This is a genomic window from Streptomyces yerevanensis (assembly GCF_000716805.1).
GTDB classification, from domain to species: Bacteria; Actinomycetota; Actinomycetes; order Streptomycetales; family Streptomycetaceae; genus Streptomyces; species Streptomyces flaveus.
The window spans coordinates 1-57,671 of the sequence record NZ_JNWJ01000003.1 but is presented as its reverse complement, the minus strand read 5'-3'; the positions used below and the strand labels follow the sequence as shown (position 1 = coordinate 57,671).

Below are 57,671 nucleotides of genomic sequence, written 5' to 3'. Positions count from 1 at the left end.
ACGAGCGTCCGGGGCCAGAACGCGGTAGCGGCCGCCGAGCCGCTCCGCCAGCGGCTCGAACGTCCGGGCGTAGCTGCGCAGGCCGTGCAGCATGACGATCGCGGGCCGGTCCTCGTCACCCCACTCGACATAGTGCGTGCGCAGGCCGCCCAGCGTGATGAAGCGGTCCTGCCCCACTGCGGTGGTGTCGGCGGCCATCTCAGTGCAGCCCGTCCTGGCCCTGCACCTCGTCGGTGCTGATGCCGCCCAGCCGTGCGTGCAGCCGGCCACGCGTGGCGAACGCGAACACGACCACGACCTCGTCCGGGTTCGGGGTGTCGGAGAAGCTCACCGTGACGGTGTCGTAGTGCGAACGGACGTAGAGGGCGTCCTTGTGTGCCAGCGGAACGTCGAGGACGGTACCGGGCCCGCCCCGCTTTCCGGTCGAGGGCACCCACGCCTTCCCGCCGCCGACCGCCTCGCGCACCGGGTCCGCGAAGACCGCTGTGAGGAAGGCGTTGCCGTGTTCGTACTCGCCGGCCGTGCCGACCAGGCACGCCTTCCCGTAGCTCTGGACGGCACGGCCGCCGGCCGCCTCCTGGATCCGCCGGCCGAACTCCTCACCCAGCTTGGGCGAATCGGCGACGATGTCGCCGAGGTCCTGGCTGAACCGTCCGGCGTAGGGATTGTGGATCGCCGCCGCAATGACGATCTTGCTTACGGGCTCGCCGTCCGCTAGGACGCCTGTCTCGTTGGCGAGGGTGTCCTCGGTCTGGGTGAACCACTTACGGATGTGGTAACCGGCGAAGTTGGGCTGGGGCATGGGTGTTTCCTCGGGGTGCGGACGGAGGCGGGACGCGGGCATGGCGAGGCTCCATGAAGAGACGGGAGGGAAAGGGGGGAGCAGAGGCGGGGTGGGACCGGGACGGCAGGGGCTAGCCGTGGAGCGGTTCGATCTCCACCGGTTCGCTGGGGGCTCCGTACAGGCCGAGGATGCGTTTGCCCTCCTCGTCGTCGGTGACCGTCTCGTGGAAGAACTCGAAGCGGTTGCCGTCCGGATCGGTGAAATAGAGGCCGAAGCCGATCTTGTGATCCGTGGTCTTCACCACGGATACGCCCTTGGCCAGCAGCATCCCGTACAGCCGCCGCCACTCCTCCAGGTCGCCCTCCACCTCAAGCCCGTAGTGCTGCAGGCCGAGGCCTCCGGTGGCGGCTCCTTCCTCGGCGCGGATCAGGGCGATGTCGTGGTGCTTCTTTCCGAAGGACAGGAACACCCACTGCGGGCCGCGTGCGGTGACCTCCATGCCGAGGACGTCCTCGTACCACTTGGCCGAGGCCTCCAGGTCACGGACGAACAGCGACAGATGGGTGCGGCGTACCCGCGGCTTAGGAGCGTCCTGCGGGTCGGCGGGGATCGGCGTGGGCTCCTCGTGCCGGCCGAGTACGCGCTCGTCGGGGTCCAATGTCAGTGTCCTTCCGTGGTGGGTGCTACTGCCGGAGTCCAGGTCACGTCGGTGATCTCGCTGAACTCGCGCCACTCCTTGCGCCAGGTGCGGCCGGCGTCGGTGGAGCGCAGGAGATGGCCGTACTTCGTTCCCGCGAAGACCAGCTCCGGGTCGGCGGCGTGGGTGCCGAAGGCCCAGACGGTCGAGTTGGCGGGCGTGTCCAGGGCGGTGTCCTGCCAGGTGCGCCCCAGGTCTTCGGAGCGCAGGATCCTGGTGGTGGTGCCGGGGGTGCCGTCGCCGATGCCGAGCAGCAGGTCGTCGGTGCCGGGGAGTTGCTTGACCAGCCGGGTGTAGTAGATGCCGAACGTCTTGCGGGAGTCGGTACGGGTCCAGGTCGCACCGTCGTCCTGGCTGACGAAGAGCGCGTTGACGACGGCGACGACGATCGTCTTCGGCGGGCCCTCCAGGACGAGCACACAGTGGACGTCGGAGTTGGTGACGCCCTGCGGCAGGGTGGCGGGTGTGCCGTCGATCCGTTCCCAGGTGTCGCCCCGGTCGCCGCTGCGCCACAGACCGCCTTCCTCGATGCCGAACCACATGTTCTTGGGTTCGTAGCGGTCGACGACGCAGGTCAGGATCCTGGGGCGGTTGACGCCCGCGCAGAATTCCGGGATTTCAGGGGGGAGTTGTTCCCAGGTCGCCCCGCCGTCTGTGGTGCGGAACATGGCGGCCCGGGAGGGGGCGCCGGTTCCGACGAGCATCGTGTCCGGATGTGTGGGGTCGATCGCCAGCGACCAGATGGTCCGGTCGTTCATGGGCGAGTTGACGCGGCGCCAGGTGACGCCGGCGTCGGCGCTGCGGACGAGACCCGCGTCGGCGCCAGCGAAGACGACGTCGGGCTGTTCGGGGTGGACGGCCAGGCAGCGTATGACGGCGTCGAATTCCAGGTCCTGCCCGAGTCCCAGACGGGACCAGGTGGCGCCGTCGTCGGAGGAGCGCAGGACGCCCTGGCCCGCGGTGGCGACCAGGATGGTGCCTTCCATGTCGTGGGTTTCCCTTCGGAACTGCGGAACGAACGGGTGGGGTGAGGGGGTGGTGGCCGTGAGCTAGAGGAAGATGCCGCGCGTGAGACCGCCGTCGATGCCCAGTGACTCGCCGGTGATCGCGGCGGCCCTGGGGGAGGCGAGGAAGCACACGGCCTGGGCGATCTCGTCCGCCTTCAGAACCCGGCGGATCGGTGTACGGGCGACGAAGTCCGCCTCGACGTCGGCCGCGGTGATGCCGCGCTTGGCGGCCTCCTTCTCGTACAGCTCGTGGATGTGCTCGGTCTCCACCACGCCGGGATGCAGGGTGTTGACGGTGATGCCGGACGGGCCGAGCTGGTCGGAAAGGGCCTTCGTCAGGTGGACGATCGCGAGGTTGCGCATGCCGGAGAGCGCGTGGCTGGAACGGCCGGTCAGTCCGCCGATGTTGATGATCCGGCCGTAGCCACCCGCCTTCATGTGCGGGGTGACGGCCTGCGCGCAGCGGAAGTAGCCGACGACCTTGGTGTTGATGTCGGCCAGCAGCAGTTCGGGGTCGGCTTCCTCGACCGAGTTGCGCACCAGTCCGGAAGGGGCGGCCGCGCCGTTGACGAGGATGTCGATCCGCCCGAGGTCGTCGGCCGCGCGTCGCACCATGGCGCGCACGGACTCGGTGTCGTTGGTGTCCGAGGCATAAGGAACGACCCGGCCGCCGGTCTCGGCCTCGAGTTCCTTGGCGGTGCGTTCCAGCAGGGGCAGCCGACGGGCGGTGATGACAACCGTCGCACCCTCGGCGGCGAGTTCGCGGGCGGTGGCTTTGCCGATGCCCAGACTGCCGCCGGTGACGATGGCGGTCCTGCCGCCCAGTTCCAGGTCCATGCGTGTCTCCCACAGAGGCGATTGGCAATAAGGGGCTTCAGCGACAAGGTGTTTCGGCGACAAGAGCCTTCGGATGTCAGCTGAGGTTGACCCAGACGCTCTTGACCTCGGTGTAGAGGTCGAGCACGGTCCGCCCCATCTCCCGGCCCCAGCCGGACTGCTTGAACCCGCCGAAGGGCGACGCGGGATCCGTGAGGTTGTAGCAGTTGATCCACACCGTGCCCGCCTGTAGTTCGTCTGCGATGCGGTGGGCGTGGCCCAGGTCGGAGGTCCAGATGCCGGCCGAGAGTCCGAAGGGGGAGTCATTGGCCCGCTCGACCAGATCGTCCACGTCGTCCCAGCTCATCGCCGCCAGCACGGGACCGAAGATCTCTTCCTGGACGATGCGCAGGCCGTCGTCGGGCGCCACGAACACCGTCGGCTGGACGAAGTAGCCGCCGTCGTACGGCGCGCCGAGGTCGGGCCGCCCGCCGCCCGCGGCCAGCCGGGCACCCTGCTCCCGGCCGGCGGCGATGAACCCGGTGACCCTCTCGTGGTGTCTCGCGGAGACCAGCGGCCCCATCTCGGTGGCCGGGTCGCTGCCGGGCCCCACGACGATGCCGCGGGCGCGCTCCGCGACGGCGTCCAGCACCTCGTCGAAGATCTTGCGGTGCACGTACAGCCGGGAGCCGGCCGTGCAGACCTGGCCCTGGTTGAAGAAGACGGCCTGGGCGGCGGCCTCGGCGACGGCCTGCGGATCGGCGTCGGGAAGCACGATGTTCGGGGACTTGCCGCCGAGTTCGAGGGAGACCTTCTTCAGGTTCCCGGCGGCGGCACGGACGATGGCGCGGCCCGTCTCGGTGGACCCGGTGAAAGCGATCTTGTCGACTCCGTCGTGCGCGGCGAGAGCGGCGCCCGCCGTGGCACCGCGTCCGGTGACGACGTTGACGACACCGTCCGGCACCCCTGCCTCCTGGAGCAGCTCGGCGAGCCGCAGCGTGGACAGCGGGGTCTCCTCGGCCGGCTTGAGGACGACCGTGCAGCCGGTGGCCAGCGCGGGCGCGAGCTTCCAACACGCCATCGACACGGGGAAATTCCACGGCACGATCAGACCGGCCACGCCCACCGGTTGCCGCGTGGTGTAGTTCAGCACCCGCAGCCCGCCGCGCGGCGAGACGGGGATCGTGCTGCCTTCCAGCTTGCTCGGCCAGCCCGCGAAGTAGCGGAAGAGCTTCACACTGGTGCCCACGTCCACGGCCCGCGCCACCGAGACCGGCTTGCCGTTGTCGCGTGACTCCAGCAGGGCCAGTTCCTCGGCGTGCGCCTCGATGACGTCGGCGACACGGTTCAGCAGCGCGCCCCGCTCCATGGGGCTCATCCGACGCCAGCCGGGGTCGTCGAAGGCGCGGCGCGCCGCTTGGACGGCGCGGTCGATGTCGGCGGCGTCGCCGTCGGGAACGGTGGTGAGCACGGTACCGGTGGCGGGGTCGACGCTCGCGAACGATCGGCCGCTCAGGGCCCCGACCCAGTGGCCGCCGATGAACATGGTCCGCGGTTCGGCCAGGAAGCGAGTGACCGCTTCCGCCGCGCCGGTGACCGGGTCTGCTGCGCTGTGCATGGTGGCTCCTCTCACAGGGCCATCTCGATGAGCTGAGGACCGTCGGCGGCGAGCGCGCGGCCGAGTTCGCGCCGAAGCGCCTCGCCCGTCTCCACCCGTGTGCCGGGCACGCCGTAGCCGCGGGCCAGCGCGGGCCAGTCGAAGGCCGGTCCGTCCAGGCTGGTGAGCGCCGTCGCGCCCGGGCCCGGCCGGCTCTGTCCGTGCCGGCCGAGCTCGGTGCGCAGCACGTTGTAGGCGCGGTTGGAGGCGATGAGGGTGACGACGGGCAGCTGCTCGCGGGCCATCGTCCACAGCGACTGGATGGTGTACTGCGCGCTTCCGTCGGACTGCAGGGCGACGACCTTGCGGCCGGGTGCGGCGATCGCGGCGCCGACGGCGGCGGGCAGGCCCTGGCCGATGGCTCCGCCGGTGTTGGTCAGTGCGGTGTGGCGGGCGGCGCGCGACGACGCGGTGAAGAAGGGGTAGCCGCAGGTGCCGCCCTCGACCGAGACGATGGCGTGTTCGGGCAGCATCGCCGAGACGATCCGGCCGACCGACTGCGGCGTGAGCGCTCCGTCCGGGAGTCCTTCGTCGTCCGGCCGGAGCGGCTGTGGGGCCGGTTCGGGAGCACCGAGTGCGGCCGCGAGGAATTCGAGCGCGCGTGCGGCGTCCTCCTCCGGGGTGCTCAATACCTCCACGGTGCCGTAGGGAGCCAGCAGGCTGGGAACCCCTTCGTAGCCGAAGTACGACACCGGCTCCAACGCACCGGCCAGCACGACCAGTTGAGCTCCGGTGAGGGCCTCGATCGCCTTCTCCGGGAAATACGGGAGCCGGTCCAGGTCGGGAAGGCCGCCACCGCGCTCGGCGGCGGCCGGGAAGGTCTCGCTGTACAGCACCGCCCCGGTGGCGGCGGCGATCCGGGCAGCCGCCCGTTGACCGCGCTCGTCGAGTGCCGCACCGCCCAGCAAAAGGACAGCCCGCTCGCCGGCACGCAGCCGCTTGGCGATCGCGTCGATGACGTCCGCCGCCACTTCCGGCCTGCTCCGGGGGTGGGACAACTCGACGTCCACGGGGGTCCTGAGCACTTCCTGCTGGAAGTCGGCCGGGGCGATGAGCGTGGCCCCGCAGCCGGGTGCGGCTGTGGCGGCCGCGACGGCGCGGGCGGTGAGCTGGGCGAGGCCCGCGCCGGAGGCGGCGGTGCCGACCCAGCCGGAGACGGGGTTCGCGAGCGAGACGATGTCCGAGGTCAGGGGAGCGTCATGAACGAGATGCCAACTGGCGTGATCTCCGATGACGTTGAAGACCGGCGAGTGGGCCCGCCGCGCGTTGTGCAGGTTCGCGATGCCGTTGGCGAAACCGGGGCCCAGGTGCAGCAGTGTCATCGCCGGCCGGCCGGCGATCCGGGCGTAGCCATCGGCCGCTCCGGTGCAGACACCCTCGAAGAGCCCGAGCACCGCGCGGGTGCCGGGAACCGAGTCCAACGCGGCAACGAGGGGCATCTCCGTGGTCCCCGGATTGGCGAAGCAGACGTCCACTCCGGCGGCGAGCGAGGTCTCGATCAGGGCCTCGGCCCCGGTCAGGCCGCCGGATCGGTTCGCCTGCCAGACGGTGGTGGCGTGGGTCATGGAAATTCCTCCGTGCACTATGCGCACCGTCCGTGCGTATAGTGCACAGCATCGGCATGGGACGACTCCGGCGTCAACCCCCGGGGGCAACAGACCCGTGCCATACGCTGAACGCGTGAGCGGAACCGGGAAGGTGGTAGGCGGCGTGCGGGCAGAGGCCGCGAACGACGCGGAGAGCGGCGCGGGTGACGGACGCGAGGAGAAGGCGAAGCGCCCCAGTCAGCCACCTTCGCAGACGCTCGTCCGAGGCCTCGCCGTCCTGCGAGCCGTCGCTCACCAGCCCCGCGGCCTGACGGTCGCCGAGATCGCCGCCCGGACGGGGCTGCACCGGACCGTCGTGCACCGCCTCGCAGGCACGCTGGCCGCGGAGGGTTTCCTGGCGAAGAGCGCGGACGGCGCGTACGTACCCGGGGGAGAGCTGCATACGCTCGCGGGCACCTCGCGGCCCACCCTCGCCGAGTTCGTCCAGCCGCTGCTGCAACAGCTCGCGGACCGGTACGGCGGTACGGCGATCCTGTTCTTCCCGGAACCGGACTGTGTCGTCGCTGTGGCCACGGCGGTTCCTCAGGACGCCGACTATCACCTCGCCTACCGCAAGGGGTCTCGCCAGCCGTTGGACCGCGGGGCCGCCCCGTGCGCGATCCGGGCCGGGCGGGCGCCCGCCGACGACGACTCGGACGCCGTGCGTGAGGCGCGTCGCCGGGGTTGGGTCACCAGTCATGGCGCGGTGGAGCCCGGAGCCCACGCGGTCGCCGCTCCGCTGGCTCGCGACGGAGACGTACTGGACGCCTGCGTCATGTTCGTCTCGCACCGGCAGGACCGCGTCGACGAGGCGACACCGGAAGTGGTCTCTGCCGCGCGAGCGGCCCGAGCGTTCCTGCTGGGCCCGCGCTGAGCACTCCACTGATAGTGGCGCGCTGTGCCGTCTTTCGTCTGCGGCGCCGTCGTGGCTGGCCGCGCAGTTCCCCGCGCCCCTTAGGGGCGCTACCGAGTAGCCCATCCCGAATTTCTCCCCGGTCAACCGCCGCCCCCGCCGAAGCACTTCGGCGGGGGCGGCCGCATTTGTGTCCGCCGGGCCTTGACACCCGCCATGAGCCACAACACGATGTGCTTTCAACAAACGTACACCATGTACGAATATCGCACAGCGGTGAACTGGAGGCTGATCGGGATGACAAGCCCTGATCGCACCACCTTGGCCCAAGGCCGCCTGTCACTGATCGGCGTCCTCACTCAATCGCTCGGCTTCATGGGACCGGTCTTCTCTGTCGCGGCCCTCCTGCCCCTGGTCGTGGGCCTGTCGGCCACGGGACGCGGCGCCGGCGTCGCCACCCCGGTCGCGATCGTCATCGCCGGCATCGGCATGTGCGGTGTGGGATGGATCATCGCCCAGTACGCGAAGCGCATCCATCTGTGCGGCTCTCTCTACGAATACGTGAGTGACAGCGCCGGACCTCGCGTCGGCGTGATCGCCGGATGGCTCTACTACGGAGCCATGTTGGTTCTGGGAGCCTCGACGTACCTCATCCTCGGCGGACTCACGCAGACATGGCTCAAGAGCGCCATGTCCGTGGACGTGCCGTGGTGGCCGCTGTCCCTGATGTACGCCGCCGTGACCTCGACGATTCTCGTGGTCGGCGTTCACGTCTCGATCCGGGCGCAACTCATACTCGCCCTGGGCGCCATGGTCGTCGTCCTCGTTTTCTCGCTGGTCATCATCTTCCGCGGCGGCCAGAACGGCGAAAGCTGGTCCACCGAACCCTTCAATCCCTTCGCCGTGGGGAGCCTGAATCTTCTCTTCGGCGTTCTGTACGGCATCAACATGTTCATCGGGTTCGAGTCGGCGGCCAACCTCGCTGAGGAGACCTCGGATCCCAAGCGCCATGTGCCGCGGGCGGTCATGCTCTCGCTGGGCATCGTCGGGGTCTATTACGTGGTGGTGGCCTACGCGCAGGTCATGGGTTTCGGCCTCGACGCAGACGCGTGGAAGAACAGTGTCTTCCCGCTGGAGACGCTCTCGTACGGTGAGGAGTTCGGGTCTGCCGCGTTCGGAAACATCCTGGCGGTCCTGATCATTCTCGACATCCTCGCGGTGGCGATCGGAATCGGCGTCGCATCGACTCGGGGAATGCTCTCGATGGCCCGCAGCGGCCGACTGCCGTCGAAGCTGGCTGTTCTGCACCACCGGTTCCGTACCCCTGTGTGGGGCGCCGCGCTGCTGGGCGCCGTATCGTGCGTCGCCATCGTCGGTGTGCACGTGGGGGGCGACCGGATGTTCGGCCAGGAGGCCGGTCAGCCGCGATGGTCGTCGGCGTTCGGCTGGATGGCAGGCTTCGGCGGAACAGGCATGGCGATCATGTATCTCGTCGTCGGTGCCGCAGGTGTGAAGGGCCTCTGGAGCCATGTCAACCGCACCAAACTGCTCATCGCGGGAAGCACCGGTGTAACAGTGGCGGCCGGCGCGGTGTTCGGCGCGGTCTACCAGGCGGCCAGCCCTCTCGACACCGTTCCCTGGGCTCTGCTCGTGTGGGTGGCACTGGGCGCGGTCTGGTCCTTCTTCGCGCTCGGCCGGTCCTCCCGCCAGGGAGAACCCGTGACGGGCCAGGCGGTGGAAGGCACCAGTGAAGTGACCCCACTTTGACGACAACCCGGACCACCCCTCACCTCACCCTTCACCGCCCATGCCATCAGGAGGAAAGGCAGTGACCACCACCACGGCACACCCGTACGATCCGCTGACCGCCGAGGAAATAGAAAAGGCCGTCGGTGTGGTGCGTGCCAGTCACCCTCAGCGGGGGGCGATCAAATTCCCCCTGGTGCGGCTGGACCTCCCGGACAAGGAGCAGGTGCGGGCGTACGACCCCTCGCGCCCGAGCCCCCGCGTGGCCTTCCTCGTCGTCTACGACCCCGAGGCCAGTGCCATGTTCGAGGCCCGGGTCGATCTCACCGACGACAGCCTGGTCTCCTTCAAGCACCTCCCGGGCATGCAACCGCCGATCATGATCGACGAGTTGATGGCGCTCGACGAGATCGTCAAGAACGACCCGGCCGCGGTGGAGGCACTGGCACGGCACGGAGTCGACGATCTCTCGCAGGTGCAGTTCGACCCCTGGTCGACCGGCACTCTGCCGATCGAGGGTGTGGACGCGCGACGACGCGTGATCCGTGCGACCGCGTACGTCCGGCACTTCACCGCGGACAACGGCTACGCCAGGCCTGTAGGGAACCTCGTCTTCGTCATCGACTGCGACGCCCGTTCGGTGGTGGCCATCTCGGAGGGGGATCAGCTGCCGCTCCCGCCGGAGAGCGGGAACTACGACCCGGGCAGCGTGGGACCGCTGCGCGACGACCTCCGCCCGATCGAGATCACGCAGCCGGAAGGACCCTCGTTCACGGTGTCCGGCAATGTCATCGAGTGGCAGCGATGGCGGCTGCACGCCCACATCGACGTGGTGGAGGGCCTCGTCATCAGCGATGTCTCCTACCTGGACGAGGGGCGTCGCCGCTCGATCGTGCACCGGGCCGGCATCAGCGAGATGGTGGTGCCCTACGGCGACACCAGCGACGACTTCTACTTCCGGAACGTCTTCGACGCGGGCGAATACAGCCTGGGAAAGACAGTCGGTTCGCTCAGTCTCGGATGTGACTGCCTCGGGGAGATCCGGTACCTCGACGCCGTGCTCTCCGACGAGTCGGGCACCCCGCACACCATCGCCAACGCCATCTGTCTGCATGAGGAGGACTACGGAATCCTCTGGAAGCACTGGGACTTCCGCTACGTCGAGCAAGCGGAGGTCAGGCGTTCCCGGCGGCTCGTCGTGTCGTCGATCCACACGATAGGCAACTACGAGTACGGCTTCTTCTGGTACTTCTACCTCGACGGGACGATCCAGTTCGAAGCCAAGCTGACCGGAATCGTCCAGACGCGGGCCGTTGCTCCCGGCGAGCAACCCGCCTACGGAACGCTCGTGGCGCCCCAGTTGGACGCGCCGAACCACCAACACCTGTTCAACATGCGACTGGACATGGAAGTCGACGGGCCGCGCAATACGGTCGTTGAGGTCGACGCGGTGGGTCTCCCGATGGGTCCGGACAACCCGTACGGAAACGCGATCGTCGCCCGCCGCACGGAGATCACCAACGAACGTGACGGCCGCAGGATGTGCGATCCGTTCGCCGCTCGCACCTGGAAGATCACCAATCCCGGTGTGCGCAACCGCTTCGACGAGCCCGTCGCCTACAAACTGGTCCCCTTCGTCGGCCCGACGCTGCTCGCCGCTCCCGAAAGCGACCTGGCACGACGCGCCGAGTTCGCGCGGGCGCATCTGTGGGTGACCCGGTACAGCCCGGACGAACTGCATGCGGCCGGCGACTACCCGAACCAGCACCCCGGGGACGGGATCGGCAAGTGGATCGAGCAGGAGCGCGATCTGGCCGACACGGACGTGGTGCTCTGGCACACCTTCGGCACCTCGCATCTGCCACGGCCGGAGGACTGGCCCATCATGCCGTGCGAGTACGTCGGGTTCGCGCTGAAGCCGGTCGGATTCTTCGACCGCAACCCGTCGTTGGACGTGCCGCCCCCGGCCGGGCATGGCGCGAAGAGCTGTCACTCCGCACCGCAGCAGGGTGACCGGCACGGCGAGTGACCTTGCCGGGCCCGCACCCGTACACCGGACGCGTGCGGGTTTCCGGCTGTCCCGCCGGGGCGACGCACCGGCGTGGGGCGCTATCGCCTGACCGCTTCCGGGCCGGCCGCGCCGACCAACTGGGTCGCGGCCGTCCCGGCGGCCTCCGTCACCAGATGGGGAACCTGGTCGTCGACGAGCTTGAGGCCGAGTTGCACCACTCCGAGGCTCGCGGTCGACCAGTCCGAGACCCGGATGGGGGCCGCGATGCCGATCGCACCTTCCTGGATCGAGCCCACGCTGACGGCGTAGCCGCGACGACGGGCCTCGCGGACGTCGTCGGTGTCCTCGTCGCCCTCCGGCCTGCCGGCGAGGATGGCGATGCCGTCCGCGCCGATGGTCAGGGCGTGCCGGGCGCCTTCCCGCATGGCGAGGTGCATGGTGGAGTTCGGCGGCTCCGCCGTCAGCAGGATCAGGGCCTGGTCGCCGTCGGCGACGCTCAGCAGCGCCGTGCTGTTGGTCTGTTCGCTGAGCCGTCGCAGAATCGGCAGGACCGTGGCCTGCAGCCGTGGTTTGAGCTGCCCGGCCAGTTCGGCCACGCCGAACCCGAGGATGTATCGCGTGCCGATACGGGCGACGAGGCTGTGCGCCTCCAGAGTGCGCAGAAGACGGTAGACGGCCGCCCGGGCGATGCTCAGCTGCTCGGCGAGCTCCGCCGCCGTGAGACCGTCGGCGTTTCGTGCGAGCAATGACAACACCGTCAGCCCGCGGTCAAGAGTCAGGGACGTTTCCCCGCCGGTCGCCGCCACGATCTTCTCTCGCCTCCTGCCTAACCGTGCCGCACATCATGTCACGCCGGTCAGAACGGTCGTATGGCGCCGACCCCTTGACCCGGCGTCACCCTCATCCCTATGGTTTCGAATATCGTCCACATAGAACGGTAATCGTACTCATGCTAGCACGCACAGAAGCCGAACAGCTGGTCAGCACGGTTCCGACAGGGCCCTACATCGCCGGGCGTTGGGTCAGCGGTCAGAGCATCGACACCTTCGACGTGATCGACCCGGTGACCGAACGACGGCTCACCAGCGTGGCCGCCGCCGGGGCCCGCGAAGTAGACGAGGCCGTATCCCACGCCCGGTCCGCTCTGGATGAAGGTGAGTGGGGGAGAACGGACGGAAGCGCCAGGGCGCTCCTGCTGCACCGTCTGGCCGATCTCGTCGAGGCCCGGAGCGAGGAGTTCGCGACGCTGGAGTCGCTGGACATCGGCAAGCCCGGCTTCGAGCCGCGGGCCATCGACCTGCCCCAGGCGATCGGGGCCTTCCGGTACTTCGCCGGCTGGGCCGACAAGCTGGAGGGCCGCTCCGTCCCGACGTCCCCCTACATGGGCCGGCCCACGCACAGCTACACCGTGCGCGAGCCGGTCGGAGTCGTCGCGGCCATCACGCCCTGGAACTCGCCGACCATGATCGGGTCGTGGAAGATCGCGCCCGCGCTCGCCGCGGGGTGTGCCGTCGTCCTGAAGCCTCCGGAGGACGCGCCCCTCACCTCTCTTCTCCTCACGTCGCTGATCGAGGAAGCCGGGTTCCCGGCCGGGGCGTTCAGTGTGCTTCCGGGGCTCGGAGCCGTGACGGGCCAGGCACTCATCGATCACCCGGGAGTGGACAAGATCTCGTTCACCGGAAGCCCCGAGACGGGATACAGGGTGGCCGTGGCGGCCGCGAAGGGATTTCGGCGTACGACTCTGGAACTCGGCGGCAAGAGCCCCCAGATCGTCTTCGGGGACGCCGATCTGGACGAAGCCTCGCAGGGAGTGGCGGTCGGAATCTTCGCCAATCAGGGCGAGGTGTGTGCCGCGGGCAGCCGCATCCTGGTCGCTCGTTCCGTGTACGACGAATTCGTCGAACGTCTGGTGACGCGTGCCCGCGACATCAAGGTCGGCGACCCGTTCGACGAAGACACCACGATGGGCGCGTTGATCAACGCACGGCAGCTGGAGCGGGTTTCCCAGTACGTCGCGGCAGGAATCGACGACGGCGCCCGCCTGATCGCAGGAGGCGGCCGACCGGACGGCAAAGGGTTCTTCGTCGAGCCGACACTGTTCGCCGACGTGGACAACACCATGACGATCGCCCGGCGGGAGATCTTCGGGCCCGTGGGTGCGATCATCGCGTTCGACTCGGAGTCCGAGGCGGTCGCGATGGCCAACGACAGCGATTACGCCCTGGCCGCCACCCTCTGGACGTCCGACGTGAGCAGGGCGCATGTGGTCGCTCGCCGCGTGAGGGCCGGGGCTGTCGCGATCAACGGCTGGGCGCCGCTCGACCCCCGCCTGCCGTGGGGCGGTTCCAAGCTCAGCGGTCAGGGGCGGGAACTCGGCTGGGCCGGTATCGAAGCGAATACCGAGGAGAAGACGGTCACCGCCGTCCTCTCGTACGCACCCGACAAGTGAACCGCCGCCAAGCGCCTACTTCGTGATCGAGCAACATCCCTCGGAAGGGGTTTTCTGTGTCAGCACACGTGTTGGTCGTCTACTACAGCGCGACGGGGTCCGTGCATCGGCTGGCGAAGGCAGTGGCCGAAGGAGCTGAATCCGCGGGCGCCGAGGTACGGCTCCGCAGGGTCGCCGAACTCGCCCCCGCCGAGGCGATAGCCGCGAATCCGGACTGGGCCGCGCATCGGCAGGAGACGGAATCGACCGTCGAGGTGGTCGAACTCGCCGACCTGGAGTGGGCCGACGGTTACGCCTTCGGCACACCGACGCGTTACGGCGCTCCGGCGGCGCAGCTGAAGCAGTTCATCGACACCGCCGGAAGTCTCTGGCAGGCGGGGAAGCTGTCGGACAAGCCGGTGACGACCTTCGTCTCCTCGGCCGAGCAGCACGGCGGCCAGGAGTCGACGATCCTGTCGCTGAACAACGTCTTCTACCACTGGGGCGCGGTCATCGTCCCTCTCGGCTACACGGACGACATCGTCTACGCCGCAGGTGGAAACCCCTACGGGACATCGTGGCCCGCCGGATTCCCCTCGACGGCCCCGGACGAGGTCACGCTGGATTGCGCCCGTTTCCAAGGAACCCGGTTGGCGCGGTTCGCGACGCTGCTCGCGGCGGACAGGGCGCAGGCGTCCGCCGTACAGGGTTGAGCGGGCAGTCAGAACGCAGTGACACGTCGGCGTGCGGCTGCGGCCCCGTCGCGGTGATCTGCCGCCCCGCGACGGGGCCTGCCCGTGTTCACACGGAGTCGACGTCGGTGGTGGCGAGCTTCGCGTAGACCTCCGGCCGCTTACGGCGGATCCGCATCGCGAGGACCGCGCCGATGGCGAAGACGACCGGAGTGAGCGCGGCGAGCGTCCAGTTGACGGAGGGCGGGGCGCCGGTGAAGAGATTGAGGCGAGTGCAGACCAGCCCTGTGATCACGGCCAGGAGGAGTGCGGCGGTCGCGGGTGCGGCGACCGTGCGCAGGCGTCCGGCCCCGCCGGCACCGGGGTTGCGGCGGAAGAAGGCGACCACGGCGCAGGCGGCCAGCGTCTGCAGCGCGAGGATGCCGACCACTCCGGGGGTGTTCACCCAGAGCAGGAACTCGTTGTACGGGTGCGCGCCGATCGCGGCGAAGACGGCGGTGACGACGGCCGCCAGCACGGTCTGCGCGATGCCGGATATCCAGGGCGAGCCGTGCCGGGGGTGGATGCGGCCCAGGCGGGCGGGGGCGGCGCCCTCGACGGACAGCGCGTAGCCGTAGCGGGTGATGGCGTTGTGGAAGGCGAGCAGGGAGGCCAGGAGGCTGCTGACGATCAGGACGCGCTGGAGGTCGGTGGCCCAGTCGCCCACGTAGCGGGTCATGGCGGTGAAGAACATCTCGGCGGGGTTCTGTGCCGCGGTCCCGACGGCTTTGTCGTCGCCGAAGGCCTGGACGATGACCCAGACGACGAACGTGTAGAAGAGGCCGAGGAAGCCGACGGCCAGGTAGGTGGCGCGGGGCACGGTGCGGTCGGGATCGCGGGCCTCCTCGCGGTAGAGGACGGTGGCCTCGAAGCCGATGAAGGCGGCGATGGCGAGGCCCAGCGGTGCGCTCATCTGCGAGGTGAAGACGTTGGAGGGGGCGAAGGAGGCCAGGCTCAGGCCGTCCGCACCGCCCTTGACGAGGATCGCGCCGGCCAGCAGCGCCAGGACGGCGGTCTCCGCGATCAGCAGGACGGCGAGGACCTTGGCGCCCACGTGGATCGACCGGAAACCGAGGAACCACACCACGGCGATTGCAGCGAAGGCGTAGACCGGCCAGGGCAGGTCGACGCCCAGGAGGTCGTTCGCGGTGCCGGCGGCGAAGAAGCCGAAGGCCCCGTAGGTGCCGATCTGCAGGGCGTTGTAGGAGAACACCGCCAGCAGCGCCGCTCCCAGTCCGGCAGGGCGGCCCAGGCCCCGGGCGATGTACGAGTAGAAGGCGCCCGCGTTGCGGATGTGGGGCGTCATGGCGGTGAAACCGACCGCGAACAGGCACAGCACGACACCGACCGTCAGGTAGGCGACCGGGGCGCCGATGCCGCCGAAGAGGATGGCGAGCGGGGCGATACCCGCCATCACGGTGAGCGGGGCGGCGGCCGCCACGACGAAGAAGACGATGTCGGTGACGCCGAGCGTGGCCCGCTGCAGTTGGCCGGTCGGCTCCGACCCGGTGGCCGTTGGAGGCTGTTGGGGAGCGGTGGGAGTTTGGGGCTCGGTCATGGAGGTCTCCGCGTGATGCGTGAGGTCGACGGGTGGGTTACTGACCTGGTGCGCGGTCCGGCCGTGACGGCGCTTTTCGGCTACCGTCCTGCGGCAGGAACGGGGGAGGGGACGTGGGAGTCGTACGTGCGCCGTCCGGCTAGCCAGGTGCCCAGGACGGGCAGGCGTGCCAGGTCGCGCGGAGCGGTCTCGACCGGGTCGGCGGCGAGATGCACCAGGTCGGCCCACATACCGGGGTGCAGGACGCCCCACTTCTTCTCCTCGAACGCCTGGTAGGCGCATCCGGCGGAGTAGGCGGCCAGGGCGGTCGAGATGTCGATCCGCTCCTGGGGGAGCCAGCCGCCGTCGGGGATTCCCTCAGGCGTCTGGCGGGTCACGGCGGTGGCGATGCCCCGCAGTGGTTCGTGATCGGTGACCGGCCAGTCGCTGCCGAAGGAGATGCGGGCGCCGGAGGCGAGCAGGGCGGCGATCTGGTACTGCCGCGCGCCGCGTTCCGGGCCGATCTTCGGCAGGATGAGCTCGGTCATCAGCCTGTCGGGCTGGGCCCACAGCGGCTGGAGATTGGCGATCACCCCGAGTTCGGCGAAGCGGGGGAGGTCGGCGGGGTCGATCAGCTGGGCGTGGGCGATGACCGGGCGGCGGTCATGGGTGCCGTTGGTGCGCACCGCGGCCTCGATCGCGTCCAGGGCGACCCGGACGCCGCCGTCGCCGAGCGCGTGGATGTGCGGCTGGAAACCGAGCGCGTCGACCGCGGTGACGGCCTCCGCCAGCTCCGCCGGAGTCCAGTTGGCGATGCCGTGGGAGTGCGGGCAGTCGCTGTACGGCTTGAGGAGGGCGGCCGTGCCGGATTCGATGACCCCGTCGGCGAAGAACTTCACGGTGTGCGCGGTGAGCAGCCCGGGGGCGGCAGCCTCCACACGTTCACGCTCGGCAGCGAGCCCGGCGATCCGTTCGCGCCAGTGCTCAGGCCCCAGGAAGAAGCCGAGGTCGGCACGGACGGGAAGCCCCGGGCCGCTGGTCGCCGCTGTGATCCAGACATCGGCGTGGTGCGGCTCCACCCAGGCATCCTGCACCCAGGTCACGCCGGAGGCGGCGAATCGGGCGGCGGTCTCGCGCAGCGCCTCCACCTGCGCTTCGTGGGACGGCTGGGGTACGAGGCCAAGTACGGGCAGCACGGCACCGAACTCCCGAAGGGTGCCCAGCGGTTCGGTGGAGCCTTCCCGGCGCACGATCTCCCCGCCGTCCGGGTCGGGTGTGGCAGCGGTGAACCCGGCCCGACGCAGCGCCTCGGTGTTCACCCACGCCGTGTGGTGATCCATCGTGCGCAGCACCACGGGCCGGTCCGGGACGGCCTCGTCCAGCCGGCGGGCGTCGAACCGGCCGCCGGGGGCGAGCCAGGCGTCGAAGCCGTCGCCGGTGATCCACTCTGCCTCCGGGTGCTCGTCGGCCCAGTGCCGTACGGCCTCCACGATCCCGTCCACGGAGGTGCACTCGCGGACGGGTGCTCCGAGCAGGCCCAGACCGCCCATCACCGGGTGCACGTGTCCGTCGCCGAACGCGGGCAGTAGCGCGCCTCCTCGTAGATCGACGACGGTGGTGTCCCTGCCCCGGGCGGCGAGCGCCTCCGGCCCGAGCGCACTGATCCTGCCGCCCGTGACGGCGAGTGCGTCGAGCACCGGGTTTTCGGCGGCCCCGGTCCTGACGGTCCCTCCGGTGAACACGATGTCGGCCTGCATGGCGGTGACGCCCTCCCGTCGTACGACGACTTAACTGAAAGTCATTCGGTTTTCGGTAATGTAGGGGTCACCCGAACAGCCGGGAAGAGTTTTACTGAAAGTCGTTCGGTAAAGTTCTGGTGACGTCGTGCAGGCGACCGTGCCGCCTGCCGAACGGGCAGACATACGAAGAGGAGCCCTCGTGCCAAGGCCGCGCACCCCGCTGCTGGACCGCCGACGCATCGGCGCCGCAGCACTGAGACTCGCCGACGACCAGGGCGTTCTCACCATTCCCGCCCTGGCCAGGGAGCTCGGCGTCGCCCCCTCCGCGCTCTACCACCACGTGTCCGGCCGGGACGAGATCATCTCGCTCATGCGGGAAGCGCTGGCCCTGGAGACCAGCCCCGACGCCTGGGACTCGTCACAGCCATGGGAGCAGGCCCTCGAGGAATGGGCCCGCTCCTACCGCTCGGCCTTCGCCGCGCACCCCGGGGCGGTACCCCTGCTCGCCACCGCCCCGCTCGCCGAACCCTTCATGCACGCGATGTACGAGAAGGTCGCCGAACTCCTGCTGACCGCCGGCTTCACCGCGAGCCAGGTCATGCCCCTGATCACCGCGATGGAGAGCTTCATCCTCGGCTCCGCCCTCGACCTCGTGGCCCCGCCGGTGATGGTCTCCGACGTGACCCGCGAAACCGCCCCACACCTCACCGCCGTACTCGACGACACCCCCGCCGACCACCGCCGCGCCGAACTCGCCTTCGACGTCGGTCTCCGCGCCCTGATCACCGGCTTCCGGGCACTCCTTCCCCGGTGACCGGCTCGCACGGCCCCACACCCATCACTCAAGGCGCCACCAGAGGAGCCCCGTCATGACCGCCTCGTTCCACGTCCTGACCACCGGCTACGCCGACACGCGGGTGGCCGGCACCGTCACCCTGCTCGTCGACGATGCGACCGTCGCGATCGTCGACCCCGGCATGGTCGCGGACCGCCGGCTCATCCTGGACCCGCTGGCGCCTCACGGACTTGCCCCCGAGGACGTCACCGACGTGATCTTCAGCCATCACCACCCGGACCACACGCTGAACGCCGCCCTGTTTCCCGAAGCCCGCTTCCACGATCACATGGCCATCTACCAGGACGACGTCTGGGAGGACCGGAACGCCGACGGATACCGGCTCTCCTCGTCGATCACTCTCATGACCACTCCCGGCCACACCGCCGAGGACGTCAGCACCCTGGTGACGGCGGACGAGGGCTTGGTGGTCCTGACCCATCTGTGGTGGACCGCCGAGGGGCCGGCCGACGACCCCTTCGCGCCCGACCGCGATCAACTGCGGGCGGCCAGGGAGAAGGTCCTGGCTCTCGGCCCGGCGCTGATCGTGCCGGGACACGGGGCACCTTTCGTGCCGTCGTCGTCGACGCCTCTCTAGCCCGGCCCCCGCCGGGGATCCCACCCGGCGGTGTGACGGCACTGCTTGCCGTGGCGCCTCCACAGCCGGTTTCACCTGCCGCACCCGGCGGTTCCGCGCTGCCGCGGCCAGCCGAGTGCGAGGCAGCACGACCTCCTGAGCGATCTCAGTCCGTGCTGAGGGGAATCCGTAGCCGCACCCGGTAGCCGCCCTCCGTGGTCGGGCCCGCCTCCAGGGTGCTGTGGAGGATGTCGGTCCGTTCCTGCAGGCCGACCAGTCCCTGGTGCGAACCGGGCATGGAGAGAGAAGGACGCGTGGGCGGGGTGTTGGCGACGGTCACTCCGACGTGGTCGCCGTCCTGCCACAGCTCGACGCAGGCGTTGCCGCCGGAGGCGCGCAGCAGCGTGACCATGGTGCGCAGTTCGTCGAGTGTGGTGACGCTCAGCGAACGGATCGTACGGGCGGCCTCTTTGACGTTCGGGTCCTGGGCGGCGACCTGCATGGCTCCGGCCTGTACGGCGATCAGGCTGACCTGGTGGGAGACCACGTCGTGCATCTCGCGGGCCAGCTGGGCGCGTTCGCGGGCGAGCACGGCCTGGGCGTGCAGGGCCCGCTCGTGCTCCCTGGCCTCCTCGATCTCCGCCAGCCGCCGCGCCAGGTCCCGGTGCGCCTGGAGGAGTTGCCCGAAGAGGACCGGGGCGACCGCGGTGGCCAGGCTGTACACGAAGTCGATCAGCGTCATGGTCCGGCCGACCTCGGAGAAACCGGCCAGCGGCCACGGAGTGCTGCTCACCACGGCGGCCAGGGCGACGCACCCCGCGAGGAGGAGGCGGCTGCGGGAGCGTTCAGTGAACGCGTCGCGGCGCCGTCCCCGCCGGCTGAGCGCGGTGCCCGCCCGGGAGCCTCCCGGGCGGGCACCGGCCCTTTGCTCAGGATGTCGTGCCGGTCACCGTGCTTCCCGACTTGGTCACGTAGTACGTCGTGGTGGCGCCGCTCCAGAAGTGGAAGGTGAGCTTCACGCGCGTGTCACCCTTCACCGCGTCGAGGAAGGCGGGGGTGAGGCGGATGGCCTTCTTGGCCTTGTCCGGTGCGAAAGCGGTGTTGAACTGCTGGTAGGGCGTCCAGCTGGTCGGGCCGGCGTTGCCCCCGTCCGCGTACGTGGCCTCCATCGTCGCCAGCGCATCACCCCGGAACTGAGTGGGAATCCGGAACGAGTTCGTCGTCCCGGTCGTGTTCGACTGCACCGGAGTTTCATGGGTGATCACCTGGAGCCGCCAGGGGACGCCTCGGGAGAACTCGGCCTGCAGCGTCGCGTTGACCCCGTGGGAACGGTCCCCGACGAGCCGGGTGAGCGCAGCCGCCTTCAGCGTCAGCCGGTTGCGGGCAAGGGTGTAGTCCTTGCCGTTGACCAGTGTGGTCGTGCCGTGCTTGAGAGCCTTGAAGGTGGCTCCGTTCAGGTTCAGGGTGAGCGTACGGTCCTTGACGCGGCCGGACTTCGGCACGAAGACGTTGTCCGTGGAAGCGGTTGCCGAGCGCGTGGTCCAGCTCGACTTGATCTGGCCGTACATCCCGGCGTCCTTCCACCGCAGCTTGTCGCGGTCGAAGAAGGCGCCGTTGTCCCACAGGACGGTGGTGACCTTGTTGGTGCGGGCGGTGTTTCCGAACGCCTCGAAGTACTTCTGCATCTCGCCGCGTTCCACGGCGCCGGGGCCGTGGTCGTAGCCGAGCAGACCGTACTCGCCGATGACGACGGGGATGTTCTTGGTGACGAAGGTGTCATGTATCCGCTTGAAGGTCTGGCTCAGGTCTTTCTGAACCGTGGCGTCGAAGCGGGTCGTGCCGGCGACGTTCACGCTGAACGGGAAGTAGCCGTAGTAGTGCACGGTGGCGATCAGCCGTGGGTCGCGCAGCGACTTGATCGTGGTGGCGAGGTTGTTCATCAGCCGCTGGTCCGGTGTGCAGACCTCGGTGGGCAGCATGAGCAGCCGCTTGGTGTTGTTGCCGCCCGACTTGCGCACGATGCTGTGGAACGACTTGTTGAGTTCGTTGAGCAGTTCGGCCTTCTGCGCGGCGTCGGCTTGCTCGAACTGGGGCTCGTTGACGCTCTCGAAGACCAGCTTGGCGGACTCGTTCCTGAACGTGGCGGCGATCTGGGTCCAGGTGGCGTTGAAGCGGGCGAGCACCTTGTCGTGGTCGGTGGACATCGAGTCGGCCCACTGCCAGGAGTCGTGGTGGATGTCGATGATCACGTAGAAGCCGCTGTCGAGCGCCTGGTCGACCACCTGCTTGACCCGCTTCAAGTACGCCGGATCGATGGTGTAGTTCGGCGCCGCCCCCTGGTGGTCGGTCCAGGTCACAGGGACGCGGATGCTGTTGAAGCCCTGGGAGCGGACCTTGTCCAGCAGGGCCTTGGTGGTGCGGGGCTGGCCCCATGAGGTCTCGTCCGGGATGGCGTCCAGACTGTTGCCCAGGTTCCAGCCCGGCTGCATCGCGGCCACGGCGGACATCGCGTTGCCGGGAACCGGGGCCGCGGCCGCCTCGGGCCGGGCATCGTCACCGAACGTCCCGAAGACCGCGCCGTAGGCGAGAACGCCCGCGGCTGTCAGCGCCAGCGGCGTGCCCACTGCCAGCCGAAGGTTGCGTCGGCGGTGCTGTGGGGCCTGCTGCTTCTTCATTGCGCATCCGTTCTGGAAGATCGAGCCGGTGTCTCCCCTCAGTTGCCGACGATGGGCGGGAGGTTGCCGACCTTCACAGGAAATACACAGGTCCGCCCGCCGTCGGCCGACCCGGCCCAGGAGTGCTACGGCAGTCGGCGCAGCAGCGGTCGAGATCGGCTGAATGCACCGGGGGACGAGCCCTTGGTCCGTCCCCCGGTGCATACCGAGCGAAGGTGTCGGCCCCGGCGACATCCGCCGGCCGGCGGTCAGACCGAGCGAGGGTGAGTGTCCGTCAGGGGACGCTGAGCGTCGCGGGCCCGCGGCCTCGACGCGGAACTCGTACGCGTCACGCGAACCTGCGCCCCGTGTCGTTCGAGCACAAGGCGGGCCGTACGGGCCATGGCCTCGTCGACCATCTCACCTTGGAAGGTCACGGCGCCCGTCCCTTCTCTCTGTGCCGCCTCGACCGCCGCGATCAGCTCTGCGCAGCGGGCGAGTTCGGCGGAGCCAGGAGAGAACACCTCGTTGATCACGGGGACATGGGAGGGATGGATCGCCATCATGCCCTCGTAGCCGAGGGAGCGGTTCTGTTCGGCGAAGGCGCGTAGCCCCGGCAGGTCGGTGATGCGTGTCCACAATCCGCTGACCGGGCACGGTACTCCGGCTGCCCTGGCGTCCAGCAGAACGCGGGAGCGCAGTGCCACCGTTTCGGTTCCCTCTGGGCTCCAGCGGTAGCCTACGGCGCGTTCCACATCGCCGCCGGGGGCGGTGAGAGCGCCCAGGTAGGCGATGCGCGAGGCGGCTTGGGCGATGTCGTAGGCCTCGCGCAGGCCACGCGCCGTCTCCAGCAGGGGCACCAGGGCGACTCGGCCCAGCGGCAGGCCCTGTTCCTGTTCGCACCAGCCCAGCAACCGGTCGGCAAGCTTCACGTCCTGGGCGGAGCGGACCTTGGGAAGGACGACACCGGCGAGTCCGGGCCGTACGACCGAGCGTAGTTCCTCGGCCCCCGTCCAGTCGTGCAGCGGGTTGACACGGACGAACAGTGCCATCCGTTCCGCCTGCTCGGCGGACGTGGCGGCGGCCCGTGCGACGGCGTCGGCCACCTGTGCGCGGGCGGTGAGCTTGTCCGCGGTTGGCACCGCGTCTTCCAGGTCGAGGATGGCCGCGTCGGCGCCCGCCGCCCGGGCCTTGGGCAGCCAGTCGGTTCTGGTGCCGGGGACGAAGAGCAGGGAGCGCAGCGGGGGCCGGTCGACCACTCCCGCGTCCACCTCGGCAAGCTTGTCCGAAGGCTCCTCAGATGACATCGCTCTTCTCCAGGTCAGCCAGTTCGTCCGCGCTGAGTCCGAGCCACTGCCCGTAGACCAGGTGGTTGTCCTGCCCGAGGGCGGGCCCCGTCCGCCAGACCCGGCCGGGGCGCTGCCGGAAGTGCGGGATCACCGCCTGCATACGTACCGGGCCGAGATCGGGGTCATCGACGGTGACGATGTCCTCGCGTTCGGCGTACACGGGGTCGGCGGCGATGTCCGCGGCGTCGAACACCCGTGAGGCCACGACTTCGGCACGGGCGAACTCCTCCAGGCACTCGCCGGTGTCGCGCTCCGCCACCCAGTTCCGCAGGTTCTCGTCCAACTGTTCGCGTCGGTCGTACTGTTGCTGAGCCGTGGCGAACTCCCCCTCGGGGAGTCCCAGCAGGCGGGCGATGTTGCGGACCGAGCGCAGCGTCGCGGAGGTCACCGTGATCCACTCGCCGTCGCGGGAGTGGTAGGTGTTGATCACGGCCCCCGGGGCGACCGCCAACTGGTTGCCGGAGCGTTCGGGTACTCGTCCCAACTGGTCGTGGACGATGACCTGCCACTCGACCAGACGGAACAGGGACTCGAAGAGAGCGAGGTCGATCCACTCGCCGTCGAACCCGGGGTCGTGGTCGCGGCGGTGGAGGGCGGCGAGGACGGCGTAGGCGCCCATCAGGCCGGTCACGGCGTCGCCGTGCGAGAAGCCGGTGTGGACGGGCGGGCCGTCGGGAAAGCCGGTCAGGTGGACGACTCCGCTGCGCGCCTCACCCACCTTGCCGAAGCCGGGGGCGTCCGCCTGTGACGAGGTGGCGCCGAAGCCGGAGATCTGCAGCAGCACGGCCCGGGGGTTGATCCGGTGCACGGAGTCCCAGTCGAGTCCCCAGCTGCGCAGGCGTCCGGCGCGCAGGGTGACGATGACGACGTCCGCCCAGGCGACGAGCCGGTGGGCGACGAGTCGGCCGGCCTCGTGGTGCAGATCGAGGGTGACCGAGCGTTTGTTGCGGCCGGCGACCTTGAACCACAGGGGAACACCGTCACGTTGAGGTCCCATGGCGCGGGCCGCGTCTCCGGCGCCGGGGGGTTCTACGTGTACGACGTCGGCCCCTTGGTCGGCGAGCATCGAGCCCGCCAGCGGACCGGCCACCACATGGGCGAACTCGACCACTTTCAGCCCGTGCAACTGCCCGCTTCCGGTGGTGTTCCGCTCGTCGTCCGACACCGATGCGCTCCCTTGCCCTGCTGTTCCGCGTGGGTCCCGACAGCGTCGTCCGCGTTGGTGCGGCGCGGCCGTCGCCGTTGTCTTCAGACTGCCGGAGCGGAGAAATGCCTGTCGAGCAACAGAAGGCCATCAATCCATGCGAAGAACGCATGAATCAGAAAGGGGTCCGTACGCGGCTTCAAGCCCACGAAACCCCGGACGGAAGTGGACGCCCCTGGAGGCGGAACTCTTCGAGCGTCTCCAGGAACCTCTCCGTCACGGTCGGGAGCGTTCGCCGAGCGCGCAGCGCGATGTCCAGGCGCCGGTCCACCACGGGGTCCACCAGAGGGCGGCAGACGACAGGGCCGGCACCCATGAGCGGGAGCACGAGGGCGGGCATCGCCGACACTCCGAGGCCGGCGGTCACCAGTCCGCCCACGGTCGCGATACTGCCCGCCTCGGCCGCCGGTGCCGCGTGCGCGTCGATCTGGGCGAACGCCGCGTCGGTGAGCCGACGCACGCTCGAGTCGCGCCCGACGGCCAGGAACGGCTGACGAGCCAGGTCGTCCCAGGCGATCTCGTGGCGGTCGGCGAGCGGGTGGCCTTCCGGCAGCACCGCGACGAAGCGGTCCCTGACCAGGGGGCGGTGCTCCAACTGCTCCGGCGGGTTACCGACGGTGGTGATCGCGAAGTCGGCGTCGCCGGACAGGACCCGGTCCAGTACCGACCGCTCCAGGCCGTCGAGGAGTCGTACCGCCACCTGTGGCCGCTGCTCGCGGAAGTCGGAGATCACCTGCGGCAGGAGCACCGCGGCGACGGAGGGGAGGGTGGCCACGGCGACCGTTCCCGACTCGCCGAGCAGGTATCGCCTGAGCTCCTTGATGCCCGCCCGGTGAGCGGTGACGATCTGCTCGGCGACACGCAGGGCCTCGATGCCCGCCGCGGTCAACTGGACGTTACGGGTGTCCCGTTCGAGGAGTTGAACGCCGAGCTGTCGCTCCAGATCCGCGACCGCGCGGCTGAGCGAGGACTGGGACACGTGCATCTCCGTGGCGGCCGCGGTGAAGCTCGCGGCCCGGGCGACGGCCGCGTACGCCGCCAGTTGACGCAGGGTGGTGGCCTCCATGGCCGACGAGCATAGGGCTCGCCCACTTGAATTGATGCGCTTAACGCATGGACAGATCTCGGTTTGATGCTGGACACCGATCCGCCGGTGCTCCGAAACTCTCGCGTAACACCTCGGCCTGCCTCCTCCCGCCCAGCCCCGCCCACCGCCGCCGAGGCCCGTCCCCGAGAAAGCGAGCGCCGCCATGCTGGCAGCCCTGGGCTTCGCCACGATCGCCGTCTTACTGCTGCTCACCATGACCAAACGCGCCTCGGTACTGGTCGCTCTGATCCTGCTTCCGGTGCTTGCGGCGCTCATCGGCGGATTCGCGGGCGATCTGGGCGAGTTGATTCTCGGTGGGCTGTCCAAGGTGGCCCCCACCGGCATCATGATCGCCTTCGCGGTCCTGTACTTCAGCCTGATGGTGGACGCCGGGCTCTTCGACCCCCTGATCCGCGGTCTGTTGCGGGTGGCGCAGGGCGACCCGTTGCGGATCACCGTCGCCACGGCCGTCCTCACCCTGTGCGTGGCCCTGGACGGCGACGGCGCCTCCACCTTCCTCATCACCGTCTCCGCACTGCTGCCGGTCTACAAGAGGCTCGGCATGAACCCCCTGGTGCTGTCCGGAGTGGTCTGCCTGGGCGCGGGCGTGATGAACATGGTCCCCTGGGGCGGCCCGACCGTACGCGCCATGGCGGCACTGAAGCTGGACAGTTCCGAGGTCTTCAACCCCGTGCTGCCCGCGATGGGTTTCGGTGTCGCCTGGGTGCTGCTGGCCTCCTACCTGCTCGGCCGCCGGGAGCGCAACCGTCTTGCCGCGCTGTCCCCGCAGGGTCCGGCCCCGGGCGTGCACGAGGACGGGGACGAGCGGGACGACCGTGAACCCGTCGCTTCGACGATGGTCACGGCAACCACGGAAGGTGAGTCGAGTCGGCACGCCACTCCCGCGACGGCTGACGGGGAGCGTCAGGCCCTTGGGGCTCCCGGGGACGGGCCCGGCACCGTCCGGGTCCCGCCGATGCCGCGGACCTGGCGGACCTGGCTGAACATCTTCAATCTCCTGCTCACCATCGCCCTCGTGGTCTGCCTGATCCAGGAAGTGATGCCGCTTCCGGTGCTGTTCGTCCTCGGGTTCGCGATCGCGCTGCTGGTCAACCACCCCACCTGGGAACAGCAACAGGCGCTGCTCGACAAGCACGCCAAGAGCGTGGTCCTGGTCACCACGATGATCTTCGCGGCCGGCGTCCTCACCGGGATCCTCACCGGCACCAGGATGATCGACGAGATGGCCGAGGCGCTCGTCTCCGTCGTCCCCGACTCCTTCGGCTCGCATCTGCCCGTCGCGGTGGCCGTCACGGGCATGCCACTGAGCCTGGTCTTCACCCCGGACGCCTACTACTTCGGCGTACTGCCCGTACTCGCCGAGACCGCGCAGGGCTTCGGCACGGACCCGGCCGAGGTCGCCAGGGCCGCCATTCTCGGCCAGATGACCACGGGGTTCCCGCTCAGTCCGCTCACCGCGTCCACGTTCATCCTGGTCGGCATGAGCGGTGTGTCGCTCGGCGAACACCAGCGCTTCATCTTCCGCTGGGCCTTCGCCACCACCCTGGTCATGACCGCCGGTGCCCTGCTGACCGGTGCGTTCCCCCTGTGACCGGTGTCCCGGGCCTGAGCGGAGTCCCCGCCGACCGCGGGCTCCCGGCAGCCACCGCACATGCCGCTCAGACCTCCAACATGCCGCCTGCTTCCGGGAGTTGGAGGCAGGACGAACACCTCCACACACACCAGGCACTCGAGCCGGGTGCCCCACCGACCGAGACGAGGACGACGCATGAGACGTATCACCAGACGTACGGCACTCGCAGTCACAGCAGGTGCGGTCGCGGCACCGGCCGTGAGCACGGCAACCGCCTCGGCCGCCGACACCACGACAGTCAACTCCCAAGAACGACCAGCGACTTCGGGGCGCAATCCGGTCCTGCGAACGGACCTCGTCACGCGGGTGACGCCGAGAAACAACTGGCTGGTGACAGCCGTCGCCCTCCAGTACGCGTACCGCATTGACCTACGCGGCGGGGGGATCCCGCCCTCGGCCTTCCAAGTGAAGGCCACCGTGGGCGGGCAGACAGCGGCTCGCACGGTGACCCGGATCTACTCCAGCACCACCGCCGAAGTGGACGACCGATCTCGCCCGGGACGGCCGGGGGACCGTCTGATCATCGAACTCGACCCGAACGACTCCAACGCGCGGGCCGTGGGCAGCACCGATCCTCTTCCGCTCGACCGCGCCTACTCCGTCAGGCAGGTGGCGGACGTGCACACCCCGGAAGGCGAACCCGTACTCAAGGCCGGCCCGTTCGCGAGCCGGAACGACGACGTCATCACTCCCGTGGTCGACGACTTCGCCGCCGGTTCCTTCACCGACTCCGCGGGTTTTGAACTGGACTTCCGGCTGTACCAGCCCGAGGGATTCGTACGGAACCCGCAGACGCGCAAGCGGTACCCACTCGTCGTCACCTTGCACGGCGGTGGCGAAGTCGCCGACAACAACATGACCCAGCTCACCTCCAACCGGATCGCGGTCACGTTCGCCAAACCGGAACGACAGCGTCGCGACCCCGCGTTCGTCCTCTCGCCGCAGATCCCCCTGCCCCGTCCCATGGACGGCCCCGACGGCACGGACTGGACCGACGCCAAGGTCCAGGCCGCGCTGATCGAACTCATCGACACCTTCGTGAGCGAGCACTCCCGAAACGTGGACACAGCCCGGCTCTATCTCGTCGGCCTGTCCTCAGGCGGACGCGGCATCTACAGCCTGCTGGCGAAGCGCCCCGAGGTCTTCGCGGCTGCCCTGCCCACGGCCGGTTGGGGCGACCCGGCCACCATGGACAGGATCACGCACATCCCGATCTGGGCCGACCACTCCGTCGACGACCCGGTCGTCCCCTACCGGGAGGGCCGGTTCGGCAAGCCCGGCACCTGGACACTGATGAACGCGCTGGAGACCGCCGGCGCACGGGTCACCCGTGGGGAGTGGGCCAACGATCTGCCGAAGGCACAGTTCGAGGCCCGTTCGCGGGAACTCCTACGGCAGGCCCGGGCCACGCGCAGCCACGTACTGTTCACGAGCTACACGCCCGGAACGACACCGGTGAACCCACATCTCTCATGGGCCCAGACGTATGAGAACGACGTGGTCATCGACTGGCTCTTCGAACAGTCCCGGTAGCCGCCGCACGCGGCGACCCTTCGCGCACACCACTGTCCGGTTAACCGCGCTCTCACCGCTATCCGGAGGTAAATCAATGGATCCATCCCGTCGTTCGACCAACACGACCGTGCAGTTACGGACCCGACCCCGCGCCATGACGGCACTGATCGCCCTGGTGACCACCATCGGCTTGGCGCTGACTCTGCTGACAGCCGCCGCCCCACCGGCGGCCGCAGCCGTCCCGGACCCGACGACTGCCTCCCTGGAGGCCACCAACGGGCCGCTGGCCACCGCCACTTACACCGTTCCCCGCCCAACCGGGTACGGCTCCGGCACGGTCACGTACCCCAGGAACAGTGGCTCGTATCCGGGCGTCGTACTGATGCCGGGCTATCAGGGCACACAGCAGAACCTGCAGTGGCTGGCACCCCGCCTCGCCTCCTGGGGCTTCGTCGTCATCAACGTCGGCACCAACACACTCACCGACGATCCCGCATCGCGCGGCCGCCAAATCACCGCCGCCGGCACCCAGTTGCTCGCGCTCGGCAACGCCCCCGGTAACCCGATATCCGGGAAGGTCAACGGCACGCTCGGCGCGGTCGGTCACTCGATGGGCGGCGGGGGCGTGATGGCGGCCCTCCGGGACGACGCGCGCTTCCGGGCGGGCGTGCCCACGGCCCCGTACTACCCGAACCAGAACTTCTCCGCGGTCACCGATCCCACGTTCTTCCTGACCTGCCAAAGCGACCCTGTCGCCCACGGCAACAGCTACGCGGTGCCCTGGTACAACTCCATGTCCCGGGCCGAGAAGCTCTACATCGAGGTTCCGGGCGACCACCTGTGCCCGATGACGGGCTCCGGCAACAAGGCCAAGCAGGGCAAGTGGATCGTGTCGTTCCTCAGCCTCTGGCTGCGTGCCGACACCCGCTTCAGCCCGTTCCTGTGCGGTCCCGTACGTGACGCCGACAAGAACAACACATCCCTGGTCACGCGCTGGATGGACACCTGCCCGCTCTGACCTACCCGTTCTGACCGGCTCGCTCGGAGCGCTCCGCGGCCCGCCGACGCAGCGCTCCGAGCTTGCTGCCGGAACCGTCGTCAGTGCCGGGCGAACTGAACCCCGGTCGGTTGCGCGACGTTCGGCCGCAGCGCGATCCCGGTGATGGTCAGTTGTTCTCCGTAGATGTCCGTGACTCTGATCGAGCCGCCGCACCCGCTGCCGCTTTCGGAGAGGAAGTAGTTGTATTCGGTGCGGGGCAACTGCCGCCAGCCGCCACCGGTCCGGACCTCCAAGCGCGCGACCGGGTTGCGGTGGCCGATCGCCTGGATGCCGCACCAATATGGGCTGGACCCGGTCTTGTACCTGATGGAGATCGTGTCGGATGTGCTGGGACTCAGTAGCTGCCAGGTGATCGGTATCCGGCCGACCTTGAGATCGGCGAGCTTGGCGAAGGCCTGTTGGCTGAGGTCGATTTGCCCTGGTGCGCAGGGCAGGGGGCATTCGTTGGTAATCCGTACCGTGACCGACTTGCCGTTGGCCGCGCGGACGAGCACGTACGCGCCGCATGCCCTGGACGTCTCGTAGTCCGTGGTGTTCATGGCCGCGATCATGAGGTCGGGACTCGGGCCGAACAAGCAGGCGCCGTTTCCGTCAGCGGCCTCGTAGGCGGTGGCGACCCCGGTGTAGGGGGTGTTGGGCCGAATCCGCCCTGCCGACGTTGGTGTGGTGGGCGCCGTTCGCGGGGGCCGCGGGGTGGCTTTGGCCGAAGGGCGTGCCGCACGGGTCTTCTCAGCGGCCTTCGGTGTCCGTTTCGGTTTCGGTGTGCTGGTCGCGGGAGGGGTCGCCGACGCGCTCGGGGTGCCCTTCGTGGGGGTGGTTCTCACCTTGGTGGTGGCGACGGGCTTGGCCGCGGCATGCCCTGCCTCCACCTCGCGGCCGGGGAGCCCCATGACCAGGTAGGCGAGAACGCCCGCGGCGGTCACCGCCAAGGTGGTTCCCAGCACAAGCCTGCGTCTTTGCCTGCGCTGACGTGCGGCCTGCCTCGCTGTCTTCATACCTGTCCGTTCGGAAGATCGAGCTGATGGTGCACTGCTCAGTGGCCGCCGAGAGCGAAAAGGTTGCCGTCGATTTCTCACTGTGGCGTACCGGAGTTCCGCGGCAGGCGTATCCGGACGGCCTGTCACATGCCGAAAGTATTGACGCACCCCGTTACTCACATTTAACGTCTGCGCGACATCGCGAACATCGTTCGATATGTCGCACATTCATGTTGGCCGGACAGGAACCGTTGCCCGGATCCGACCATCCCTTCCACGTCGCGTGGCAGTCGGCCCTGCCCCGCCAACACTGAGCCCGGCTCCCGGTTGCCCCCGCTTCGCTCCTTTTCGCCCGATAGCGGCATTCGCAGAACGACAGGAGATGGACATGTCCGCGCTTCGCGCCCGGCTGTCGGCGATATTGCTCGCCGTGTGCCTGCTCTTCACAGGCCAAGCCCTGACCGCACCGGAGCGGGCTGCCGCCGCCGATCCGGGCTATCTGATGACGCATTTCATCGGGGAGGGGGCGACCGGTCAGCAGATCTACTTCTCGCACAGCACGGACGGCCTGAACTGGAGTGACCTCAACGGTGGCGGGATGACCCTGCGCTCCACGGTGGGCACGCGTGGGGTGCGTGACCCCGCACTGGTCCGTTCCCCCGACGGCAGCAAGTACTGGATCATCGCGACCGACCTGTGCATCGACTGCGGACAGTCATGGTCGGACTCCATCAACAACGGCAGCCGCAACCTCGTGGTGTGGGAGTCGACGGACCTGGTCACCTGGTCGCAGCCGTGGCTGCTCAACGTCGCCGGAGCGATTCCCGACGGACGCAACGCGTGGGCGCCGGAGGCGATCTGGAACCCGGCCACCAACGACTACGTCCTGTACTGGGCGACGAACAAGCCCCTCAACGGCGCAACGAAGCACCGCATCTACTACGCCCGCACCAGCGACTTCCGCTCCATCACCACCCCGCAGGTCTACATCGAGCGCCCCGGCACCCAGGAAATCATCGACACCCAGATCGTCGAGATGCCGAGCGGCGTCGGCGACTACCGCTACGTACGGGCCTCCGGTGACGGCCAGATCACCCTCGAAGGCAGCAACTCGATCCTCGGCACCTGGACCAACCTCGGCAACCTCTCCGGCATCGGACTGACCGGCTCCCAGGTCGAGGGTCCGATGTGGCTGAAGTTCCGCGACCGCAACGAGTGGACCCTCTACCTCGACCAGTACGCCTCGGGACGCGGTTACATGCCGGTCACGACGACCAACCCGTCCGCCTCCGGCACCTACAAGCTCCCGGCGTCGGGCAGCTACAACCTGGGCGGCACCAAGAAGCGCCACGGCTCGATCCTGAACCTGACGGCCGCCGAGGAGAGCCGCGTACAGGCCCGCTGGCCCAACACCACGGTCAACCGGCTCCAGTCGTACAACTTCCAGGACCGGTACGTGCGGCACGCCAACATGGACGTGCGCATCGACCCCAATGTCAGCCCCGCCGCCGACTCCCAGTTCCGGCTGAGGACGGGCTTGGCGGGCTCCGGCACCGTCTCCTTCGAGTCGGTGAACTTCCCCGGCTACTTCCTGCGGCACTCCGGATACGACTTCCAGCTGGCCTACAACGACGGCACCACCCAGTTCGCCGCGGACGCCACCTTCCGCAAGGTCGCCGGACTCGCCGACGCAAGCTGGTCGTCGTTCCAGTCGTACAACCACCCCGACCGCTACATCCGCCACTACGCCTACCAACTCCGCCTCGACCCGATCACCACGGCGACAGGGCGCGGCGACGCCACCTTCCGCGTGACGAGCTGACCCGACGCCGACAGGGATGTCGGCGACCGGCGAGGGGCCAGGACCGGCTGCAGGAACCGATGCCGGTCCACACCCCTGCGGGCGCGAAACAAGAACAGTTGAGGCCAAGCAGGGTCAACTTCTCGCCATGCTCCGTATTCTTGCCCCGCCCAGGGGCCGTATCGGAGCGGGACGCTCGGGTCCGCCGCGACCTCTCGGGTACCGGGCGCCAGTGCGTCACATGCACAGAGGGGGAAACGGTGGGGGCGACAAGTACACAGGTGCGACGGGGCACCATACTTCCGGTCGTCGCGGCGCGGTGGGCGCTGTGGACGTTTGTCATCGTCAACTTGGTGATCGTCGAGGTCTTGTTCCTCACCGCCGGGACCGGCAAGAACGGGGTGCTCACGGTCGCCAAGTTCTTCGGCCTGCACGCCGCCGTGCTGATGCTGTTCCAGCTGCTGCTGGTGGCCCGGCTGCCGTGGCTCGACCGCCGTATCGGCATGGACCGGTTGACGGTGTGGCACCGGTGGGTCGGCTTCACCCTGCTGTGGACCCTCCTCACCCACGCCGTGCTGGTGGTGCTGGGCTACGCGCGGCTCGATGACGCGTCGATGACGAAGACGTTCTTCGCGCTGGCCGGAGTGCCGGCTTCCCTGCTCGGGATGCTGGCCGCGGCGATCGTCGTCGTGGTCGCCGCGGTCTCCGCCCGGCAGGTGAGGCGGCGGCTGCGGTACGAGACCTGGCACGGCGTGCACCTGCTGCTGTACCTGGCGTTGGGCCTGGCGTTCGTCCACCAGCTGCAGGAGACCACGACCTTCAGCTCCTCCGCGCCCGCGATGATCTACTGGTGGGTCCTGTGGCTGTTCGCCTTCGGTTCCCTGGTCACGGGGCGGATCGTGATGCCTCTGTGGCGCAACGCCTATCACCGGTTCGAGGTCACGGCGGTGGTGCCGGAGTCGGACGACGTGGTGTCGGTGCACGTCACCGGCCGTCACCTCGACAGGCTGCCGGCCAGGGCGGGCCAGTTCTGCATCTGGCGGTTCCCCGGGCACAACCACTGGTGGCTTGCCAATCCGTTCTCGCTGTCGGCGGCACCCGACGGCCGCACGTTGCGCCTGACTGCCAAGGCGGTCGGCAGCGCCAGCGCCGGCCTGCGCCATGTCCCGGTCGGGAGCCGCGCGTTCGTCGAGGGGCCGTACGGGGCGTTCACCTCGTTGCATCGAACGCGGCCCGGCGCGCTGCTGATCGCCGGAGGAGTGGGGATCACGCCGGTTCGAGCCCTGTTGGAGGAGGAACCGGCCGGTGACGTCGTCGTGCTCTACCGGGTGCGCAGCGAGGACGACGCCGTGCTGGTCGACGAGGTACGAACCCTGGTCGCGGACCGCGGTGGGCAACTGCACCTGCTCACCGGCCGCACGGGGGAAGGCAGCCCGCCGTTCGAGCCGGAGAGCCTCCGTGCCCTGGTTCCCGACATCACCGAACGCGACGTGTACGTCTGTGGCCCGCCAGCGATGACCTCGGCCGTGCTCAGCGCCCTGCGCAGTCTGAAGGTTCCCCACCTGCAGGTGCACGCCGAGCGGTTCGGCCTGGCCTGACGACGCTGAGGACGGGGCCCGCAGAGGCCCCGTCCTGACTGTCGGGTTCAGGCCCGGTACGGCAGGCCGGTCTCCGAGGTGCCGGCGGGCCGGGTGTGCACGGTTGCGTCCGGGCCGCCGATCCGCAGCTGCCACGGGTGCGGGCTGTCGGTGGTCACGTGCAGGCGGTCGCCCCGGCGGCGCAGGTGGAAGCGGGCCGTCTCACCGGGGCCGTCGGTGCTGGGGATCACCACGGTGTGCTCGGAGCCGTCGGCGAAGGCGTGTATCCGCAGTTCGACGCCGTCCGCCCAGGCGGAGACCGGGTGCTGGTCGTCGGCGGCCACAACTGGAACGTCTACAAGGGCACCAACGGGTCGAACCAGGTGTTCTCGTTCCTGCGGACGTCCGACTCCAACTCCGGCACCAGGGCCGAGGTCGGTCCGCGTCCTTCTCGGGCGCGGTCGGCCTCGGCCCGCAGCGCGTTGTAGTCCGCGAATCGTGGGCGGCCTCGGATCAGTAGCCGTAGATCATCTTGTAGGCGACCTCCGGGAGGAACTCTCCGGCCGAGGAGCCGGTTCCCACGCCGCAGTTGCCGTCGGACTCGCCCGGGACCTTGATCCACAAGAGCATCTCGGCGCCTCCGCCCAGCTGGGTGGGAGTTCCGATACGGCGGCCTGAAGGGTTGCACCACTGGCCGTTGGAGCCGTTGCCGTTGCGGCTGGTGTCCACGACGAACGGCTTGGTGTAGCCGTACCGGGCGCCGAGTTCCCTGTTGACCGCGTTGCCGTAAGCGGTGTTCTCGGCCGTGGTCAGGTAGTTGGAGACGTTGAGCGAGAAACCGTGGGCCTGTCGGAGGCCGGCTTCGTGGAGGCGCTGGGCCATGGTCGCCGCGCTCGCCCAGGCCGGGTTGCCGGCGTCGAGGTAGACCCAGGTGTTGGGAGCCTGACGGTTGAACTCGGCGAGCGCTCCGGTCAGCATGCTTTCTCGTTCGTCGATCTGGGCCTGGGTCATACAGCCGTAGTCCCCGAGGGAGTCCGGTTCGAGGACGACGATGGCGGGGCGGCCCGCGATCCCGCCCGCGAACTGGGCGATCCAGTTCGCGTAGGCGGACGGCGAGGAGGCTCCGCCCGCGGAGTGCCCGCCGCAGTAGTCGCGGTTGTAGATGTTGTAGGCGACGAGGACGGGCAGCTTGTCCCGGGCGTCTGCGGCGCCCACGTACGCGCCGGTGGCCGTGCCGATGGTGCCGCTCCAGGAGCCGAACCAGCGGGCCGTCGGTGTGTTGGCGATGGAGGCGTTGATCGCGGGTGTCCGGCCGTCACCGGGGTTGGCGGCGACCCACCGCTTCGCGCTGGAGTCGGGGTCCACGTAGAACCCGTTGGTCATGGTCGTCGGGTGGGCCGCGTGGGCGGAGGGGGCGGCGGCGAGCGCCAGCGGCAGTGAGGAGAGTGCTGCCACCAGGGCGAGGAGTCTGCGGCGCATGACGGGTACCTCGGCTTTCTGACAGGGATGCGTTCGAATTGGGTGGGGGGTTGGGTGTGCGATCCTCCGATCGTTCAGGGCGTGGACAGCTCGAACCGCGTGACGCGGACCGCGCCGCCGAGTGCCTGGGTGGCGTGGTTGAAGAGGGCGAATCGGTATCCCATGAAGAACCGCCAGTCGTTGCCCAGGGAGAAGGCGGGTCCGAGGCGGGTGAAGGTGGTGCCGTCGGTGCTGTAGGAGAAGGTGCCGGGGCGTGCCGCGCCGGGGCGGATGTCCGCGCTCGCGCGCAGCCAGACGCGGCTGCCCGACACGGCCGCGCTCGCGACCTCCCTGCCGGTGCCGGTGGTGTTCCAACTGCCGTCCATGGTCAGCCCGTCGACCATCACCACCCGCGGCACGCCGCCGTCACGCTTGACGCCGATCCAGGCGGAGGAGTCGCGCAGCAGCGCGAGTCCGGCCCGGTCGCCGTCCCGCATCGCGGAGTGGTCGAGCTGGACCGTGGCGGTGGAGGTGGGGCCCTGGATGCGGTGCGTCAGGGTGTTGCGGGCCCAATAGAGGTCGTGGGTGACGGTCGCTGTCTGCAGCGTCAGCCCGTTGCCGACCGACCACTTGGTGTTGTCCGGGTTGTGGTTCCACTCCCATCGCGGTTTCAGGGTCGGGCCGTCGAAGGTGTCGACGCCGGTCATGGGGGTCACCGGGCGAGGCGGAGGGGGCACGGCCGGGCTGGGATACGAGGTGCCCCATGCGCCGTCGACGAGCTGCACGACCGGCCAGCCGTCCGAGGTCCAGGTGACGGGCGCCAGGGCGGGCATCCGGCCACCGGGGTAGGCGTCGACGAAGGCCATGTAGTACCAGGCGCCGTTCTGCGTCTGTACCAGCCCGCCCTGGTGCGGGACACCACCGCCGGGGATCGGCCCGCGCAGGTCGAGCAGGACCTGCCGCATCGTGTACGGACCGAAGGGGCCGCTCGAGGACTTCAGGATGTACTGGCCGTTCGCGGGCCGGGTCAGGAAGATGTAGTACTGCCCGTTGATCTTGTAGAAGCGGGAGCCCTCGAGGGTGCCGACGCTCGACGGTGTCGTGAACACCTGCTGGGTGCGAACCTGGGTGCGGCCGTCGGGCGAGAGCTGGGCCACGCTGATGGTCGTGTTGCCGTACGCCACGTAGAGGGTGTCGTCGCTGTCGATGAGCAACCCCGCGTCGTAGTAGGGGGTGCTGATCGTCGTCAGCCTGTTCCAAGGCCCCTCGGCGGCGGTGGCGGTGTAGACGTACGTCCGGGCGAAGTCGATCTGGCCGAGCCAGTAGAAGGTCCTGTTGCTCGGCCGGTAGGCCAGTGACGACGCCCAGATCCCTCTGACGTAGCCACGGGCACCGTCCAGGTCGTACTTGGCGCCGAAGTCGAGCACGGGCACCGAGTGACCGGCGATCTCCCAGTTCACCAGGTCGTACGACCGCAGGACGGGCGCGCCCGGCGAGTAGTGCATCGTCGAGGCCGAGGCGTAGAAGGTGTCACCGACGCGGATGACGTCGATGTCCGCGAAGTCCTGCCAGATCACCGGGTTCGTGTAGGCCGCGGCGGCTGCGCGGGCCGGCCCTTGGGCTGCGGCCGGCGGGAGGACCGCGCCGGTGGCCAGGCCGGTGGCGGCCGCCAGCGCGCGACGACGGGAGAGAGGTTGATGGGGCCATGACATATGCATGCGTGGCGTGCTCCTTGCGGCTCGGCCGTTTGCGGTGGCGCAACCCGGAGGTGCCCTGCCGGGTTCGAGTGGAGCGACTCTGGCGTGTTCGGAATCTCGAATGTGTGTCGATTTGTCGAGCAAACTGGATGATAGGGGGCCGATGAACGCCGTCAAGAGCCCTCGCATGATTCGTCGGTCATGTCGAAACATTCGAAGCTCCAGCGAGTGAATCGCCGCAGCTCGGTTGGTCGGATGCGCCCGGAAGCGCCGCATCCTGGTGTCGGAGTTCGGTCTCCATGACACGGTGGGCATGACCATGGACGACACGGTCGGCCGGCGCCCTCGATGTGTCCTGTCGGTCGCGCAGCTCTCGGAAGCCGAGCGGGACCTACTGGCGGCGAAGGGCATCCCGTTCGTCGTCTTCGACCCGATCGACGAGCTGCCCGACGACGTTCCGTTCGTGGGAGGCCCTGTCCTCGGCGAGCGCCCAGTCGACCACCTGCTCGACGCGGCTCATGAACGCGGCGTCGATGGTGTAGGGGGCGGTGGCGGAGTGGCGGTCGGTCCAGGTCACCGGGATGCGGACGCTGCGGAAGCCCTCGGCGCGGATGGTCTTGAACAGGTCCCTGGTGACGAGCGGGTTGCCCCAGGACGTCTCGTCCGGAATCGCGTCCAGGGTGTTGCCCAGGTTCCAACTGGGCTGCATCGCCGCGACGGCGTCCATGGCGCGGTCCGGAACTCTGACCGCGGCGCGTGCCTGCGGTGCCGTGCCGCCGGGCGCGGCGATCGCGGTGCTGCCGGACAGCCCCAGGACGACGAGCAACGCCATCAGCAGGCCGGCCAGGCGTCCGGGGCCGCGGCTGCGATGGTGCGCGGTTCTGCGTATGTCCTTCATGTGCCATGCCTTTCGGTCGGTGGTGGGGGTGATCCGGTCCGTGGTCGGGCGGCGACCAGGCGCCACCGTCGGCCACGCCTGCCGCCGCAGGTTCATCAGGTGATGTGTGTCGTGCCGTTCCCGGGTTCAGGGCCGGACCGCCGAGCCGGTCGGTGAGGACGTGTCAGCCGACCCTCGTCGCCACATGGCGGAGCGTCCTGCGTCCCTGTCAGCAGAGGGAGGGGCCTGGTTCAGTCGTCGAGGGGCTCATAGTCGAACCAGTCGAAGCGGACGGTGCCTGCCGCGGCGTACATGCCGATGACCCGGCCCGTGAAGCCGCCGGCGACCTCGGTCGACAGGTAGCGGCCGTCGAGGGTCGCGAGCTCGGTGAACGTGCCGTCGGGCTGCTCGACGCCGAGGGAGACGACGTCGGGTCCGGTGCACGGTCCGTGCGGAGACGGCGGTTCCGTGGTCGTGACGGCGAGGACCACCGGTCCGGCGGGCACGGACTGTTCGGCCACGACCGTGCGCAGGGAGCCGACACGCGCGACCACCCGCACCCGCGCGGCGGACACCTCGATCGCGTAGTGGTGCCGCTCGTCGAGCCGGACGGCGAGGCCACCGCTTCCCTCCGCGGCATCGACCAGAGTGCGCGCACGGCACGACAGATGCTGCTGGCGCCGGCCGGTGAACACCACGTCGGGCTCGTCCAGGGAGCCGCCCCGCGCGCGGAGCGTCAGCCATCCGGGGCGCTCCTTGGTGGTGCAGTGTTCGGCGGGCCGGTCGCGCAGGGAGATCCAGGACGGTCGCAGTTCGGCGAGCTCGAAGTCGTCCCGGTGCTCCTCGACAGGGCCGAGGCTGAGCGGCCACGGGAGCTCGGGCAGGTCCAGGGCGACCTCGCCGACGACCGGCCAGTCGTCCCCCCAGGTCACGGGGGCCAGGAACGTTTCGCGGCCGAGCACGTGCCAGCCCGGCGTGCCGCCGCCCGGTCGTACGCCGAGCAGCACCATCCACCAGGAGCCGTCGGGGCCTTGGACCAGGTCGGCGTGCCCGGTGTTCTGGACGGGGTGGTCGGTGCCGCGATGGGTGAGGATCGGGTTGGCCGGGCACGGCTCGAACGGGCCTTGGGGCGAACGACCGCGGGCGATCGAGACACCGTGGCCGCGCTCGGTGCCGCCCTCGGCGATGAGCAGGTACCAGTAGTCGCCGATCCGGTACAGGTGCGGCGCCTCCGGGGCCTTGGCGCCGAGCCCGCCGGACCAGAGCCTGTGCGGTGTTCCGTACGTCTGCCCGGTGGACGGGTCGATACGGACCTGTGAGACCCCGGCGACCGTGCACCAGCAGGTGCCGTCCTCATCCCAGACCAGGTCGGGATCGATGCCGGGGACACCCGGCGCCCAGACGGGGTCAGACCACGGTCCGGCGGGGTCGGTGGCCGTGACGATCAGGTTGCCGCCGCCCTCGCTGCAGTTGGTGACGATCAGCCAGAAGCGGCCGTCGTGGTGGCGCAGGGTGGGGGCGTAGATCCCGCCGGAGGACGACATGGAAGCGGGCAGGCGCAGTTGGTCCGGCCGGTCCAGGACGTTGCCGATCTGCGTCCAGTGCACCAGGTCGCGGCTGTGGAAGAGGGGCACCCCGGGGAAGTACTCGAAGCTGGAGCAGGCCAGGTAGTAGTCGTCGCCGACGCGGCAGACGCTGGGGTCGGGGTGGAAGCCGGGGATCACGGGGTTGGTGAAGCGTCCGTCCGGCTGGCGCAGAGGGGGCACCCGATGGGTCCTCTCGTCGATTCGTGATGCGGGCGTGGGGTGGTTCAGGGAGCGCCGGGGGCCGTGGGGGCGATGCGGAGCAGGACGGCGGACGGCGTGGTGGGCAGGCTCAGCGCGGCCGTGTCGGGCATCCAGGCGGAAACGGCCCGGCTGACCGAGGGGTGGAGCAGGTCGACACGGGCGGCGGTGTCCCGCAGGTGGAGCAGTACCTGCCAGTGGCGGCCGTCGGGTGCGTGTTGCTCGGCGAACTGCTTCGGACACAGGGCCACCGACCCGCAGACCGGAGGGCAGCGGGTCGGTGGGGCTGCTCACGCGACCGAGGCTGCTGCGCTGACGAAGCTTCTGCGGTTCAACTCATGACTCATGGCGGCGGCCTTCCCGCGGCGACTGTCGAAGCGCTTCACCTATGGGCGTAAGTTAACGGACAATTTTCGTGTGAAACAAGGGTCCCAACCACGAGATACTTTCTTCTGCTGGTCCATTGGTGGTCCGTCAGGAAGAATGGCACGTTGAAGCGCTTCGATACTCATGCTTCAGAGCCGACTCCGCACTCGGCTTCCGAGGGGTGTGTGCCGTGGGCTCGGCGTCCTTGCTGACGCGCAGGCCGTCGCCGCTCTGCCGGGAGCCCGGCGACGGCCCGCCGGGCTCGGATCTCATCGCGGCTCGGGCTCGGTGAGGGCCTGCGCGCACCAGATCGTCTTGCCGTCGGTGGTGTGCCGGGTACCCCACCCCTGGGTGAGCTGGGCGACGAGCAGCAGGCCCCGGCCGCCCTCGTCGAAGGCGCGCGCCCGGCGTAGGTGCGGTGCGGTGTTGCTGGCGTCGGAGACCTCGCAGATCAGGGAGGCGTCGCGAATCAGCCGCAGCCTGATCGGGGGCTCGCCGTATCTGATGGCGTTGGTGACCAGCTCGCTGACAACCAGTTCGGTGACGAATGACGCCTCCTCCAGGCCCCAGGCCTCCAGCTGGTCGAGGGTGAACTTCCTGGCGCGCGGCACCTGCGCGGGGTCGGGTACGACGTCCCAGTCGGCGACATGCCGGGGATCCAGCGCGTGAGTGCGAGCGAGCAACAGGGCGGCGTCGTCGGTGCGGCGTTCGGGAAGCATGGCGTCCATCACCGTGTCGCAGAGGCCCTCCAGTGAGGTGGCCGAATGGTTCAGGACCCGCAGCAGGTCGGCGATCCCCTGGTCGACGTCGCGCTCGCGGCTCTCCACCAGTCCGTCGGTGTAGAGAGCGAGCAGGCTGCCCTCGGGCAGCTCGAGTTCGGTGGCCTCGAAAGGCAGTCCACCGATGCCGAGCGGTGGTCCCGGCTGTGCGGGTGCCGGGGTCCTGGTGCCGTCCGGGGAGATGATCAGCGGCAGCGGATGACCTGCGCTCGCCAGTGTGAAGCGGCGGGAGACCGGGTCGTAGACGGTGTACAGGCAGGTGGCCCCGAACTCGCCGGTCGGCTGGAAGCGGCCGGCGGGCTGGAGGTCGCTGGCGAGGTGGATGACCAGGTCGTCCAGGTGGGTCAGCAACTCGTCCGGCGGCAGGTCCACGTCGGCGAGCGTGCGGACCGCCATGCGCAACCGGCCCATGCTGGCCGAGGCGTACAGGCCGTGACCGACCACATCGCCGACGACCAGGGCGACCCGGGCACCGGAGAGCGGAATGACGTCGAACCAGTCACCACCCACTTCCGCGCCGGTCCCGGCGGGCAGGTAGCGGGATGCCACCTCGAGCGCCTCTTGGCTCGGCAGCTGCTGCAGCAGCAGACTGCGTTGCAGGGTCAGCGCGGTCGTGCGCTCGCGCGAGTACCGGCGGGCGTTGTCGATGGCGACGGCTGCCTTGGCGGTCAGCTCCTCGGCGAGGATCAGGTCGTCGGCGGTGAAGGCCTCGGGCCGGTCGCTGCGGGAGAACTCGACGACGCCGAGCAGCGCGCCGCGGGCCCGGAGCGGCACGGTGATCCGGCCGGTCAGCCCATCCGCGGCGATGGACTCGTCGATCAACGGGTTGCCCGGCGGCCAGTGGGCCGGGTCGGCGGCGAGCCCGGGCCCGAAGGCCCATTCGCCGCCGTGGCCGGGTTCGGCTGCGAGCTGAACCGTGGACCTGCCGGTGGCCATGCAGCGGGTGGCGACGGAACCGGGAGCGTGACTGACCGGCATCGGGCGCCCGGGAGCCCGGTCGGTGTCACACTTCGCGCTGTGCTGGGCGGCGCGGCTGAGCGTGATGGCCTCGCCGGAGGCGGAGGAAGGGGAAAGGGGCGGTTCCTCTCCGTGCAGCACCTCGTCGAAGAGGTCGACGGTGACGCGGTCGGCGAATCCCGGCACCGGGGTCGTGGCCAGTTCCTGGGCGGTGCCGAGCACGTCGAGCGTCCGGCCGATGCCGCTGCTGGCCTCGTTGAGGATGAGCAGGCGCTGCCGGGCCCAGTACTCGGCGCTCATGTCGAATCCCCAGTTGGCGACCGCGCGGACCCTGCCCTCGGCATCCCGGACGGGCCACATGCTGGTGGCCCAGGCGTTGGCGTAGTCGCTGCCGAGCGGGTGGAAGACGGTGATGAGACGCGCGGGCTCGCCCGTCCTGGCCACCTCGGCGAGCTGGTCGGTGTAGGGCTTGTCGTCCCTTTCGGGAAACAGCTCGCGGTCGAATTCCGGAAACAGCTCGCGGTACTTCTTACCGAGTACTTGCTCCTCGGAATGCGCTATCACCCGGCCCGAGGAGGCGTTGATCCACAGAAACCGCAGCTCAGGGTCGTAGACGCCCAGAGCGAAGGGGCACTGTTCGAAGGCCAGGTCGGCGATCACCGGGCGGCGTTCCCAGAGGTGGACGGTCACCGCATGACCCAGTGCCCGGCCGTCGGCGCCGAACAGCGGGTGAGCCGACACCAAAGCGTCCACCGTGGAACCGTCCCGGTGGCGCAGGGGGACGAGCTCCGTGTGGTCGGGGCCGCTGCCGTAGCTCTCGGGGAAGCCGGGTGGTGGGGGAGCGGCCAGCAGGTCGGTCACGGGGCGCCCGACGGCGTCCTCCGCCGTCCAGCCCAGCAGTAGCCGCCCGCTCTCGCTCCAGCCGCTCACCACGCCGTCCGGGCCCACCACAAGCGCGGCAGTGCGGGCATCCTGCTTGCCGGCCATGTCCACGCGCTACGCCTCCGTCCGGGCAGCTGTGCCCGTCAGGGCTGGTTTCCAGCCGCAGCTTCCAGCCTAGGTCCGCTACTGCTCCACGGCGCTCCGGCCGGTGCGTTCCTGACCGCCGGGTGCAGGGCCGAGCGGGGCCGGCGCCTGCGCGCCCCGCTCGACAACAGGCGCAGCACGTGCGCCGAAGTGGCAGTCGGGTCGAGCCGCGCCGCATCAGGAGTCGGATGTCCCGTAGCCGGATCTGTGGTGCTCCTGGCGGCGGTGGTCACACCCTGTCAGCTGTCCAGCATCTTGAGGGTCTGACGGTGCCAGACGAGCGGATTGCGGTCGTCGTCGGACAGCATGGCGAGCACGCGCAGCACGATGATGTCGTGATCGCCGGCCGGATAGCTGTGCTCGACGGTGCACTCCAGCCAGACTGGCGCGCCTTCGAAGAAGATCGCGCCGGATGCTGATTCCACCGTGCCGAGGTCGGTGAAACGGCTCGCCTTGCTGCGGGAGGCGAGTTGCCGGGTCTTGTCGCTGTGCCCCTCGCCCAGGACGGAGATCCCGATCGTCTGCGCGCGAGACAGTACCGGCCAGGTCGTCGAGCTGTGCTGGGCGGCGAAGGAGACCATGGGCGGGTTGTAGGAGACGCCGACGGCGAACGACGAGACGATCATGACCGTCGGGTCGCCGTTGACGCGCGCCGAGAGGGCTGCGACTCCTGAGGGGAATCCGGAGAACGCCCTCTTCATCTCGTCGGGATCCGAGGTGAAGTCTTCCATCGGCGTCCCTTCCATGGGCGTCATCGTGCGGCCCTCGCCTTCGCGGCGTCGAGCACGATCCGACTCCACCGCTCGGCCCAGCGGGCGAGTGAGTCATCCGTCGTGTAGGTGGAGTCGAGCTGGTAGAGACCCTGCGCGGGGCAGGTCGCACCGAGTTCGACGAGCACTGGTTTGAGGGTGAGTTCGGGGGCGAGTGCGTGCGCGGGGCCCGCACCGAGCATGAGGGGCAGCGCCACCTGGCCCGCGAGACCGGTCGCCGTGGGGAACTGGTCGAGGAAGACCTTGAGCAGGCCCGTGTACGTGCCCTTGTAGGTGGGCGATGCCACGATCACGATGTCGGCGGACCGCACCCGCTCGACGGCCGCGGTGACGTCCGGGTCGCCCCAGCCGAGCAGGCCGGCCCCGAGTTCGACGACTTCCACGACCTCGCAGTCCAGCCCCAGCGACGCGGCGAGGCGTTCGGCGGCATCGCGGGTGCGCGAGCCGGCCTTGGGGTTTCCGACGACGGCGACAGCCTTCATCAGGTGACTCCTGTGGGTAGTTGGGGCGCGGCGGCGGACGCCGCGGGAGATCCGGCCCCGGGACGGTCGACTCGGAGGAACACGGACGCCAGGACGCAGAGCAGTCCGACGGCGGCGAGTCCGCCGAGGGTGGCCGCGTAGCCGAATCCGGCCAGCAGAACGGCACAGGCCGCGCTGCCGAGCACGGCACCGAGTTGCTTCATGGCGTTGAACGTGCCGGACGCCGCCCCGACCTGGTCCGGAGCGACCGCGGTCACCGCAGCGATCGACAGGGGTGACCAGACGAACGAGTTGGCCACTCCGTACACCGCGAAGGCGGCAGTCAGCGCGGAGACCGGCGCGTCCGTCGCGACGAGCACCGCCGACGCTCCGATGGACAGGACGAGCGCGAGGGAGCCGATGACGGCGACCGCACGGGGCCCGATTCCGTTGTTCAGCCGGGCCGAGACGGGCGCGCCGAGCAGGCACAGCACGCCCATCGGTACGAGGGTGAGGGCCGCCGCGCCGGGATCGAGACCGCGCTCCTGCTGGAGGTAGAGCATCAGGGGGATCATGGCCGAGCCGGCGCTGAAGGCCGCCGCGGCGGCACCCCAGGGCGCGGTGACGAACCCGCGGCTCCGCAGCAACGCGATCGGCACCAACGCCCGCTGTCCGTCCCGGCGTTGCAGCCATACGATGCCCACGACGACCAGTGTGCCAACGGTGGCGAGCAGCCACCGGGGTACGTCCAGTACGTACGCGCTCGCGGCGTCCGTGCCCTGGACGCCGAGGACGAGGGCGCCGACGCCGGTCGCGTTCGCGCAGATCGCCCACACCGGGATGCCCGCCTTCTGGCGGGGGAGGGCGGGTACGAACGCGGCCACGGCGACCATCGCGGCGACGCCGACCGGGACGTTGACCCAGAACACCGCGGGCCAGTCGCCGACGGCGACGAGCAGGCCGCCGAGCAGTGGCCCGATGGCCACCGCGGCTCCGCCGACCGCGCCCCAGGTGCCGAGCGCGACGGCGAGGCGGGGCGGCTGGAAGAGCGCCTTGATGATGGTGAGGCACTGCGGTGTCATCAGCGCGGCACCGATGCCCTGGACCACCCGCCATGCGATGAGTGCCGTGATGGTGGGGGCCAGCGCGCACAGCAAAGACCCGAGGGTGAAGGCCGCGAGTCCGATCAGGTGGACGCGCCGGTGGCCGTAGCGGTCGCCCAGCCGTCCCGCGATGATCAGGGGCACGGCGTAAGCGATGAGGTAGCCGCTGTTGACCCAGATCGCGAGGGTCTCGGTGGTGTGCAGGCCGGTGATCAGTGCGGGCAGCGCGACCGAGGTGATCGTGCTGTCCAGCAGCAGCATGAAGAACCCCGCGCACAGGCTGCCGAGGGCGAGCCATTGGCGTCGCTCGCTCGTCCCTGCGGTCATCTCAGACCGCCAGGTTCTCGCGCAGCGTGGCGCCGGGGTAGGCAGGCGCGAGCGCGCCGCGGCGGCGCAGCTCCGGCAGCAGCAGTTCGCTGATCTCGGCGAAGCCCGAGGGCATGGCCAGCGGGCTGGAGAACATGTAGCCGCCGCGCGATCCGGTAGCGGCGAAGTTCTCCTCCAACGCGTCGGCGACGGTGGCGGGATCGCCGACGATGCTGTGGTCGAGCCCCGTCGCCCTGCCGCGGCCGTGCGCGAAGAACTCGCCGCGGCTCATCGTGTGGTCCTCACCGAACTCGGCGATGAGCGAGCCGACAAGACCCGCGGGACTCGCGTTGGCCGCCACGATCTCGTCGCGCAGCTCGGCCAGGCGGAACGACTGCGGCAGCGTCGAGAGGTCGTAGCCGGCGTTGTGCGACAGGTAGGTGGCGACGGCCTCCTCGTTCCAGAACTCGTGCACCGCGTCACGGCGTGCCCGCGCTTCGGCCGTCGTGCGGCCGACGATGACCTGCGTGGCCCAGAGGATGCCCACGTCGGCCGGGTCACGCCCCTCGGCGAGGAGCGCCTCGTCGAGCAGTTTGCGGTGGCGGTGCTGGGCCATGAGGTTGCCGCCGAAGCCGAAGACGAGATCGGCCAGCCGGGCCGAAGCGGCAATGCCCCGGGGCGAGTTGCCCGCCTGGACGATGAGCGGGTGGTGCTGCGGACTGGGTACGGAGGCGAGTGGACCCTTGACGGTGAAGAAGCGCCCTCGATGATCGATCGGGTGCACCTTCGAGGGGTCGGCGAACCGGCCCGTGGCCCGGTCGCGCACGATGGCGTCGGGTGCCACCGAGTCCCACAGCGCACGGCAGACCGCGACGAACTCCTCCATCCGCTCGTAGCGCAGATCGTGGTCCATCAACTCCGCGAACCCGTAGTTCGCCGCGTCCGCGCCACGCGTCGAGGCGACCACGTTGAAGGCGATACGCCCGCCCGTCACATGGTCGAGCGAGTTCAGCAGCCGGGCGACGTAGAACGGATGCATGAACGTCGACGAGTACGTCAGACCGAAGCCGACCTTCTCGGTCACGGTGGACATGGCCGCGATGACCGGCGACATGTCGTGACGCGGCCACTGGATGCCCCATTCCACGGCCGGTTCGATGCTCCCGCGCCAGGTGCTGGGTATGCCGCTTCCGTCGCCGAAGAACAGCATGCCGACGCCGGCCCGCTCGGCCGTCCGCGCGAGTTCCATGTACATGCGTACGTCCGGGAAGTCCTGCCCGACCCACGAGCCCTGCCGGGCCCACGCACCCTCGGTGTGGGCGAAGGAGAGGTCGAAGCCGATGTGCATGCCGTTCACCGCACGCCCTTCTTCCACAGTTCGACGACCTCGTCGGTGTCGCTGAGCACGGCCACGTTGAGTCCCAACTGCACGAGGGCCGCGGCGTTGACGTCGAGGTCGTAGGCGGCCGTCGCGTCCCGGGGGACGACGACGGGCCAGTCCAGCTGCACGGCGTCCTGGGCGGTCGCGTCGACGCAGCGCTCGCTCGTAAGGCCCACGACGGTGAGCCAGTCGCAGCCGGCCGCGTGCAGCCGCGTGTCGAGATCGGTGCCGAGGAAGCCGCTGTAACCGCGCTTGACCACGCGCGGTTCGTCCTCGGCGGGCCGCATGCGGTACCACTCGGCCCCGGCGGCCGTCAGCGCGACGGCGGCAAGGGAGGCGAGGCCGGATCTGATGAGGCGGTACTGCCTGGGGGACGTGGATGACATGGGTGACGTCGGTGACATGGGTGACTCCAGACTGGCGAGAGGCGCCGGGGAGGGGCATGGACGAGGGCATGCGGCGTCGAGCGCTCCGCCCTCGCGGGCCACGAGTGGATCGACGTGCGGGTAAGTCGGTATGAGGGCGCGTCAGTTGTGCGCGCTGTCGTGCCAATGGAGCACGCGGCGCTCGACCAGCGTCACGACGAGCAGCAGCAGCACGCCCATCACCGCGAGGACGAGAATCGAGGCGTATACGACCGGCAGCTGGTTCATCGAGGAGGCCACGCTGATCGCGGTGCCGAGGCCGCCGCTCGATCCCGACGCCGACATCTCGGCCACCACGGCGCCGACGATCGACAGCGGGAAGACGATGCGCAGCGCGGCGAACACGTACGGCAGCGCGTTGGGGATGCGTACGTGCCACAGCAGCTCGATACGGTCGGCGTCCATCGTCTGGTACACCTGCAGTACCTGCTGCGACACGGACCGCAGACCGGCCGCGGTGTTGATGAGGATCGGGAAGAAGCAGATCAGACCGGCGATGACGAGCTTGGGCAGCGGGCCGAAGCCGAAGGCCACGACCAGCGCCGGTGCGATGGCCACGAGCGGCGTGACGTTGAGGACGACCGCGATCGGCATGACCGCCCGGCGCACGAGGGGGAGTTCACTGGTCAGCACCGCGAGGACGAACGCGGCGACGAACCCCATCGCGAGGCCGGCCACCGCCTCGCCCAGGGTGACCAGGGCGTTGTCGACGTAGTAGCCGAACTGGGTGGTGAGCGAGCTGCCGATGTCCGAAAGCGGCGGCAGCAGGTACGGCAGTTCCTCGGCTCCCCACTGCCAGAGGGCGGCGAGGATCGTCAGCATCACCAGGAGGGGCAGCCAGACGGCCGGGCGGATCCATGCGATCCGGGACCTCGGGTGGCCGAGGCTGAAGCGCGACGGCTCGACGGGCGGCTCCGCCTCGGTCGCCGGGGCGGTGGTGCGTTCGTCGGCTACGGTCATCTCTTCGCGCCCCCACTCACGCGGCTTCGCCGTGCCAGGCACGGCGAAGCCGGTCTCGGATCAGGTCCTCGTACTCGTGGAAGCGGCGCTCCCCGAAGAGGCGTTCACCGCGCGGCCGGGGCAGGCCGACGTCGATGGTGTCCACGATGCGGCCGGGGTGCGGGGCCATGACGACCACGGTGTCGGAGAGCCGGACGGCCTCGGGCACGGAGTGCGTGACGAACAGGACCGTCGTCTTCAACTCGTCCCAGAGATCGAGCAGTTGGTCCTGCAGGCTCTCGCGTGTGAATTCGTCGAGCGCCGAGAACGGCTCGTCCATGACGAGCACGTCGGGCCGCAGGCCGAAGGCGCGCACGATCGCGGCACGCTGCCGCATACCGCCGGACAGCTCCGCCGGAAGCTTGTCCATGGCCTCACCGAGACCCGCTTTGACGAGGAGTTCCCGCATGTCGGGGGCGGAGGGCGAGGCTTCCCGCTCGGCGAAGCCGGCAATGCGCTCGCGGCGCCTGGCGGCACCCTTGTTGATCTTCTGCGGCAGTGTGACGTTCCGCAGCACGGACAGCCAGGGCAGCAACGCCGGGCTCTGCGGCACGAGGCCGATCAGCTTGGCGGCGCACGCCTTCGCCGGTGGGACGCCGTGCACACGGACCTCGCCGTGGTCGGGCTGCTCAAGACCGGCGACAAGGCGCAGAAGTGTCGACTTGCCGCAGCCGCTGGGGCCGATGAGGCTGACGAAGCGGCCGGGCGGCACCGTCAGATGAACATCGTCGAAGGCATTGGTCGCGGACGACCCGAATCCGTAGACCTGGTGCACCGACCGCAGTTCAAGTGCTGGCGTACCAGTCACCTTCACGCTCCCATCCATGTAGCGAGCACGAAGGCCCGGTCCTGGAAGTCGGAGAGCGTGCGTAGCGAGTGCGGGTGACTGCCACGCGGAAATCCGCTTAGGTGTCTTTGACCGTAGGAGCTTTGCGTTTCGCTCCGCCGCCCCCGTTTGTTTCGAGGGCCTTACGTTCGGTCTTGCAGCGTTACGGCCGTGTTGCCGTCGAAGACGTAGATCTCGATCCCGAGGTCCGCCGCCGCGCGCGCCACCCAGCCGCCGAGCGCCTGCACGACCAACTCGGTGATCAGGAGCACCGCGCGCTCGGCGGTCGGTACGGAGTCCCGCAGCCAGAGCAGCTTGGACATGTCCGCCATGACCTTGTTGCGGTAGGCAGGCTTGTACGCGCCCTGATTGCTGACGAGTTGAACGAGTACGCGGCCCGCGTCGTCGATCCCCTCGACCTCGACGCGGCTGCCGTCGGGCAGCATGAGCGGCTTCGGACGCAGCCTGGTACCGAGCCGGTCGCCGAGGGCGAGCAACATACGGCGTTCGATGGAGCCCTCGACGAACCGGCTCCACTCGTTGGGGGCGTCAAGGACTGTCAGGTGCACCTGCCGGAATCTAGGAAACGCCGGTTTCCCAGGTGTTTCAGGAGCGACGACGCCGGTGATCTCGTGCCCCTGGCCTCCCTCATCGCCGGTCGCTCGTACCGAACCCGCCCGCGATCGCGGGCAGCGGGCAGTGAGCCCGCTCCCGCCCGCGCACCTGACCGGCTCAGTCCCTCACTCGCGCACCGCCCCCTTGGTGGCGTCGGCGATGAAGCTGCGGGCGAACAGGGAGAACACCACTACCAGCGGCAGTACGGCGAGCAGTACGCCGGCCATCACCATGGCGTAGTCCTGCCGGCCGTGCGAGACGTTGAGCTGGGAGAGGGCGACCTGCAGGGTCACCCTGTCGGGGTTGACCAGGGCGACGAGCGGCCAGACGTAGTCGTTCCACGCGGCGACGAAGGTGTAGATGCCGAGGAAGGCGAGCCCCGGCCGGACGGCCGGCAACCCCACGTGCCAGTACTGCCGGAAGAAGCCGCAGCCGTCCATGCGGGCGGCGTCGATGAGTTCGTCGTGAATGGCGCCGATCATGTACTGGCGCATCCAGAAGATTCCGAAGGCGTTCGCTGTCGCCGGGAAGATGACGGCCTTGAGTGAACCCAGCCAGCCCAGTTCCGCCATGATCAGGTACTGGGGAATGATCGCGAGCTGGAGCGGCAGCATGAAGATGCCCATCAGCATCGCGAACAGCACACGTCTGCCGGGGAATTCGTATTTGGCGAAGGCGAACGCCGCCAGGGAGTCCAGGAGCAGGACGAGCACCGTCGTGCTCACGGCCACGATGACCGTGTTGAACATCGCTCCGAAGAAATCGATGCTGTCCAGCAACCGCTGGATATTGTCGAACAGATGAGACCCGAAGGTGAGCTTCGGCGGGTATTTGGTGATGTCCTGCGTCGTGTTGGTCGCCATCACGATGGTCCAGTAGAACGGGAACATCGAGATCAGGACCCCGACCATCAGGATCGCGTGGAGGAGAAGTCCTCTGGCGGTCAGTGGCCGACGGACACGGAGTGCCTTCACGGCTTCCTCCTTCCTTGGACGACTCGCCAGTTGATGACCACGAACAGCAGGATGACGAGGAAGAACGCCCACACGATCGCGGCGGCGTAACCGAAGTTGTTGTTGTCGAAAGCCTGGTGGTAGAAGTACAGAAGTGTGGTCAGTCCGGCCTGTCCAGGACCGCCGGAATTCGGATTGTTGGCCGCGTTGCTGCCGAACAGGACCTGAGGCTCCGTGAAGCTCTGCAGGCCGTTGACCGTCGAGATGACCACCGTGAACAGAATGATCGGGCGCATCATCGGAACGGTGATGGAGAAGAAGGTCCGTACCGGCCCCGCGCCGTCGAGCTTGGCAGCCTCGTAGAGCTCTGAGGGAATAGCCTGCAGACCGGCCAGGTAAATGATCATGTTGTAGCCGGTCCACTGCCAGGTCATCAGCATCGCGATGACCGCTTTGATGGTCCACTCGTTGTTCAGCCAGGGGACCGACGGCACGTTCACCGCCTGCAATACCGCGTTGACGACGCCGAACCGGTCGCTGAAGGCCGAGAAGAAGAAGATGGAGACCGCGACTACAGAGGTGACGTTCGGAATGAAGTAGGCAACGCGGTAGAAGCTGGTGAAGCGGCGCGTGGAATTCAGCATGGTGGCCAGGACGAGCGCCATGAACAGCATGGGGAACGTGGCGAACACCCAGATCACCAGGGTGTTCCGCAGCGCCAGCCAGAAGGTGGGGTCGTCGAGCAGGAAGCGGAATTGCTCCAGCCCCACGAAAGTCTTCTCGCCGATGCCGTCCCAGCGCTGGAACGCCAGGTACAGCGAATAGACCATCGGGAAGAACAGGAAGGTCAGGAACAGCAGGAAGAACGGCGACACCGCCGCGTACTGCGGCCAGAAGGACAGAAGCCGCCGCAGCCCCCGGCGCCGCTGGGGCCGTCCGGTACTCCGGGCGGTCCGGCGGTGCTTCTGAGGAACCTCGGGCGCTGCGGCGGGTCCGGCCGTGGGGGGTGCTGCCACGTCAGCTCACGCCCTGCTGCTTGGCGATCTGCTTGGCCTGCTCGACGGCGTCTTTCCATGCGTCGTCCGGCTTCTTGCCCTTCGACTCGATGCTGGTCAGCTCGTTGTAGAACGGCACGGCCACCGCCGCGTTCGCCGGAGCCTCGTAGAAGGCCGGAACCTTCTCCGCGGCCGGGCCGAACACCTCGATCGTCTTCTGCCCGCCGAAGAACGGATCGCCTTCGGTCAGGGCGGGCAGCTTGTAGGCGGCCGGGGACGAGGGGAAGAGTGCCGCGTCAGTGAAGCCGCGGCCCTGGTTCTCCGGGCTGAGCAGCCACTTGACGATCTCGAAGGCGACTTCCGGGTTACGGCACTCCGTGGGCAGGGCCAAGAAGGAGCCGCCCATGTTGGAAGGGCCGCCGGGCAGGGGAGCGACCCGCCATTTGCCCGCGGTGTCCGGTGCCATGTCCTTGACGTCCAGCGCCATCCAGGCGGCACCCAGCTGGGTGGCCACTGTCCCGTTGGCCACGGCGGCCCTCAGGCTCTCGTCGTTGATCTTGGCGTCGGCGCCGGATTCGTAGAGGCGTACGGCGAGGTCCCAGCACTTGCGGACGTGCTCCTGGTCGCCGATGAACTTGTTGTTCTCGTCGATCATGCGCTTGCTGCCCTGACCGAGGGACATGTCGAAGACGGCCGTCATGTTGTTGAGCAGAAACGCCTTGGGGTACGCCTTCTGGATCTCGGCGCCGATCGCGAAGTAGTCCTCCCAGGTGGATATCTCCGCGGCCACCTTGGCGGGATCCGTGGGCAGTCCGGCCTTCGCGAACATGTCCTCGCGGTAGTACATCGCGGTCGGACCGATGTCGATCGGGAAGCCGATCTGTTTGCCGTCCTGGGTCTGTCCCTGCTTCAGCTTCCAGCCCAGGTACTCCGAGGCGATCTTGTCGGCCCCCAGGGTGTTGAGGTCGATGAATCGGCTGGCGTTGGGCAGGAAGGAGGCGATGTCCTCGCCCTTGATCCCGGTGATGTCCGGTACGAAACTGCGGCCGTTCATCGTGGTGAGCAGCTTCTGCTTGAAGGTGCCGCCGATGATCGAGGACTTCAGCGTCACGTCGGTGAACTGCTTCTTGGCGTCTGCCACGACCTTGTCGCTGAGGCCACCGCCCCAGTACCACAGGGTCAGGTCCTTGCCGTCCTTCGTACCGCTGCCGCTGTCCGAGCCGCCGCACGCGGCGGTGACTCCGGCGCCCGCCGCGACGAGCAGGGCCGTCTGGACGAACCGTCTACGGGACAGATCCACTTTCGTTCTCCTACTGTTCGACGTGATCGGTGACCGCGGGCGTTTCACCCGGGTACCGGCCGTGCTGTGTCTGGGACGGGGATCCGCCCGGGCCCAGGAGCGTCGGGCCGGCGGGCGCCCCGTGCGCGCGCCGGTTCGAGCCGCTCCGGGCGGGCGAGGTCCCGCCGTGGAACCGGGACCGGCTCTCAGGGCTGTGGTGTCGCAGGGCGTGAGGCATGAGCGCTTCCCCTCCCCGGAGCCGACGGCGAGTGGCAGCCTGCTGCCTTTTGCTCAGGAAGTACCGGTGCAGTGATTACATCTGCTCGAAGTACGCAGAAGCTTGCACCTTGTGCGCAGGTCTGGCAAGACTCAATCCCTATCCTGCGTGAGTTTGATTGAACTTGGAGGATCGAGTGACCGCCATGGTTCCCGACCGCCGACATGAATGGATCTTGCGAGCGCTGCGCTCGGACGGCCCGACCGCCGTCGTCGCCCTCGCCGAGAGGCTGGGCGTGAGCCAGGCGACGATCCGCCGTGACCTGGCACAACTGGAGGACGAGGGCCTGCTGAGACGGGTCCACGGAGGCGCGATGCCGGCCGAGGGCGGAGACGAACCCTTCACGGAGGTGGCAACCGTACGGGCGGCGGCGAAGGACACCCTCGCGGACAAGTGCGCCGACCTCGTCAGCGACGGTGAGATCCTCCTGCTCGACATCGGCACCACCACGCACCGGCTGGCGCGCCGGCTGCGGGGCCGCGACCTCACCGTGATCACCAGCAGTCTCGCCGTGTACGAGGAACTGGCCGACGATCCGTGCGTCCAACTGGTGATGCTCGGCGGAGCCGTCCGGCGCGACTACCGCTCGCTGGCCGGCTTCCTCACCGAGGACAATCTCCGGCAGATCCACGCCGACCGGCTGTTCCTGGGCACCAGCGGCATCCGCCCGGACGGCCAGGTCCTGGACACCACCTCCGTGCAGGTACCGGTGAAGCGGGCCATGATCGCCGCCAGTGAACAGGTGGTACTGGTGGCGGACGCCGGAAAGTTCCCCGGCACCGGTATGGCCCGGGTGTGCGGGCCCGGCAGCCTCGACCTGGTGGTGACCAACGCGCCCACGGACCCGGTGACTCGCAGCGCACTGCAGGCGGCCGGAGTCGAGGTGGCCGAGGTGTGAGAACGACGCCCTGAGCCCTGTCGGAAGCGTCCGCTTGTGCCGTTCAGCTCGAGCGCAGAGCTCGCGGGGTCAGTTGGTGTCGTCGCTCAGCCAGCACGCGTTAGACGCTACTCGTCAAACACGATCATCTCTATGCGCGTTATTGCAGAAGTTTTTTCCATTTTCTACGTAGGGGATCCAGCGCTCCTCCGCTTGCCGTGCAGACTTTTGACGCGCCCCTCCCAGGCCGGCCCAGCGCCTTCCTTGTCGCAGACGCTGTACCAAAGCGCCATGGTCTGGTCACACTGGCAGCGTGAACGTGGATCACATAGGCGACCCCGGACTCTTCGGCCCCGACTCGGTCACCTGGCAGCTGCACAGCGACCCGATGATGTGGGTCGCCGGAGTCCGCGCGCTCTACCTCCAGGCCCTGCACCCGCGCGCGGTGCGCGGAGTCATGCAGAACTCCGACTTCCGCAAGGACGCCTGGGGCCGGCTGATGCGTACGGCCAACTTCGTCGGGACGACGACGTACGGCACGACTCAGGCGGCCGAGAAGGCAGGCGCCCGGGTCCGCAAGATCCACGCCATGCTCACCGCGACCGACCCCGACACGGGCGAGCGCTACCGGATCGACGAACCCGAGCTGCTGCTCTGGGTGCACTGCGCCGAGATCGACTCCTACCTCGATGTCGCGCGCCGCTCCGGGATCCGCCTCACGGAGGCGCAGGCCGACCGCTATGTCGGCGAACACCGCGAGAGTGCCCGGCTGGTGGGCCTCGACCCCGAGGACGTACCCGCCGACCAGGCTCAACTCGCCGCGTACTTCGAGAAGATACGGCCCGAGCTGGCGGCCGGAGAGGAGGCACGGGACGTCGACGACTTCCTGCGTCGGCCGCCGACGCCCGCGCTGCTCGTCCCGGCGCGCGAACTGCTGTGGCGGGGCGTGGCGGAGGTGGCGTACGCCTCACTGCCGCCGTTCGCCCACGAGCTGTACGGACGATCCGCACCCTCGCACGAGGCGGTGAATCTTCAACTGCGCTTCACCGGCATCATGCTGCGCAGGATTCCCGCACGTGTGCGCTGGCAACTCCCGCCCAAGCACATTATCCGCGCCATGTCACGGCTCGGCCCCGGCTCCCGACCGGCCCCGTACAAACTCGGACGATAGCTCGCCATACTGGACGGGCCAGGGGAGGGCGGGGACACACGACGGGGGCGGTCGCAGGAAATGGGGGAGACCAGGCTGATCCAGGGCCGGTACCGGTTGCTCGACATGATCGGTCGCGGCGGCATGGGCGAGGTGTGGCGTGCGCGTGACGAGTCGCTGGGCAGACAGGTCGCCGTCAAGTGCCTCAAACCGCTGGGCCACCATCATGACCAGTCCTTCACCCGCGTCCTGAGGGAGCGGTTCCGGCGCGAGGCCCGCGTGGCCGCCGCCCTTCAGCACCGCGGGGTGACCGTCGTCCACGACTTCGGCGAGTCCGACGGCGTGCTCTATCTCGTCATGGAGCTGCTGGACGGGCGTAACCTCAGCCAGCTCCTGGAGGACAACAAGCAGCATCCGTTGCCGGTCGCGGACGTCGTGGAGATCGCCGACCAGGTGTCCGCCGCTCTCGCCTACACGCACCAACAGGGCATCGTGCACCGCGACTTGAAGCCCGCGAACATCATGCGGCTCACCGACGGCACGGTGAAGATCTGCGACTTCGGCATCGCCCGCCTCGGCCACGACATCGGGTTCACGGCCCGCCTCACCGGCACGGGCATCGCGATGGGCACCCCGCACTACATGTCGCCGGAGCAGATCAGCGGCGTGACCGTCGACGAGCGCAGCGACCTCTACTCGTTCGGCTGCGTACTGTACGAGATCGCCACCGGGGCGCCGCCGTTCGACCTCGACGACGCCTGGGCCGTACTCGTCGGCCACCGGGACACGCCTCCCGAGCCGCCGCGCCGCCACCGCGCCGAACTCCCCGAGTACGTCGAGGAGATCATCCTGCACCTGCTGGCCAAGGAGCCCGAGCAACGCCCGCACAACGCCCGTGAGTTGAGCCACCGCATCAGCGCGGCCCGCACCACACCGGCGTACGTGCCGACCGTGGCCTCTCCTCCCGTGCGCCCTCAGGCGTCGGAGCCGGCCGCCGCCGGCGAACCGCGACTGCCCTCCTGGACCCGCGGCATGACCACCGGCCACAAGGCGACAGGCGCGGCCCTGCGGACCACACCGCCGGACGCCGCGGCGGGCCTGACCGGTGACTGGATCGCCCGCAGCGACACCCGCTTCACCCAGGAGCCCGTACAGGCCGAACGGCCCACTCCATCACCGGAGTTGATCAGCACCCTCACCGGCCGGCACAACGCGGGCCTGAGCCTGGGGCGCCTCGGCCGCTGGGCGGAGGCGGGCGAGGTGCACCGCGCGGTCGCCGCCGAACGCGAGCACGCGCTGGGGCCCGACCACCCCGACACCCTCGCCAGCCGGTACGAGGTCGCCTTCATCCTCAGCCGCACCGGCCGCCCCGCCGACGCGCTGCGCGAGTACACGCGCGTGGCCGAGTCCAGGGAGCGCGTCCTCGGGCCCGACCACCCGGACACGCTGGCCGCGCGACAGGAAATGGCATACGTACTGGGGCAGTTGGGACGCCACTTCGAGGCGCACCAGGCGTATACGACGGTGCTCGCCGCCCGGGAGCGCGCCATGGGCCCCGACCACCCCGACACCCTGCGCTGCCGCCACAACCTCGCCTTCAACCTCAGCAGGCTCGGGCGCCTGGAGGACTCGTACCGCATGGCCCTGGACGTGGCAGCGGCCCGCGCGCGGGTGCTCGGCCCGAACCATCCCGACACCCTCGTCACCCGGTACGAAGTGGCCTACGCCCTCGGCCAGTTGGGCCGCTGGCCGGAAGCGCTCCAGACCTACCAGGAGGTCGCCGAGGCCCGTGCGCAGGCCCTCGGACCCGACCACCCCGACACGCTCGCCGCGCGCTACGAGGTCGGCATCAGCCTCGGCCGGCTCGGCCGCAGCGCCCAGGCCCTGACGTTGTACCGCGCCCTGATCGACGACCGCACCCGTGTCCACGGCCCGGCCCACCCGGAGACGCTGCGCGCCCGGCACGGCCTCTGCGTCAACCTCGGACGGCTCGGCCGCTGGGAGGAGGCCCTCGCCGAGTCCCGCGACGTGTGCGCCATCCGCGAGCGCGTCCTCGGCGCCGATCACCCGGACACCCTGGTCAGCCGCCGCGAGGTCGCCGTCGGCCTCGGCTGGCTCGGCCGCTGGGCCGACGCCCTCACGGAGTACCGCCGTGTCGCCACGGCCCGCGAGCAGGTCCTGGGCGCCGACCATCCCGACGCCCTCGCGAGCCGCAACGACGAGGCCCATTGCCTGGAGCAGCTCGGGCGCGGGGCGGAGGCGGTGGAGCTGTACCGGAGGGTGGCTGCGCTTCGCCAGCGGGGCGCTCCGCGGGAGGCGCAGTAAGTATCTGCGGGTGCGTTGTGGTTGCTCGCGCCGTTCCCCGCGCCCCTGGGTGGGGGGTGCGGGGTCGTGGGCCGGTGCGTCAGCCCGTCGCAGGGCGGGCATA

General features: G+C 69.2%; 49 protein-coding genes and 1 pseudogene (1 of these 50 running past the window's edge). 16 read left to right on the top strand and 34 right to left on the bottom strand.

Annotated elements, in window-relative coordinates:
* From OP79_RS03815 to OP79_RS03785, 7 genes are all read right to left on the bottom strand, one after another.
* Nucleotides 1-198: the 5' end (the start) of an alpha/beta fold hydrolase gene (locus OP79_RS03815; RefSeq protein WP_033318489.1), read on the bottom strand. The gene continues 675 nt to the left of window position 1, outside the view; only the first 198 of its 873 coding nucleotides appear in the window; the start codon lies at nt 196-198; its stop codon lies off the left edge, out of view.
* Nucleotide 199: 1 nt separating this feature from the next.
* Nucleotides 200-802: an amino acid synthesis family protein gene (locus tag OP79_RS03810; RefSeq protein ID WP_033318488.1), complete on the bottom strand. Its 603-nt coding sequence runs from the start codon at nt 800-802 to the stop codon at nt 200-202.
* 112 nt (nt 803-914) lie between these two features.
* Complete coding sequence (locus OP79_RS03805; RefSeq protein WP_245685209.1) at nt 915-1,442, bottom strand: VOC family protein; 528 nt, start codon at nt 1,440-1,442, stop codon at nt 915-917.
* A 2-nt stretch (nt 1,443-1,444) separates the two neighbouring features.
* Nucleotides 1,445-2,467 carry a WD40/YVTN/BNR-like repeat-containing protein gene (locus OP79_RS03800; RefSeq protein WP_033318487.1) on the bottom strand — a complete coding sequence of 341 codons (1,023 nt, stop codon included), beginning with the start codon at nt 2,465-2,467 and terminating at the stop codon, nt 1,445-1,447.
* 63 nt (nt 2,468-2,530) lie between these two features.
* Nucleotides 2,531-3,325: an SDR family NAD(P)-dependent oxidoreductase gene (locus OP79_RS03795; RefSeq protein ID WP_033318486.1), complete on the bottom strand. Its 795-nt coding sequence runs from the start codon at nt 3,323-3,325 to the stop codon at nt 2,531-2,533.
* Nucleotides 3,326-3,401: 76 nt separating this feature from the next.
* Nucleotides 3,402-4,922 (bottom strand): aldehyde dehydrogenase family protein, encoded by a 1,521-nt coding sequence (locus tag OP79_RS03790; protein WP_033318485.1) that lies wholly within the window; start codon nt 4,920-4,922, stop codon nt 3,402-3,404.
* 11 nt (nt 4,923-4,933) lie between these two features.
* Entirely contained in the window at nt 4,934-6,526 is a 1,593-nt protein-coding gene (locus OP79_RS03785; protein WP_211270729.1) for an acetolactate synthase large subunit, read from the bottom strand.
* Between the two features lie 115 nt (nt 6,527-6,641).
* Between OP79_RS03785 and OP79_RS03780 the strand changes: the two genes are divergently transcribed.
* From OP79_RS03780 to OP79_RS03770, 3 genes are all read left to right on the top strand, one after another.
* Nucleotides 6,642-7,421, top strand: coding sequence for an IclR family transcriptional regulator (locus OP79_RS03780; protein WP_157857276.1), 780 nt, complete (start codon nt 6,642-6,644; stop codon nt 7,419-7,421).
* A 276-nt stretch (nt 7,422-7,697) separates the two neighbouring features.
* Entirely contained in the window at nt 7,698-9,167 is a 1,470-nt protein-coding gene (locus OP79_RS03775; protein WP_157857275.1) for an APC family permease, read from the top strand.
* 61 nt (nt 9,168-9,228) lie between these two features.
* Nucleotides 9,229-11,175: a primary-amine oxidase gene (locus OP79_RS03770; protein WP_211270728.1), complete on the top strand. Its 1,947-nt coding sequence runs from the start codon at nt 9,229-9,231 to the stop codon at nt 11,173-11,175.
* 80 nt (nt 11,176-11,255) lie between these two features.
* Here OP79_RS03770 and OP79_RS03765 read toward each other — a convergent pair whose 3' ends face one another.
* A complete protein-coding gene (locus OP79_RS03765; RefSeq protein WP_033318482.1) occupies nt 11,256-11,963 on the bottom strand; it encodes an IclR family transcriptional regulator in 708 nt (235 codons plus the stop codon).
* 143 nt (nt 11,964-12,106) lie between these two features.
* On the opposite strand from OP79_RS03765, the gene OP79_RS03760 reads away from it, so the two are divergent.
* Nucleotides 12,107-13,606, top strand: coding sequence for an aldehyde dehydrogenase family protein (locus OP79_RS03760; RefSeq protein WP_051744395.1), 1,500 nt, complete (start codon nt 12,107-12,109; stop codon nt 13,604-13,606).
* Between the two features lie 56 nt (nt 13,607-13,662).
* Nucleotides 13,663-14,298 carry an NAD(P)H:quinone oxidoreductase gene (gene wrbA / locus OP79_RS03755; protein WP_033318481.1) on the top strand — a complete coding sequence of 212 codons (636 nt, stop codon included), beginning with the start codon at nt 13,663-13,665 and terminating at the stop codon, nt 14,296-14,298.
* Nucleotides 14,299-14,386: 88 nt separating this feature from the next.
* On the opposite strand, the gene OP79_RS03750 is transcribed toward wrbA, so the two are convergent.
* Complete coding sequence (locus tag OP79_RS03750) at nt 14,387-15,874, bottom strand: APC family permease (RefSeq protein ID WP_033318480.1); 1,488 nt, start codon at nt 15,872-15,874, stop codon at nt 14,387-14,389.
* Nucleotides 15,875-15,954: 80 nt separating this feature from the next.
* Nucleotides 15,955-17,610: an amidohydrolase gene (locus OP79_RS03745; protein ID WP_051744394.1), complete on the bottom strand. Its 1,656-nt coding sequence runs from the start codon at nt 17,608-17,610 to the stop codon at nt 15,955-15,957.
* A 181-nt stretch (nt 17,611-17,791) separates the two neighbouring features.
* Here OP79_RS03745 and OP79_RS03740 point away from each other — a divergent pair, with 181 nt between their 5' ends.
* Both OP79_RS03740 and OP79_RS03735 read left to right on the top strand, forming a co-directional pair.
* Nucleotides 17,792-18,406 carry a TetR/AcrR family transcriptional regulator C-terminal domain-containing protein gene (locus tag OP79_RS03740; protein WP_033318479.1) on the top strand — a complete coding sequence of 205 codons (615 nt, stop codon included), beginning with the start codon at nt 17,792-17,794 and terminating at the stop codon, nt 18,404-18,406.
* A 55-nt stretch (nt 18,407-18,461) separates the two neighbouring features.
* Complete coding sequence (locus tag OP79_RS03735; RefSeq protein WP_033318478.1) at nt 18,462-19,025, top strand: MBL fold metallo-hydrolase; 564 nt, start codon at nt 18,462-18,464, stop codon at nt 19,023-19,025.
* Nucleotides 19,026-19,170: 145 nt separating this feature from the next.
* On the opposite strand, the pseudogene OP79_RS03730 reads toward OP79_RS03735, so the two are convergent.
* From OP79_RS03730 to OP79_RS03710, 5 genes and pseudogenes are all read right to left on the bottom strand, one after another.
* A pseudogene (locus OP79_RS03730) lies at nt 19,171-19,851 on the bottom strand (sensor histidine kinase); the annotation flags it as partial.
* Nucleotides 19,852-19,933: 82 nt separating this feature from the next.
* Nucleotides 19,934-21,679: a cellulase family glycosylhydrolase gene (locus tag OP79_RS03725; protein WP_033318477.1), complete on the bottom strand. Its 1,746-nt coding sequence runs from the start codon at nt 21,677-21,679 to the stop codon at nt 19,934-19,936.
* Between the two features lie 248 nt (nt 21,680-21,927).
* Nucleotides 21,928-22,965 (bottom strand): HpcH/HpaI aldolase/citrate lyase family protein, encoded by a 1,038-nt coding sequence (locus OP79_RS03720; protein WP_078491596.1) that lies wholly within the window; start codon nt 22,963-22,965, stop codon nt 21,928-21,930.
* Entirely contained in the window at nt 22,955-24,172 is a 1,218-nt protein-coding gene (locus tag OP79_RS03715) for a CaiB/BaiF CoA transferase family protein (RefSeq protein WP_051744393.1), read from the bottom strand. The genes OP79_RS03720 and OP79_RS03715 overlap by 11 nt, the downstream gene beginning before the upstream one ends.
* A 178-nt stretch (nt 24,173-24,350) precedes the next feature.
* On the bottom strand, nt 24,351-25,277 hold the full coding sequence (locus OP79_RS03710) for a LysR family transcriptional regulator (protein WP_033318476.1): 927 nt from the start codon (nt 25,275-25,277) through the stop codon (nt 24,351-24,353).
* A 184-nt stretch (nt 25,278-25,461) separates the two neighbouring features.
* On the opposite strand from OP79_RS03710, the gene OP79_RS03705 reads away from it, so the two are divergent.
* From OP79_RS03705 to OP79_RS03695, 3 genes are all read left to right on the top strand, one after another.
* The gene (locus OP79_RS03705; RefSeq protein ID WP_033318475.1) at nt 25,462-26,910 is read left to right on the top strand and encodes a CitMHS family transporter; all 1,449 of its coding nucleotides are present in this window, start codon (nt 25,462-25,464) and stop codon (nt 26,908-26,910) included.
* A 177-nt stretch (nt 26,911-27,087) separates the two neighbouring features.
* A complete protein-coding gene (locus OP79_RS03700) occupies nt 27,088-28,485 on the top strand; it encodes a prolyl oligopeptidase family serine peptidase (protein ID WP_033318474.1) in 1,398 nt (465 codons plus the stop codon).
* Between the two features lie 136 nt (nt 28,486-28,621).
* A complete protein-coding gene (locus OP79_RS03695; RefSeq protein ID WP_245685208.1) occupies nt 28,622-29,485 on the top strand; it encodes a poly(ethylene terephthalate) hydrolase family protein in 864 nt (287 codons plus the stop codon).
* Nucleotides 29,486-29,565: 80 nt separating this feature from the next.
* On the opposite strand, the gene OP79_RS03690 is transcribed toward OP79_RS03695, so the two are convergent.
* Nucleotides 29,566-30,522, bottom strand: coding sequence for an expansin EXLX1 family cellulose-binding protein (locus tag OP79_RS03690; protein ID WP_033318472.1), 957 nt, complete (start codon nt 30,520-30,522; stop codon nt 29,566-29,568).
* 370 nt (nt 30,523-30,892) lie between these two features.
* Here OP79_RS03690 and OP79_RS03685 point away from each other — a divergent pair, with 370 nt between their 5' ends.
* Nucleotides 30,893-32,326 carry a glycoside hydrolase family 43 protein gene (locus OP79_RS03685; protein ID WP_033318471.1) on the top strand — a complete coding sequence of 478 codons (1,434 nt, stop codon included), beginning with the start codon at nt 30,893-30,895 and terminating at the stop codon, nt 32,324-32,326.
* 260 nt (nt 32,327-32,586) lie between these two features.
* Nucleotides 32,587-33,903 carry a ferredoxin reductase family protein gene (locus tag OP79_RS03680; protein ID WP_033318470.1) on the top strand — a complete coding sequence of 439 codons (1,317 nt, stop codon included), beginning with the start codon at nt 32,587-32,589 and terminating at the stop codon, nt 33,901-33,903.
* Nucleotides 33,904-33,950: 47 nt separating this feature from the next.
* On the opposite strand, the gene OP79_RS56380 is transcribed toward OP79_RS03680, so the two are convergent.
* A complete protein-coding gene (locus tag OP79_RS56380; protein WP_033318469.1) occupies nt 33,951-34,226 on the bottom strand; it encodes a hypothetical protein in 276 nt (91 codons plus the stop codon).
* Here OP79_RS56380 and OP79_RS58215 point away from each other — a divergent pair.
* A complete protein-coding gene (locus OP79_RS58215) occupies nt 34,206-34,370 on the top strand; it encodes a hypothetical protein (RefSeq protein WP_342669490.1) in 165 nt (54 codons plus the stop codon). The two genes, OP79_RS56380 and OP79_RS58215, sit on opposite strands and share 21 nt — an antisense overlap.
* A 25-nt stretch (nt 34,371-34,395) precedes the next feature.
* Here OP79_RS58215 and OP79_RS03670 read toward each other — a convergent pair whose 3' ends face one another.
* The 17 genes from OP79_RS03670 to OP79_RS03590 all read right to left on the bottom strand — a co-directional run bounded on the left by OP79_RS03670 (nt 34,396) and on the right by OP79_RS03590 (nt 52,960).
* Complete coding sequence (locus OP79_RS03670; protein ID WP_033318468.1) at nt 34,396-35,361, bottom strand: glycoside hydrolase family 6 protein; 966 nt, start codon at nt 35,359-35,361, stop codon at nt 34,396-34,398.
* 74 nt (nt 35,362-35,435) lie between these two features.
* Nucleotides 35,436-37,052, bottom strand: coding sequence for a glycoside hydrolase family 43 protein (locus OP79_RS03665; protein ID WP_211270736.1), 1,617 nt, complete (start codon nt 37,050-37,052; stop codon nt 35,436-35,438).
* Between the two features lie 376 nt (nt 37,053-37,428).
* Nucleotides 37,429-38,031: a cellulase family glycosylhydrolase gene (locus tag OP79_RS03660; RefSeq protein WP_033318466.1), complete on the bottom strand. Its 603-nt coding sequence runs from the start codon at nt 38,029-38,031 to the stop codon at nt 37,429-37,431.
* 134 nt (nt 38,032-38,165) lie between these two features.
* On the bottom strand, nt 38,166-39,680 hold the full coding sequence (locus OP79_RS03655) for a glycoside hydrolase family 43 protein (RefSeq protein ID WP_051744392.1): 1,515 nt from the start codon (nt 39,678-39,680) through the stop codon (nt 38,166-38,168).
* 44 nt (nt 39,681-39,724) lie between these two features.
* Nucleotides 39,725-39,949 carry a hypothetical protein gene (locus OP79_RS03650; protein WP_033318465.1) on the bottom strand — a complete coding sequence of 75 codons (225 nt, stop codon included), beginning with the start codon at nt 39,947-39,949 and terminating at the stop codon, nt 39,725-39,727.
* A 384-nt stretch (nt 39,950-40,333) separates the two neighbouring features.
* Nucleotides 40,334-42,787 carry a SpoIIE family protein phosphatase gene (locus OP79_RS03645; RefSeq protein ID WP_033318691.1) on the bottom strand — a complete coding sequence of 818 codons (2,454 nt, stop codon included), beginning with the start codon at nt 42,785-42,787 and terminating at the stop codon, nt 40,334-40,336.
* Nucleotides 42,788-43,065: 278 nt separating this feature from the next.
* A complete protein-coding gene (locus tag OP79_RS03640) occupies nt 43,066-43,572 on the bottom strand; it encodes a flavin reductase family protein (protein WP_078491594.1) in 507 nt (168 codons plus the stop codon).
* A gap of 5 nt (nt 43,573-43,577) precedes the next feature.
* Complete coding sequence (locus tag OP79_RS03635) at nt 43,578-44,078, bottom strand: NADPH-dependent FMN reductase (RefSeq protein WP_033318463.1); 501 nt, start codon at nt 44,076-44,078, stop codon at nt 43,578-43,580.
* Nucleotides 44,078-45,487 carry an MFS transporter gene (locus OP79_RS03630; RefSeq protein WP_033318462.1) on the bottom strand — a complete coding sequence of 470 codons (1,410 nt, stop codon included), beginning with the start codon at nt 45,485-45,487 and terminating at the stop codon, nt 44,078-44,080. Before OP79_RS03630 ends, OP79_RS03635 begins: the two co-directional genes overlap by 1 nt.
* A 1-nt stretch (nt 45,488) precedes the next feature.
* On the bottom strand, nt 45,489-46,814 hold the full coding sequence (locus tag OP79_RS03625; RefSeq protein WP_245685220.1) for an NtaA/DmoA family FMN-dependent monooxygenase: 1,326 nt from the start codon (nt 46,812-46,814) through the stop codon (nt 45,489-45,491).
* Between the two features lie 5 nt (nt 46,815-46,819).
* A complete protein-coding gene (locus OP79_RS53645) occupies nt 46,820-47,233 on the bottom strand; it encodes a cysteine hydrolase family protein (RefSeq protein ID WP_245685207.1) in 414 nt (137 codons plus the stop codon).
* A gap of 141 nt (nt 47,234-47,374) precedes the next feature.
* Entirely contained in the window at nt 47,375-48,232 is an 858-nt protein-coding gene (locus tag OP79_RS03615) for an ABC transporter permease (protein ID WP_033318689.1), read from the bottom strand.
* A 16-nt stretch (nt 48,233-48,248) separates the two neighbouring features.
* On the bottom strand, nt 48,249-49,079 hold the full coding sequence (locus tag OP79_RS03610) for an ABC transporter ATP-binding protein (protein WP_245685206.1): 831 nt from the start codon (nt 49,077-49,079) through the stop codon (nt 48,249-48,251).
* Nucleotides 49,080-49,240: 161 nt separating this feature from the next.
* On the bottom strand, nt 49,241-49,666 hold the full coding sequence (locus tag OP79_RS03605; RefSeq protein WP_033318459.1) for a hypothetical protein: 426 nt from the start codon (nt 49,664-49,666) through the stop codon (nt 49,241-49,243).
* 171 nt (nt 49,667-49,837) lie between these two features.
* On the bottom strand, nt 49,838-50,686 hold the full coding sequence (locus OP79_RS03600) for a carbohydrate ABC transporter permease (protein ID WP_425428548.1): 849 nt from the start codon (nt 50,684-50,686) through the stop codon (nt 49,838-49,840).
* Nucleotides 50,683-51,681, bottom strand: a complete 999-nt coding sequence (locus OP79_RS03595; protein WP_425428547.1) for a carbohydrate ABC transporter permease — start codon at nt 51,679-51,681, stop codon at nt 50,683-50,685. Before OP79_RS03595 ends, OP79_RS03600 begins: the two co-directional genes overlap by 4 nt.
* Before the next feature lies 1 nt (nt 51,682).
* Complete coding sequence (locus OP79_RS03590) at nt 51,683-52,960, bottom strand: ABC transporter substrate-binding protein (protein WP_033318458.1); 1,278 nt, start codon at nt 52,958-52,960, stop codon at nt 51,683-51,685.
* 401 nt (nt 52,961-53,361) lie between these two features.
* On the opposite strand from OP79_RS03590, the gene OP79_RS03585 reads away from it, so the two are divergent.
* The 3 genes from OP79_RS03585 to OP79_RS03575 all read left to right on the top strand — a co-directional run bounded on the left by OP79_RS03585 (nt 53,362) and on the right by OP79_RS03575 (nt 57,568).
* On the top strand, nt 53,362-54,114 hold the full coding sequence (locus tag OP79_RS03585) for a DeoR/GlpR family DNA-binding transcription regulator (protein WP_033318686.1): 753 nt from the start codon (nt 53,362-53,364) through the stop codon (nt 54,112-54,114).
* Nucleotides 54,115-54,481: 367 nt separating this feature from the next.
* Nucleotides 54,482-55,264, top strand: coding sequence for an oxygenase MpaB family protein (locus tag OP79_RS03580; RefSeq protein ID WP_245685219.1), 783 nt, complete (start codon nt 54,482-54,484; stop codon nt 55,262-55,264).
* A 60-nt stretch (nt 55,265-55,324) separates the two neighbouring features.
* Complete coding sequence (locus OP79_RS03575) at nt 55,325-57,568, top strand: serine/threonine-protein kinase (protein WP_033318456.1); 2,244 nt, start codon at nt 55,325-55,327, stop codon at nt 57,566-57,568.
* Nucleotides 57,569-57,671: the final 103 nt, after the last annotated feature.

Coding starts and splice junctions, on each gene's coding strand:
- OP79_RS03810 (WP_033318488.1), bottom strand. CDS start 802: ATGCCCCAGCCCAACTTCGCCGGTTACCACATCCGTAAGTGGTTCACC.
- OP79_RS03660 (WP_033318466.1), bottom strand. CDS start 38,031: ATGAACCTGCGGCGGCAGGCGTGGCCGACGGTGGCGCCTGGTCGCCGC.
- OP79_RS03735 (WP_033318478.1), top strand. CDS start 18,462: ATGACCGCCTCGTTCCACGTCCTGACCACCGGCTACGCCGACACGCGG.
- OP79_RS53645 (WP_245685207.1), bottom strand. CDS start 47,233: ATGTCATCCACGTCCCCCAGGCAGTACCGCCTCATCAGATCCGGCCTC.
- OP79_RS03575 (WP_033318456.1), top strand. CDS start 55,325: ATGGGGGAGACCAGGCTGATCCAGGGCCGGTACCGGTTGCTCGACATG.
- OP79_RS03710 (WP_033318476.1), bottom strand. CDS start 25,277: ATGGAGGCCACCACCCTGCGTCAACTGGCGGCGTACGCGGCCGTCGCC.
- OP79_RS03635 (WP_033318463.1), bottom strand. CDS start 44,078: ATGAAGGCTGTCGCCGTCGTCGGAAACCCCAAGGCCGGCTCGCGCACC.
- OP79_RS03795 (WP_033318486.1), bottom strand. CDS start 3,325: ATGGACCTGGAACTGGGCGGCAGGACCGCCATCGTCACCGGCGGCAGT.
- OP79_RS03750 (WP_033318480.1), bottom strand. CDS start 15,874: ATGACCGAGCCCCAAACTCCCACCGCTCCCCAACAGCCTCCAACGGCC.
- OP79_RS03705 (WP_033318475.1), top strand. CDS start 25,462: ATGCTGGCAGCCCTGGGCTTCGCCACGATCGCCGTCTTACTGCTGCTC.
- OP79_RS03645 (WP_033318691.1), bottom strand. CDS start 42,787: ATGGCCGGCAAGCAGGATGCCCGCACTGCCGCGCTTGTGGTGGGCCCG.
- OP79_RS03760 (WP_051744395.1), top strand. CDS start 12,107: ATGCTAGCACGCACAGAAGCCGAACAGCTGGTCAGCACGGTTCCGACA.
- OP79_RS03685 (WP_033318471.1), top strand. CDS start 30,893: ATGTCCGCGCTTCGCGCCCGGCTGTCGGCGATATTGCTCGCCGTGTGC.
- OP79_RS03690 (WP_033318472.1), bottom strand. CDS start 30,522: ATGAAGACAGCGAGGCAGGCCGCACGTCAGCGCAGGCAAAGACGCAGG.
- OP79_RS03745 (WP_051744394.1), bottom strand. CDS start 17,610: ATGCAGGCCGACATCGTGTTCACCGGAGGGACCGTCAGGACCGGGGCC.
- OP79_RS03700 (WP_033318474.1), top strand. CDS start 27,088: ATGAGACGTATCACCAGACGTACGGCACTCGCAGTCACAGCAGGTGCG.
- OP79_RS03670 (WP_033318468.1), bottom strand. CDS start 35,361: ATGCGCCGCAGACTCCTCGCCCTGGTGGCAGCACTCTCCTCACTGCCG.
- OP79_RS03720 (WP_078491596.1), bottom strand. CDS start 22,965: ATGTCATCTGAGGAGCCTTCGGACAAGCTTGCCGAGGTGGACGCGGGA.
- OP79_RS03585 (WP_033318686.1), top strand. CDS start 53,362: ATGGTTCCCGACCGCCGACATGAATGGATCTTGCGAGCGCTGCGCTCG.
- OP79_RS03665 (WP_211270736.1), bottom strand. CDS start 37,052: ATGTCATGGCCCCATCAACCTCTCTCCCGTCGTCGCGCGCTGGCGGCC.
- OP79_RS03725 (WP_033318477.1), bottom strand. CDS start 21,679: ATGAAGAAGCAGCAGGCCCCACAGCACCGCCGACGCAACCTTCGGCTG.
- OP79_RS03785 (WP_211270729.1), bottom strand. CDS start 6,526: ATGACCCACGCCACCACCGTCTGGCAGGCGAACCGATCCGGCGGCCTG.
- OP79_RS03615 (WP_033318689.1), bottom strand. CDS start 48,232: ATGACCGTAGCCGACGAACGCACCACCGCCCCGGCGACCGAGGCGGAG.
- OP79_RS03630 (WP_033318462.1), bottom strand. CDS start 45,487: ATGACCGCAGGGACGAGCGAGCGACGCCAATGGCTCGCCCTCGGCAGC.
- OP79_RS03775 (WP_157857275.1), top strand. CDS start 7,698: ATGACAAGCCCTGATCGCACCACCTTGGCCCAAGGCCGCCTGTCACTG.
- OP79_RS03800 (WP_033318487.1), bottom strand. CDS start 2,467: ATGGAAGGCACCATCCTGGTCGCCACCGCGGGCCAGGGCGTCCTGCGC.
- OP79_RS03790 (WP_033318485.1), bottom strand. CDS start 4,922: ATGCACAGCGCAGCAGACCCGGTCACCGGCGCGGCGGAAGCGGTCACT.
- OP79_RS03580 (WP_245685219.1), top strand. CDS start 54,482: ATGATGTGGGTCGCCGGAGTCCGCGCGCTCTACCTCCAGGCCCTGCAC.
- OP79_RS03625 (WP_245685220.1), bottom strand. CDS start 46,814: ATGCACATCGGCTTCGACCTCTCCTTCGCCCACACCGAGGGTGCGTGG.
- OP79_RS03695 (WP_245685208.1), top strand. CDS start 28,622: ATGACGGCACTGATCGCCCTGGTGACCACCATCGGCTTGGCGCTGACT.
- OP79_RS03640 (WP_078491594.1), bottom strand. CDS start 43,572: ATGGAAGGGACGCCGATGGAAGACTTCACCTCGGATCCCGACGAGATG.